This is a genomic window from Bradyrhizobium sp. MI1.3 (genome assembly GCF_055811695.1).
This window is the reverse complement of the sequence record NZ_JBVVPQ010000045.1, coordinates 1-56,385: the sequence shown is the minus strand read 5'-3', so window position 1 is coordinate 56,385 and position 56,385 is coordinate 1. Positions and strand designations below refer to the sequence as shown.

55 protein-coding genes (1 of these 55 only partly in view) are annotated in these 56,385 nt (G+C 63.9%); 24 read left to right on the top strand and 31 right to left on the bottom strand.

Annotated features, from left to right (window positions below; all coding sequences use genetic code 11):
• Positions 1-109, top strand: partial view of a TetR/AcrR family transcriptional regulator gene (locus tag AC0L3A_RS27520; protein WP_198288318.1) — the 3' end only. Its footprint begins 500 nt before the window's first position; only the last 109 of its 609 coding nucleotides appear in the window; its start codon lies off the left edge, out of view; its stop codon occupies positions 107-109.
• Here AC0L3A_RS27520 and AC0L3A_RS27515 read toward each other — a convergent pair.
• The 15 genes from AC0L3A_RS27515 to urtA form a co-directional block, all read right to left on the bottom strand.
• Positions 106-1,773: a CHASE domain-containing protein gene (locus tag AC0L3A_RS27515; RefSeq protein WP_473255474.1), complete on the bottom strand. Its 1,668-nt coding sequence runs from the start codon at positions 1,771-1,773 to the stop codon at positions 106-108. The genes AC0L3A_RS27520 and AC0L3A_RS27515 overlap by 4 nt on opposite strands.
• A gap of 297 nt (positions 1,774-2,070) precedes the next feature.
• Positions 2,071-2,694 carry an urease accessory protein UreG gene (gene ureG, locus AC0L3A_RS27510; RefSeq protein ID WP_007599817.1) on the bottom strand — a complete coding sequence of 208 codons (624 nt, stop codon included), beginning with the start codon at positions 2,692-2,694 and terminating at the stop codon, positions 2,071-2,073.
• Positions 2,695-2,853: 159 nt separating this feature from the next.
• Positions 2,854-3,582 carry an urease accessory protein UreF gene (locus tag AC0L3A_RS27505; RefSeq protein WP_083869919.1) on the bottom strand — a complete coding sequence of 243 codons (729 nt, stop codon included), beginning with the start codon at positions 3,580-3,582 and terminating at the stop codon, positions 2,854-2,856.
• Positions 3,563-4,180 (bottom strand): urease accessory protein UreE, encoded by a 618-nt coding sequence (locus tag AC0L3A_RS27500; protein ID WP_083869916.1) that lies wholly within the window; start codon positions 4,178-4,180, stop codon positions 3,563-3,565. Before AC0L3A_RS27500 ends, AC0L3A_RS27505 begins: the two co-directional genes overlap by 20 nt.
• A 14-nt stretch (positions 4,181-4,194) precedes the next feature.
• Entirely contained in the window at positions 4,195-4,494 is a 300-nt protein-coding gene (locus AC0L3A_RS27495) for a putative quinol monooxygenase (protein ID WP_007599815.1), read from the bottom strand.
• 142 nt (positions 4,495-4,636) lie between these two features.
• Positions 4,637-6,352 (bottom strand): urease subunit alpha, encoded by a 1,716-nt coding sequence (gene ureC, locus AC0L3A_RS27490; RefSeq protein ID WP_007599814.1) that lies wholly within the window; start codon positions 6,350-6,352, stop codon positions 4,637-4,639.
• Positions 6,353-6,389: 37 nt separating this feature from the next.
• On the bottom strand, positions 6,390-6,929 hold the full coding sequence (locus tag AC0L3A_RS27485; RefSeq protein ID WP_007599813.1) for an HD domain-containing protein: 540 nt from the start codon (positions 6,927-6,929) through the stop codon (positions 6,390-6,392).
• A 57-nt stretch (positions 6,930-6,986) separates the two neighbouring features.
• On the bottom strand, positions 6,987-7,292 hold the full coding sequence (locus AC0L3A_RS27480) for an urease subunit beta (protein ID WP_007599812.1): 306 nt from the start codon (positions 7,290-7,292) through the stop codon (positions 6,987-6,989).
• 111 nt (positions 7,293-7,403) lie between these two features.
• A complete protein-coding gene (locus AC0L3A_RS27475) occupies positions 7,404-7,706 on the bottom strand; it encodes an urease subunit gamma (protein WP_007599811.1) in 303 nt (100 codons plus the stop codon).
• 24 nt (positions 7,707-7,730) lie between these two features.
• The gene (locus AC0L3A_RS27470; protein WP_007599808.1) at positions 7,731-8,561 is read right to left on the bottom strand and encodes an urease accessory protein UreD; all 831 of its coding nucleotides are present in this window, start codon (positions 8,559-8,561) and stop codon (positions 7,731-7,733) included.
• Between the two features lie 31 nt (positions 8,562-8,592).
• Positions 8,593-9,288 (bottom strand): urea ABC transporter ATP-binding subunit UrtE, encoded by a 696-nt coding sequence (gene urtE / locus AC0L3A_RS27465; protein ID WP_007599806.1) that lies wholly within the window; start codon positions 9,286-9,288, stop codon positions 8,593-8,595.
• 3 nt (positions 9,289-9,291) lie between these two features.
• Positions 9,292-10,053 (bottom strand): urea ABC transporter ATP-binding protein UrtD, encoded by a 762-nt coding sequence (urtD, locus tag AC0L3A_RS27460; protein ID WP_007599801.1) that lies wholly within the window; start codon positions 10,051-10,053, stop codon positions 9,292-9,294.
• Complete coding sequence (gene urtC, locus AC0L3A_RS27455) at positions 10,050-11,228, bottom strand: urea ABC transporter permease subunit UrtC (protein WP_007599799.1); 1,179 nt, start codon at positions 11,226-11,228, stop codon at positions 10,050-10,052. Before urtC ends, urtD begins: the two co-directional genes overlap by 4 nt.
• Positions 11,225-12,832, bottom strand: coding sequence for an urea ABC transporter permease subunit UrtB (gene urtB, locus AC0L3A_RS27450; protein ID WP_007599798.1), 1,608 nt, complete (start codon positions 12,830-12,832; stop codon positions 11,225-11,227). The genes urtC and urtB overlap by 4 nt, the downstream gene beginning before the upstream one ends.
• 84 nt (positions 12,833-12,916) lie before the next feature.
• Positions 12,917-14,239, bottom strand: a complete 1,323-nt coding sequence (gene urtA, locus AC0L3A_RS27445) for an urea ABC transporter substrate-binding protein (protein ID WP_007599797.1) — start codon at positions 14,237-14,239, stop codon at positions 12,917-12,919.
• A gap of 479 nt (positions 14,240-14,718) precedes the next feature.
• Between urtA and AC0L3A_RS27440 the strand changes: the two genes are divergently transcribed.
• The 3 genes from AC0L3A_RS27440 (at position 14,719) to AC0L3A_RS27430 (ending at position 17,089) form a co-directional block, all read left to right on the top strand.
• Positions 14,719-16,299, top strand: coding sequence for a DEAD/DEAH box helicase (locus tag AC0L3A_RS27440; RefSeq protein WP_051058446.1), 1,581 nt, complete (start codon positions 14,719-14,721; stop codon positions 16,297-16,299).
• A 23-nt stretch (positions 16,300-16,322) separates the two neighbouring features.
• Positions 16,323-16,610 carry a translation initiation factor IF-1 gene (infA, locus tag AC0L3A_RS27435; RefSeq protein WP_007599789.1) on the top strand — a complete coding sequence of 96 codons (288 nt, stop codon included), beginning with the start codon at positions 16,323-16,325 and terminating at the stop codon, positions 16,608-16,610.
• A 266-nt stretch (positions 16,611-16,876) separates the two neighbouring features.
• On the top strand, positions 16,877-17,089 hold the full coding sequence (locus AC0L3A_RS27430) for a cold-shock protein (RefSeq protein ID WP_007599788.1): 213 nt from the start codon (positions 16,877-16,879) through the stop codon (positions 17,087-17,089).
• A gap of 77 nt (positions 17,090-17,166) precedes the next feature.
• Here the strand turns inward: AC0L3A_RS27430 and AC0L3A_RS27425 are convergent, their stop codons facing one another.
• From AC0L3A_RS27425 to AC0L3A_RS27410, 4 genes are all read right to left on the bottom strand, one after another.
• Positions 17,167-17,796, bottom strand: a complete 630-nt coding sequence (locus tag AC0L3A_RS27425) for a TadE/TadG family type IV pilus assembly protein (RefSeq protein WP_007599787.1) — start codon at positions 17,794-17,796, stop codon at positions 17,167-17,169.
• 23 nt (positions 17,797-17,819) lie between these two features.
• Complete coding sequence (locus AC0L3A_RS27420; protein WP_007599786.1) at positions 17,820-18,392, bottom strand: TadE/TadG family type IV pilus assembly protein; 573 nt, start codon at positions 18,390-18,392, stop codon at positions 17,820-17,822.
• A 300-nt stretch (positions 18,393-18,692) separates the two neighbouring features.
• Positions 18,693-19,190 carry a pilus assembly protein N-terminal domain-containing protein gene (locus tag AC0L3A_RS27415; RefSeq protein ID WP_007599785.1) on the bottom strand — a complete coding sequence of 166 codons (498 nt, stop codon included), beginning with the start codon at positions 19,188-19,190 and terminating at the stop codon, positions 18,693-18,695.
• A 153-nt stretch (positions 19,191-19,343) separates the two neighbouring features.
• The gene (locus tag AC0L3A_RS27410) at positions 19,344-20,171 is read right to left on the bottom strand and encodes a sterol desaturase family protein (RefSeq protein ID WP_007599784.1); all 828 of its coding nucleotides are present in this window, start codon (positions 20,169-20,171) and stop codon (positions 19,344-19,346) included.
• A 261-nt stretch (positions 20,172-20,432) separates the two neighbouring features.
• Between AC0L3A_RS27410 and AC0L3A_RS27405 the strand changes: the two genes are divergently transcribed.
• From AC0L3A_RS27405 to AC0L3A_RS27360, 10 genes are all read left to right on the top strand, one after another.
• Positions 20,433-20,597 carry a Flp family type IVb pilin gene (locus AC0L3A_RS27405; protein ID WP_007599783.1) on the top strand — a complete coding sequence of 55 codons (165 nt, stop codon included), beginning with the start codon at positions 20,433-20,435 and terminating at the stop codon, positions 20,595-20,597.
• Between the two features lie 72 nt (positions 20,598-20,669).
• Positions 20,670-20,810, top strand: a complete 141-nt coding sequence (locus tag AC0L3A_RS27400) for a hypothetical protein (RefSeq protein WP_198288341.1) — start codon at positions 20,670-20,672, stop codon at positions 20,808-20,810.
• A 121-nt stretch (positions 20,811-20,931) separates the two neighbouring features.
• On the top strand, positions 20,932-21,456 hold the full coding sequence (locus AC0L3A_RS27395; protein WP_007599781.1) for an A24 family peptidase: 525 nt from the start codon (positions 20,932-20,934) through the stop codon (positions 21,454-21,456).
• A gap of 127 nt (positions 21,457-21,583) precedes the next feature.
• Positions 21,584-22,381: a Flp pilus assembly protein CpaB gene (gene cpaB, locus AC0L3A_RS27390; RefSeq protein ID WP_007599779.1), complete on the top strand. Its 798-nt coding sequence runs from the start codon at positions 21,584-21,586 to the stop codon at positions 22,379-22,381.
• Between the two features lie 11 nt (positions 22,382-22,392).
• On the top strand, positions 22,393-23,868 hold the full coding sequence (locus AC0L3A_RS27385; RefSeq protein ID WP_007599778.1) for a type II and III secretion system protein family protein: 1,476 nt from the start codon (positions 22,393-22,395) through the stop codon (positions 23,866-23,868).
• A gap of 17 nt (positions 23,869-23,885) precedes the next feature.
• A complete protein-coding gene (locus AC0L3A_RS27380) occupies positions 23,886-24,623 on the top strand; it encodes a CpaD family pilus assembly protein (RefSeq protein WP_007599776.1) in 738 nt (245 codons plus the stop codon).
• Positions 24,620-25,888, top strand: a complete 1,269-nt coding sequence (locus tag AC0L3A_RS27375; RefSeq protein WP_007599774.1) for a CpaE/TadZ family protein — start codon at positions 24,620-24,622, stop codon at positions 25,886-25,888. The genes AC0L3A_RS27380 and AC0L3A_RS27375 overlap by 4 nt, the downstream gene beginning before the upstream one ends.
• 21 nt (positions 25,889-25,909) lie before the next feature.
• Positions 25,910-27,370 (top strand): CpaF family protein, encoded by a 1,461-nt coding sequence (locus AC0L3A_RS27370; RefSeq protein WP_354159461.1) that lies wholly within the window; start codon positions 25,910-25,912, stop codon positions 27,368-27,370.
• Positions 27,371-27,386: 16 nt separating this feature from the next.
• Entirely contained in the window at positions 27,387-28,364 is a 978-nt protein-coding gene (locus AC0L3A_RS27365) for a type II secretion system F family protein (protein WP_473255473.1), read from the top strand.
• Between the two features lie 9 nt (positions 28,365-28,373).
• Positions 28,374-29,348, top strand: coding sequence for a type II secretion system F family protein (locus tag AC0L3A_RS27360; RefSeq protein WP_007599767.1), 975 nt, complete (start codon positions 28,374-28,376; stop codon positions 29,346-29,348).
• 74 nt (positions 29,349-29,422) lie between these two features.
• On the opposite strand, the gene AC0L3A_RS27355 is transcribed toward AC0L3A_RS27360, so the two are convergent.
• The 3 genes from AC0L3A_RS27355 to AC0L3A_RS27345 all read right to left on the bottom strand — a co-directional run bounded on the left by AC0L3A_RS27355 (position 29,423) and on the right by AC0L3A_RS27345 (position 32,343).
• On the bottom strand, positions 29,423-30,265 hold the full coding sequence (locus AC0L3A_RS27355) for a tetratricopeptide repeat protein (protein ID WP_007599765.1): 843 nt from the start codon (positions 30,263-30,265) through the stop codon (positions 29,423-29,425).
• Positions 30,266-30,359: 94 nt separating this feature from the next.
• On the bottom strand, positions 30,360-31,874 hold the full coding sequence (locus tag AC0L3A_RS27350) for a metallophosphoesterase family protein (protein ID WP_473255472.1): 1,515 nt from the start codon (positions 31,872-31,874) through the stop codon (positions 30,360-30,362).
• Between the two features lie 265 nt (positions 31,875-32,139).
• Complete coding sequence (locus tag AC0L3A_RS27345; protein ID WP_007599763.1) at positions 32,140-32,343, bottom strand: hypothetical protein; 204 nt, start codon at positions 32,341-32,343, stop codon at positions 32,140-32,142.
• Positions 32,344-32,543: 200 nt separating this feature from the next.
• On the opposite strand from AC0L3A_RS27345, the gene AC0L3A_RS27340 reads away from it, so the two are divergent.
• The gene (locus tag AC0L3A_RS27340; protein ID WP_473255471.1) at positions 32,544-33,917 is read left to right on the top strand and encodes a leucyl aminopeptidase family protein; all 1,374 of its coding nucleotides are present in this window, start codon (positions 32,544-32,546) and stop codon (positions 33,915-33,917) included.
• Positions 33,910-34,764, top strand: coding sequence for a C40 family peptidase (locus AC0L3A_RS27335; protein WP_473255470.1), 855 nt, complete (start codon positions 33,910-33,912; stop codon positions 34,762-34,764). The genes AC0L3A_RS27340 and AC0L3A_RS27335 overlap by 8 nt, the downstream gene beginning before the upstream one ends.
• Before the next feature lie 6 nt (positions 34,765-34,770).
• Here AC0L3A_RS27335 and AC0L3A_RS27330 read toward each other — a convergent pair whose 3' ends face one another.
• The 6 genes from AC0L3A_RS27330 to AC0L3A_RS27305 all read right to left on the bottom strand — a co-directional run bounded on the left by AC0L3A_RS27330 (position 34,771) and on the right by AC0L3A_RS27305 (position 43,260).
• Complete coding sequence (locus AC0L3A_RS27330; RefSeq protein WP_473255469.1) at positions 34,771-36,408, bottom strand: ABC transporter ATP-binding protein; 1,638 nt, start codon at positions 36,406-36,408, stop codon at positions 34,771-34,773.
• 4 nt (positions 36,409-36,412) lie between these two features.
• Positions 36,413-37,594, bottom strand: a complete 1,182-nt coding sequence (locus AC0L3A_RS27325; RefSeq protein WP_007599755.1) for an ABC transporter permease — start codon at positions 37,592-37,594, stop codon at positions 36,413-36,415.
• Positions 37,594-38,703, bottom strand: a complete 1,110-nt coding sequence (locus AC0L3A_RS27320) for a microcin C ABC transporter permease YejB (protein WP_007605353.1) — start codon at positions 38,701-38,703, stop codon at positions 37,594-37,596. The genes AC0L3A_RS27325 and AC0L3A_RS27320 overlap by 1 nt, the downstream gene beginning before the upstream one ends.
• Positions 38,700-40,580 (bottom strand): extracellular solute-binding protein, encoded by a 1,881-nt coding sequence (locus AC0L3A_RS27315; protein ID WP_473255468.1) that lies wholly within the window; start codon positions 40,578-40,580, stop codon positions 38,700-38,702. Before AC0L3A_RS27315 ends, AC0L3A_RS27320 begins: the two co-directional genes overlap by 4 nt.
• Before the next feature lie 14 nt (positions 40,581-40,594).
• Positions 40,595-42,496: an extracellular solute-binding protein gene (locus AC0L3A_RS27310; protein WP_007599751.1), complete on the bottom strand. Its 1,902-nt coding sequence runs from the start codon at positions 42,494-42,496 to the stop codon at positions 40,595-40,597.
• A 209-nt stretch (positions 42,497-42,705) separates the two neighbouring features.
• Entirely contained in the window at positions 42,706-43,260 is a 555-nt protein-coding gene (locus AC0L3A_RS27305) for a c-type cytochrome (RefSeq protein ID WP_007599749.1), read from the bottom strand.
• A gap of 231 nt (positions 43,261-43,491) precedes the next feature.
• Between AC0L3A_RS27305 and AC0L3A_RS27300 the strand changes: the two genes are divergently transcribed.
• Both AC0L3A_RS27300 and AC0L3A_RS27295 read left to right on the top strand, forming a co-directional pair.
• A complete protein-coding gene (locus tag AC0L3A_RS27300; RefSeq protein ID WP_007599748.1) occupies positions 43,492-44,232 on the top strand; it encodes a 3-deoxy-manno-octulosonate cytidylyltransferase in 741 nt (246 codons plus the stop codon).
• 21 nt (positions 44,233-44,253) lie between these two features.
• Positions 44,254-45,099 carry a prephenate dehydratase gene (locus AC0L3A_RS27295; RefSeq protein WP_007599747.1) on the top strand — a complete coding sequence of 282 codons (846 nt, stop codon included), beginning with the start codon at positions 44,254-44,256 and terminating at the stop codon, positions 45,097-45,099.
• Positions 45,100-45,144: 45 nt separating this feature from the next.
• Here AC0L3A_RS27295 and AC0L3A_RS27290 read toward each other — a convergent pair whose 3' ends face one another.
• Positions 45,145-46,158: an LLM class flavin-dependent oxidoreductase gene (locus AC0L3A_RS27290; RefSeq protein ID WP_007599746.1), complete on the bottom strand. Its 1,014-nt coding sequence runs from the start codon at positions 46,156-46,158 to the stop codon at positions 45,145-45,147.
• Positions 46,159-46,550: 392 nt separating this feature from the next.
• Here AC0L3A_RS27290 and metF point away from each other — a divergent pair, with 392 nt between their 5' ends.
• The 5 genes from metF to AC0L3A_RS27265 all read left to right on the top strand — a co-directional run bounded on the left by metF (position 46,551) and on the right by AC0L3A_RS27265 (position 53,828).
• Positions 46,551-47,471 (top strand): methylenetetrahydrofolate reductase [NAD(P)H], encoded by a 921-nt coding sequence (gene metF / locus AC0L3A_RS27285; protein ID WP_007599745.1) that lies wholly within the window; start codon positions 46,551-46,553, stop codon positions 47,469-47,471.
• A gap of 6 nt (positions 47,472-47,477) precedes the next feature.
• The gene (metH, locus tag AC0L3A_RS27280; RefSeq protein WP_007599744.1) at positions 47,478-51,341 is read left to right on the top strand and encodes a methionine synthase; all 3,864 of its coding nucleotides are present in this window, start codon (positions 47,478-47,480) and stop codon (positions 51,339-51,341) included.
• A 515-nt stretch (positions 51,342-51,856) separates the two neighbouring features.
• The gene (locus tag AC0L3A_RS27275) at positions 51,857-51,988 is read left to right on the top strand and encodes a hypothetical protein (protein WP_007599743.1); all 132 of its coding nucleotides are present in this window, start codon (positions 51,857-51,859) and stop codon (positions 51,986-51,988) included.
• Positions 51,970-52,737: a hypothetical protein gene (locus tag AC0L3A_RS27270; RefSeq protein WP_245285966.1), complete on the top strand. Its 768-nt coding sequence runs from the start codon at positions 51,970-51,972 to the stop codon at positions 52,735-52,737. Before AC0L3A_RS27275 ends, AC0L3A_RS27270 begins: the two co-directional genes overlap by 19 nt.
• Positions 52,738-52,820: 83 nt before the next feature.
• Positions 52,821-53,828, top strand: coding sequence for a DUF3592 domain-containing protein (locus tag AC0L3A_RS27265; protein ID WP_088941392.1), 1,008 nt, complete (start codon positions 52,821-52,823; stop codon positions 53,826-53,828).
• A gap of 284 nt (positions 53,829-54,112) precedes the next feature.
• On the opposite strand, the gene AC0L3A_RS27260 is transcribed toward AC0L3A_RS27265, so the two are convergent.
• Positions 54,113-54,742, bottom strand: coding sequence for a glutathione S-transferase family protein (locus AC0L3A_RS27260; protein WP_035995420.1), 630 nt, complete (start codon positions 54,740-54,742; stop codon positions 54,113-54,115).
• A 118-nt stretch (positions 54,743-54,860) separates the two neighbouring features.
• Between AC0L3A_RS27260 and AC0L3A_RS27255 the strand changes: the two genes are divergently transcribed.
• Positions 54,861-55,280 (top strand): DUF6636 domain-containing protein, encoded by a 420-nt coding sequence (locus tag AC0L3A_RS27255; RefSeq protein ID WP_007599735.1) that lies wholly within the window; start codon positions 54,861-54,863, stop codon positions 55,278-55,280.
• Positions 55,281-55,563: 283 nt separating this feature from the next.
• On the opposite strand, the gene AC0L3A_RS27250 is transcribed toward AC0L3A_RS27255, so the two are convergent.
• Entirely contained in the window at positions 55,564-56,169 is a 606-nt protein-coding gene (locus tag AC0L3A_RS27250; RefSeq protein ID WP_007599733.1) for a GNAT family N-acetyltransferase, read from the bottom strand.
• Positions 56,170-56,385: the final 216 nt, after the last annotated feature.

Below are 56,385 nucleotides of genomic sequence, written 5' to 3'. Positions count from 1 at the left end.
CGACGCGATTTATGGCAGCCTGTTCTACCGCTACGTCTTCGGCATCGCGCCGATCACGCCGGCCTACGCGCGGACTCTGGTTGACCTCGTGCTGCGCCCGAAGAGTTAGGGCGTTTTCCGCGCCGGCCGGATCGGTGCTGACAGCTTGTCGGTGCGGTCGCGCTCGGTCATGTCCTCGACCGTCTCCATCGGCGCGGTCAGCTCGTAGACATAGGAAACGTCGGTGAAATAGCGCTTGGCGGTGCCGCCGAGCGCCTCGGGCGCGACGCGGTCGAGCAGGATCAGGCCGAAATCGGAATCGGGGCGGCGCGTCGCTTCGCTGGTGTTGAACTCCTCCCAGCGGAAATAGAAGACCTCGCCGGCCCCCTCGTTCGTCACCGTCCAATTGGCCGTGATGTGCGGATGCTTGCCGACCAGCGACAGGCCCTCGTCGGAGTGCGAGGCGAGCTCGAAGAACAGCAGCGACAGGCTCTGCGCTGCACGCGCGCTGACTGCGATATCAGGACCGGTGACGGCGATTCGGTCGGCATGCGGGATGGCGCGCGCCTCGAACAGGCCCTTCAGCTTGACCCCCTGCCACTGGCTCTCGCTGAGCAGTGAGACGACGTTGGACATGGCGTGGATGCGGCCGATCAGGAGCTCGCGCGCGACATCGATGTCCGAGCCATGGCGCAGCGTGCGGGTCACGATCGACTGGATCACTGCCAGGATGTTTTTGACCCGGTGGTTGAGCTCGTCGATGACAGCAGTCAACCGGCGCTCGAAGCCGATTCTGACCTGGATTTCCCGGCTGAGCCGCAAATTGTTGTAGGCGACATAGCCGAACAGGCCGCACACCATCGCGGTGATCGCAAAGCCGATCGCCGCCACGATGATCGCAGTCTGCTCGGCGCGGCGCGCCGAATTGGTCTTGGCGTAATAGCCGAGCTGCCAGTCGCGCCCCCCAAAGCTCACCGTGCGCGTCGCCGACGGCGCCGGCCCATCGGCCGCCGTCGTTCGGGCCGAGACGACGCCTTGATCGTTGGCGACGAGTTCGCCACCCTCCCGGCGCGGATCCTTCAGTGCGACTGCGAACAACGACATGTCGTCGTTGGTCAGCATCAGGGAAGAGAGCTCGTAGGAAAATGTGATGAAGCCCGCCGGCTCCGTCGCGCCCTCGGGGATGACGGGAGCGGCCACAATGATGCCGATCGGCCCGCCGCTGCGCAGGAGGGCAACCGGTTCTGAGGCAACCGATCTCTTCTCCACTCTGGCGCGCGCCAGCATGGCGCTGCGCACCTGATCCTGGTCGTAGCTGCGGCCGGGCAGCCCCTTGGTCTCGTTGCTGCGCGGCTCGAGATCCATCAGCACGTCGATCGGCTGGGTGACACCTGCGGGATCGATCGGCTTGTCGTCATAGGTGCGGATTCGCGGATTGGGGAAGCCGGCGCTCGCGATGGCGGCCTGTGCTGCGGCAAGTTCGTTCGGCTTCAGGAGGGCGACCCAGCCCGCCACCACGAAATCGGTCTTGAAGGCGTAGATGGCCGAGCGCAGCGGCTCGAGCATGTTTGGCTTGAGCACCGACGGCGCCCGGAACAGGCCGGAGGCAACCCGCGCGAGCAGTTCGCGCTCGGTGAGCCGGTCCTGGACGAGGCTCGCATGGACGTCGATCGCGCGCGCCAGCGCGATCCGGTCCAGCGCCAGCTCCTGGTCGTGGACGCGATAGGCCGCAAGCCCGGAGAGCAGGGCTCCGAGAAGAGCAATGAAGCCGATGATGAAACCCAGCCGGACCACGCGACTACTCAGGCGAAAGCAGGAGGTCGGCAATAAACACGGAGCATATGGACGCCGCTCGAACGGGCACGTGCCGAAACAGGGTGGACCCCAATGGCCGGGATAATGAAGGAGGAGACATCGGTACGCAACTTGGTCGCCTGAGAAGCTTAAATCGGCCCGCCGCTGGTCCGGCCGGGACGGATTTGCTCCGGGCACCGGAGGTAATCAATTGCCGTGACCGAAATTTGTTCCGTGGACACGGCTCTGCCCATGGCGTTAACGGGGGGAAACGCCTGCGTTAGGTGGTCGCGCCGGTCAGCCGGCCCGTTTCAAGCCGCCTTTGGCCTCAATGAAGCCGATGATGCGGTCCAGCCCCTGGCTCTTCTTCAGGTTGGTCATGACGAACGGCCGCTCGCCGCGCATGCGCCTGGCGTCCGTCTCCATCTTTTCCAGGGAGGCGCCGACATGGGGCGCCAGGTCGATCTTGTTGATGACAAGGAGGTCGGACCGGGTGATGCCGGGGCCGCCCTTGGACGGGATCTTGTCGCCGGCCGCCACGTCGATGACGTAAATGGTGAGATCGGCGAGCTCGGGGGAAAAGGTGGCAGCGAGGTTATCGCCGCCGGATTCGATCAGCACGAGATCGAGCCCGGGAAACTTGGCGCGCATATCCGCCACCGCGGCGAGATTCATCGAGGCGTCCTCGCGGATCGCGGTGTGCGGACAGCCGCCGGTCTCGACCCCGGCAATGCGATCCGGCGTCAGCGAACCCGAGCGCACGAGAAATTCCGCATCCCATTTGGTGTAGATGTCGTTGGTGATCGCCGCGATGTCGTAGCGCTCGCGCATGGTCTTGCAGAGCAGGTCCATCAGCGCGGTCTTGCCCGATCCGACCGGACCGCCGATGCCGACGCGCAAGGGACCGTGAGATGTAGGCATTGAGTCTTTCCTATCGTCGTCCTGGCGAAAGCCAGGACCCATTACCACTGAACCCGATTGTCACGGCACGCTGGAGCCGCATCTGTGCATAGCCACGCGCACTCGTGGTTATGGGTCCTGGCTTTCGCCAGGACGACGGCGGAGAGCAACTCACCCTGCTCATGACCGAAACAGCCGCGTATATTGCGTCTCGTGCCGCAGGCTGGCGAGGTCGGCGCGAAACGTCGCGCCGCCGACATCGTCCAACGTCGCATTCAGCGCACGATGTGCCGTCGTGGCAACCGCGGCTTCCAGCTTCACCAGCACGCGCTGGCTGTCGGTCTGGCCGAGCGGGATGAGCCGGCTGGCCGCGGAAATCCAGTTCGAGACCAACGCATGCAGGAAGGCGTGCAGCGTCGGTGCCAGCGGCACGCCGTGCATCGCGGCGACCACGCCAACGGCAACGGGATAGACCAGTGGCGTGCGGCATGCCGCAACCATGGCATCCAGCCCGTCGGCATCCCACGCTGCGCGGGCCATGTCGATGAAGGCACGGCCCTGCGATGTCGTCTCCAGTTGCCGCTCGCGCGACGGCACGAAGGCCGCGGCGAGCTCGGCGATATCGCTCAAGGTGTCGCCCTCGCCCGCTTCAGTGGCGCGATAGGCGTGGACCAGAAAAATCGCATCGCAGAAGCCCGAGCCATCGCGAAGCATCGCGTCGAGCCAGTCCGCCAGCGACGCGACGTCGGTGATGTCGCCGGCCTCGACCGCCCATTCGATGCCGCTGGAGTAGGAAAAGCCGCCGACGGGAAACGCGGGCGACAGCCAGGTCATCAGCCGGTACAGCGCCGCCGCCTCGCGCTCCGCGAGGTCGCGGGCCGCGACCGGCTCATTTGTGGTCATGAGCATGCTTGTGGCCGTGGTGATGATCGGGGTGATCGCAGTGCTCGTCGTGCTGGTGATCGTGACCGTCGCCATGTGCGGCATGATCATGATGGTGATCATGATGGTGATCATGATGATCATCGTGGCCATGATCGTGATGCGCGTGGTCGTCGTGTCCATGCGCATGACCGGCATCGGCATAGGCGCCGCCCTCGGGATCGAACGGCGCCTCGATCTCGATCACGCGCGCACCGAGGCCCTTCACCATGGCTTCGATGACGTGGTCGCGGCGGATGCGCAGGCCCTTGGCCATGATCTGCGTCGGCAGATGGCGATTGCCGAGATGCCAGCCGACGCGAATAAGGTGGTGCGGATCGTGGCCGCGAATCTCGAGCAACGGCTCGGGCGCGGCGACCACCTCGACCAGTCGGCCGTCCTCCAACACCAGTGCATCGCCGCCGCGCAGGGCGACGGCATTCTCCAGGTCGAGCAGGAACTCGAGCCCCCGCGTTCCCGTCATCGCCATCCGGCGGCGGTGTCGATCGTCGAAATCGAGCACGACCGTATCCGCCGGCGCTTCCGCGAAGCGGTGTTGTCCCCTGACCTGCGTCGCCCGGATCATGCGCTTTTACCCCGTTAGCGTGTCTCGACCTTCTCGGGCGTGATCACTTCGATCTTCGGCGGCGCCGTAAAACACTTCACCGCGACGCGGCCGAACGTCTTCATGTGCTCCATGGCGCGATGCGGCACCAGTGCTTCGGCATTCTCCCACTGCTCGACGAACACCATCTTGGCGGGATCGGTGACGCTCTCATGCAGATCATAGGCGATATTGCCGGGCTCTTTCCGCGTCTCCTTGATGCAGGCGGTGGCAGCTGCAATGAATTCGGCGCGCGTTTCAGGCTTGATGGTCAAGGTGGCGACGACGTAGATCACGAGAAATCCTCCCGGCTTTTCTTCTGGGCTTCAGATACCCGGCGGGACCTTAGACCAGGCGGGATCGAACGCAAAACCCGGAAAAGCTGCCCCCGGATATGCGACCAGGACATGTTCCTGAGACATGCGTTGAGGCGCTATTTCAGTACATGAAATATCGCTGCGCCATCGGCAGCACCTCGGCGGGGGCGCAGGTCAAAAGCTCGCCGTCGGCGCGGACCTCATAGGTCTCCGGATCGACTTCGATATTGGGCGTGGCGTCGTTGTGAATCATGCTCTTCTTCGAGATCCTGCCGCGGGTGTTCTGGACCGCATAGAGCTTCTTGTCGATGCCGAGCTTACGCGCGAGGCCGCCGGTGATCGCGGCCTTCGAGGTGAACACCACTGAGGATGCGGTTATCGCCTTGCCGAAGGCGCCGAACATCGGCTGATAATGCACCGGCTGCGGGGTCGGGATCGAGGCGTTGGGATCGCCCATGGGAGCGGCGACGATCATGCCGCCCTTGACGACACAATCGGGCTTGACGCCGAAGAAGGCCGGCGACCACAGCACGAGATCGGCGAGCTTCCCCTTCTCCACCGAGCCGATCAGCTTCGAAACGCCATGGGCGATCGCGGGATTGATCGTGTATTTGGCGATGTAGCGCTTGACGCGGAAATTGTCGTTGTCCTTGCCCTTATCCTGCGGCAGCGAGCCGCGCTGCTTCTTCATCTTGTCGGCGGTCTGCCAGGTCCGGATGATGACCTCGCCGAGGCGGCCCATGGCCTGGGAGTCCGACGAGATCATCGAGAGCGCGCCGAGATCGTGCAGGATGTCCTCGGCCGCGATGGTCTCCTTGCGGATGCGGCTTTCCGCGAACGCCAGATCTTCCGCGATCGAGGGATCGAGGTGGTGGCACACCATCAGCATGTCCAGATGCTCGTCGATGGTGTTGCGCGTGAAGGGCCGCGTCGGGTTGGTCGAGGACGGCAGCACGTTCTTGAGCCCCGCGACCTTGATGATATCGGGGGCATGACCGCCGCCGGCGCCCTCGGTGTGGAAGGCGTGGATGGTGCGGCCCTTGAAGGCTTTGATGGTATCCTCGACGAAGCCGGATTCGTTCAACGTGTCGGTGTGGATCATCACCTGGATATCGTAGTCGTCGGCGACCGAGAGGCAGGTGTCGATCGCGGCCGGCGTCGTGCCCCAGTCCTCGTGCAGCTTCAGCGCACAGGCCCCGGCCTTGATCATCTCGACCAGCGCGGCGGGCCGCGAGGCGTTGCCCTTGCCAGAGATGCCGAGATTGACCGGGAAGGCGTCGAACGACTGGATCATCCGCCCCATGTGCCACGGCCCCGGCGTGCAGGTCGTGGCGAACGTGCCGTGCGAGGGCCCGGTGCCGCCCCCTAACATCGAGGTGACCCCAGACATCAGCGCGTGCTCGATCTGCTGCGGACAGATGAAGTGGATGTGGCTGTCGAAGCCGCCGGCGGTGAGGATCTTGCCTTCACCCGCGATTACGTCGGTGCCCGGGCCGATGATGATGGTGACACCCGGCTGGATGTCGGGATTGCCGGCCTTGCCGATGCCGGCGATCATGCCGTCCTTGATCGCGACGTCGGCCTTCACGATGCCCCAGTGATCGACGATCAGCGCATTGGTGATGACGGTGTCCGCCGCGCCCTGCTTGTTGGTGACCTGCGACTGACCCATGCCGTCGCGGATCACCTTGCCGCCGCCGAACTTCACCTCCTCGCCGTAGGTGGTGAAATCCTTCTCGACCTCGATGATGAGGTCGGTGTCGGCCAGCCGCACCTTGTCACCGGTGGTCGGGCCAAACATGTCGGCATAGACCGAACGCTTTATTTTGACGGACATCACAAGCCCCGTTTGCGTTTGAATTTTGGACCGGTGCTCACAGCGAGGTCCTCGCTGTGAGCACCGTGTCGTCGAATGTCGTATCGAGCCAAGAGTTGCCGCCCCGGCAACCGGCGACAACCTGCTCGGCCCAGTCGGTGTAGTCGACGAGATCGTCACGTTCCTCGGCCGTCGGATCGGAATGCACGCGCGCGCCGATATTGCTGATCTTGTCGGCGATCTTGATCAGCCTGGCGCCAGCCGATTTCTTCGGTGCGTCGAGCACCTGACGCCGCCGCCGCTCCGGCTTAGGCAGGCTCATATCGTCGGTGCATTCCTCGACAAGCGACGCGACACGGTCGGAGAATTTTTGCGCGAGCTCCTCGCGCGTGGTGTCGGTGTCCTCGATCGCATCGTGCAGCCAGCCTGCGGCAACGAGTTCGGCGTCGGCGCCGTCGGTCGCGGTGGCAAGCAGGTTCGCGACCTCGGCGAGGTGGTTGATGTAGGGCTCATGACCACGGCCCTTGCGCGCCATGCCGTTGTGACGGCGCGCGGCGAGCTCGGCGGCTTCGGAGACGAGGCGGACAGGTGACAGCATGGCAAAGTCCTCCGTTTTCGCCTCAACCATGCCGCGCCACGCTCGTTCCTGTGGATTTCACAGCTTCCCCATCACGTCGCCGCGGAAGCCGTAGATGGTCTTCTTGCCGGCCACCGCGACGAGCTGAACGTCGCGGGTCTGGCCGGGCTCGAAGCGAACGGCGGTGCCGGCGGCGATGTCGAGGCGCATGCCGCGGGCTTTCTTGCGGTCGAACTTCAGCGCCGGGTTGGTCTCGAAGAAATGGTAGTGCGAGCCGACCTGGATCGGGCGGTCACCGGTGTTGGCGACCGTCAGCGTCACGGTCTTGCGGCCGGCATTGAGCTCGATCTCGCCGTCCTGGATGAAGAGTTCGCCGGGAATCATTCTATCCTCCTCGTCATTCCGGGGCCCGCGCAGCGAGAACCCGGAATCTCGATCAACAATCTTTGGATTCCGGGTTCGCCCTTCAGGCGCCCCGGAATGACGAATTCAAAACTACCTGATCGGCTCGTGCACGGTGACGAGCTTAGTGCCGTCCGGAAAGGTCGCCTCGACCTGGATGTCGTGGATCATCTCGGGAATGCCCGGCATCACCTGGTCGCGCGTGAGGACCTGCGCACCCGCTTGCATCAGCTCGGCGACGGTGCGGCCATCCCGCGCGCCTTCGAGGATGAAATCGGAGATGAGCGCGATCGCCTCCGGATGGTTGAGCTTGACGCCGCGATCCAGCCGGCGGCGGGCTACGATCGCCGCCATCGAGATCAGAAGCTTGTCCTTTTCGCGCGGAGACAGGTTCATACGAAATCTCTTCCGTTCACTTCGTCAATTCAGCCAGAGCCGCGGCAGCGCCGCACCGGTGCGCGCCAATACGGCCATCATGTCGCCACGCAGGCGCGCCGCATCTTGGGCACAGAACCGCGCCATTGCAAAGCCATTCCAGGCGGACATCCCGACCTCACCGGCGAAGGATTCCGAGGCCTCGCGGAGACGCTCGATCAGGGCCTCGTCGCCGGGCACGATCAGCGCCGTCCCGATCGCAGCGCCGCCCTTCGCCACCGCCGATCGCGCAAGCTTTGCGCCGATATTGCCGTCGAGCCTGACGGTCTCGGCGAACACTAGCTTGCCGCCGCGACGCAGTCGCCAGCGGTCGACGAACTCGCCCTGCTCCATCCGCTCACCCATCGCGGTACGGCCGAACACCACGATCTCGCACAGCAGGAGCGAGGCAGTCGCATCGAGGTCTATGTCGAAGCGACGGCGCACGCGCGCCCGGTCGAACAGGATCGTCTCCTGCGGCAGCCAGCCGAGATGTGCGCCTGCGGCAACCTTCAGCGCTATATTGAGCTCCGCCGCCTGCCCTGGCGCGCGATAGACCTTTTCCGCGGCCGCCGTCGTCAGCGTCAGCTTCGCACCATCTGCGGCCGCGATTTCGATGTCGAAGCGATCGCCGCCGGCGACGCCGCCGGCCGTGTTGACGAACACGCCGGAGAGCCCCTCGTCCTCCGGCGAAGGGAAGCGCACGCGCAGGGAGCCGGACTCATGCAAGATCCCGCGACGTGTCACACCGTCGCGCGCGTGGACGTCGAAGCGCACCGCTCCGCGGGCACGGTTGGCGTCGAACACCGAAGATGTCGCTAAAACGTCGCTGCGCATCCGCCTCCCCAGCCGGTCGCGGCAGAATGGCCTACAGCGCCATCTGGCGGCTGATTTCGCTCGCGTCGAGATTGGAGCGGTCGCAGGTGAACTTCACCGCGCCGCGATCCATCACCGCAAAACTGTCGCCGAGTTCGCAGGCAAAGTCGAGATATTGTTCGACCAGCACGATGGCGATGTTGCCGAGATTGCGCAGGTACGAGATGGCGCGGCCGATATCCTTGATGATCGAGGGCTGGATGCCCTCCGTCGGCTCGTCGAGCAGCAGCAGCTTTGGCCGCATCACCAGCGCACGCCCGATCGCGAGCTGTTGTTGCTGGCCGCCGGAGAGATCGCCGCCGCGCCGGCCGAGCATGGATTGCAGCACCGGGAACAGCGAATACACGTCGTCCGGAATGTGCTTGTCCTCGCGCCTGAGCGGGCCGAAGCCGGTCTTGAGATTCTCCTCGACCGTCAGAAGTGGGAATATCTCGCGCCCCTGCGGCACGAAGCCGATGCCCTTGCGCGCGCGCTCATAGGGCTTCAGGCCCGTAATATCGTTGCCGTCGAGCACGATCGCGCCCGATGAGATCGGGTACTGCCCGACCATGGCGCGCAAGAGCGAGGTCTTGCCGACGCCGTTGCGCCCGAGCACGCAGGTCACCTTGCCGGGCTCGGCCGCGATCGACACGCCGCGCAGCGCCTGCGCCGCGCCGTAGAACAGGTTGATGTCCTTGACCTCAAGCATCGCTCACCGCCCCAGATAGACTTCGATGACCCGCTCGTTGGACGAGACCTGGTCGATGGTGCCTTCGGCGAGCACGGTACCCTCGTGCAGGCAAGTGACCTTGACGCCGAGTTCGCGCACGAACGTCATGTCGTGCTCGACCACCATCACGGTGTGGGTCTTGTTGATTTCCTTGAGCAGCTCGGCGGTGAGATGCGTCTCGACGTCGGTCATGCCAGCGACGGGCTCGTCGACGAGAAGCAGTTTTGGATCCTGGGCGAGCAGCATGCCGATCTCAAGCCACTGCTTCTGGCCGTGGCTGAGGCTGCCGGCGAGACGGTTGCGGGCCTCGGTAAGGCGGATCGTTTCCAGCACCTTGTCGATCTGCTCGGATTCCGCCCGGCTGCCGCGCCAGAACAGCGTAGCCTTGACGCTGTGGTCGACATTGAGCGCGAGCAGCAAATTGTCCTGCACGGTCTGGCTCTCGAACACGGTCGGCTTCTGGAATTTGCGGCCGATGCCGAGCTCGGCGATGCGGGTCTCGTCAAGCCGCGTCAGGTCCGTGACGCCGTCGAACAGCACGGTGCCTTCGTCGGGCTTGGTCTTGCCGGTGATGATGTCCATCATCGTGGTCTTACCGGCGCCGTTCGGGCCGATGATGGCGCGCATCTCGCCGGGCTCGAGCGTCAGCGAGAGGTTGTTAATGGCGTGGAAGCCGTCGAACGAGACGTGCACGCCGTCGAGATACAGCATTGCGGAGGTCGCGCGGGTGTCCATGACGTTCATTGCGCCTCCTCCGCCATTTTGGGTTCGGCGACGCCATCTTCGGCCGCGGCGCTCGCAATGGTCGCGGCGTCGCGCCTTTCCTTCGACGAGTCCCACCAGGCGTTGAAAGTGCCGACGATGCCCTTGGGCAGCAGCAGCGTCACCAGAATGAACATCGCACCCAGCATGAACAGCCAGTACGGCGCGAGCATGCCGGAGGTGAAGAACGTCTTTGCGTAATTGACGACGACGGCACCGAGCGCAGCGCCGACCAGCGTACCGCGGCCGCCGACCGCAACCCAGATCACCGCCTCGATCGAATTGCCGGGCGCGAATTCGCTCGGGTTGATGATGCCGACCTGCGGCACATAGAGCGCGCCGGCGACGCCTGCCATGCAGGCCGACACCGTGAACACGAACAGCTTGTAGGATTCGACGCGGTAGCCGAGGAAGCGCGTGCGCGATTCGGCATCGCGCACCGCGATCAGCACCTTGCCGAGCTTGGACGAGACGATGGCGCGGCAGATCAGGAAGCCGGCGATCAGCGCCAGGCAGCTCAGCGCGAACAGCGCAGCACGGGTGCCTTCGGCCTGCACGTTGAAGCCCAAAATGTCCTTGAAGTCGGTCATGCCGTTGTTGCCGCCGAAGCCGAAATCGTTGCGGAAGAAGGCCAGCAGCAGCGCATAGGTCATCGCCTGGGTGATGATCGACAGATACACGCCCGTGACGCGGGAGCGGAAGGCGAGCCAGCCGAAGCAGAAGGCGAGCAGGCCCGGCACGATCAGCACCATCAGCGCGGCAAACCAGAACATGTCGAAGCCGTACCAGTACCAGGGCAGCTTCGAATAGTTCAGGAACACCATGAAGTCAGGCAGGATCGGGTTGCCGTAGACGCCGCGGCTGCCGATCTGCCGCATCAGGTACATGCCCATCGCGTAGCCACCGAGCGCGAAGAAAGCACCGTGGCCGAGCGAGAGGATGCCGCAATAGCCCCAGATCAGGTCGATCGAGAGCGCCAGGATGGCGTAGCAGACATATTTGCCCCAGAGCGCGACGAGATAGGTCGGCACTTGCAGGAACGAACCCGCGGGCAGCAGCAGGTTGGAGAGCGGGATCAGGATGCCGCAGGCCACGACGACCGCAAGGAAGATCGTCGCGCCGCGGTCCAGCGATCGCGTCAGCATGTGAGGGGTCATGCTTCCACCGCACGGCCCTTGAGCGCGAACAGGCCGCGCGGCCGCTTTTGAATGAACAGGATGATGAGAACGAGGATGGCGATCTTGCCGAGCACGGCGCCGGCGACCGGCTCCAGGAATTTGTTGGCGATGCCGAGCGTGAAGGCGCCGACCAGCGTGCCCCAGAGATTGCCGACGCCTCCGAACACGACGACCATGAAGCTGTCGATGATGTAGCTCTGGCCGAGATTGGGGCTGACATTGTCGATCTGCGACAGCGCCACGCCGGCGATGCCGGCAATGCCCGAGCCGAGGCCGAAGGTCAGCGCATCGACCCGCGAGGTCGCGATGCCCATCGAGGCCGCCATGCGGCGGTTCTGCGTCACCGCGCGCATCTCGAGCCCTAGCGCCGTGTAGCGCAGCATCGCGAGCAGAATGACGAACACCGCGAGCGTGAAGACAAGGATCCAGAGCCGGTTATAGGTAATCGTGATCTGGCCGAGCTCGAACGCGCCGCTCATCCAGGAGGGGTTGCCGACCTCGCGGTTGGTCGGGCCGAACATGGTGCGCACCGCCTGCTGCAGCACCAGCGACAAGCCCCACGTCGCCAGCAGCGTCTCCAGGGGACGGCCATAGAGAAAGCGGATGATGCTGCGCTCGATCACGACGCCGAGCGCGCCCGCCACCAGGAAGGCGAGCGGCACCGCGATCAGCAGCGAATAGTCGAACAGGCCGGGATAGCGGGTGCGGATCACCTCCTGCACCACGAAGGTGGTGTAGGCCCCGATCATCACCATCTCGCCATGCGCCATGTTGATGACGCCCATCACGCCGAACGTGATGGCAAGCCCGATTGCAGCAAGCAGCAGCACCGAACCCAGCGAGAGGCCGTACCAGGCATTCTGCACCATCGACCAGACCGCGAGCGAACTCTGGATCGAGCCGATTGCGCTCGCGGCAGCCTTGGTCACCGAGGCCGGCTGGTCGCCCATGCCGGTAAGCAGCGCCATCGCCTCCTGGTCGCCGCGCGCCTTGATGGTGGCAACGGCTTCGAGCTTCTCGACCTCGGTGGCATCAGGCTTGAACAACAGGATCGCCGCGCGGGCGTCGCCCAGCGCAGCTTTGACGGATCGGTTGGTTTCCTTGGCGAGCGCGCCATCGACGGCTTCGAGCGACGTCTCCTCATGCGACTTGAAGACGGATTGCGCGGCCTGCAGCCGCGCTCCGATGTCCGGTGACTGCAGCGTCAGGCTGCCGATCGCGGCATCGACGCTGCGGCGCAAGCGGTTGTTGAGGCGGACCGCGCTTGCACTGTCGGGCACGCTCGCCACAGCCAGGCCGGTCGCGGCATCGATCGACTTGCCGTCGGTGCCGGTGACGTAAACCTTCTTGCTATCCGGGTCGGCCATGAGTCGGCCGTCCTGAAGCGCGCTGATGATGGGGAAAGCCAGCTTGTTGCCGCTGCCCGCGACCACGCCGATCGCCTCTTCCGTGTCGGAATAATCGTCGTTGGCGAATTTGGCGACCGCATCCTCGAACGGGCCGGCCAAGGCCGGCAGTGCGAACGCGATCAGGAACAACGAGAGCAGGAGCGAACAGAGGCGGGCGGACAAATTGGCTGGCACTGTGAAAGACCCCGGCAGAAAAGGGTGGAGAAGGCGGCGGGATCGCCGCCTTCTCCGATCGTGCAATGGAGCGTCAGATCCGGATCAGGAGCCCGAACCGAGGCACTTGTTGGTCTTGGTGTTGAAGTTGCCGCACTTCTTGCCGACCCAGTCGCCGACCAGGTCCTTGGAGCCATCGAGCTCCTTCGACCAGGCGTCGCCTGCGACAAGACCCGGGGTCTTCCACACCACGTCGAACTGGCCGTTGGCTTTGATTTCGCCAATGAACACCGGCTTGGTGATGTGATGGTTCGGGAGCATCTTGGAGGTGCCGCCGGTCAGGTTCTTGGCTTCGATGCCCGGGAGCGCATCGATCACCTTGTCCGGATCGGTCGACTTCACCTTCTCGACCGCCTTGACCCACATGTCGAAGCCGATCACGTGCGCTTCCATCGGATCGTTGGTCACGCGCTTCGGGTTCTTGGTGTAGGTCTGCCACGCCTTGATGAACTTCTCGTTCTCCGGCGATTTGATCGACTGGAAGTAGTTCCAGGCGGCGAGATGGCCGAGCAGCGGCTTGGTGTCGATGCCGGCGAGTTCTTCCTCACCCACCGAGAACGCGACGACCGGGATGTCCTTCGCCTTGATGCCCTGGTTGCCGAGCTCCTTGTAGAAGGGAACGTTGGCGTCGCCGTTGATGGTCGAGACCACCGCGGTCTTCTTGCCGGCCGAGCCGAACTTCTTGATGTCGGCCACGATCGTCTGCCAGTCGGAATGACCGAACGGCGTGTAGTTGATCATGATGTCTTCCTGGGCGACACCCTTGGACTTCAGATAGGCTTCCAGGATCTTGTTGGTGGTGCGGGGATAGACGTAGTCGGTGCCCGCGAGCACCCAGCGCTTCACCTTCTCGTCCTTCATCAGATAGTCGACGGCGGGGATCGCCTGCTGGTTCGGCGCGGCGCCGGTGTAGAACACGTTGCGCTCGCTCTCCTCGCCCTCGTACTGCACGGGGTAGAACAGGATGCTGTTCAGCTCCTTGAACACCGGGAGCACCGACTTGCGCGACACGGAGGTCCAGCAGCCGAACACCACCGAGACCTTGTCCTTGGTGATCAGCTCGCGCGCCTTCTCGGCGAACAGCGGCCAGTTCGAAGCGGGATCGACGACGACGGCTTCGAGCTTCTTGCCGTTGACGCCGCCCTTCTTGTTCTGCTCGTCGATCAGGAAGAGGATGGTGTCCTTCAGCGTGGTTTCGCTGATGGCCATGGTGCCGGAGAGGGAGTGAAGCACGCCGACCTTGATGGTGTCGTCCGCGGCTTTCGCACCAGAAATGGAAGCCAGACCAAGCATCAGTCCGGCGGTCGCGGCGAGAACGCCACGGCGGCTAAATGGCGCCGCTATATCGTGAGTGGATTTGCTATGCATGAGTGTCTCATCTCCCTGACGCAGACGTGAAAAACGCTGCGAAACGGCCCCAACGGCCGCCTGCGATTAACGGATTCGCAAGAACCGTGCCATGGATTAGACACCAACTAAGCCATTGGCTTTGTTGCTAAAATGGACGGAAAACAAAGCCTCGCCATGACCGCGCCGCCTAAACACTGAGCAAATCGAATGTATGCGAATGTGGCAGACGGGCTATTTTTTGAGCAAATTTGCCACTCTGGCTAAATTTCCGGCATAACTATTTCTGCACCGCGATCGCCATTTGGGGTGAGCCTGCCTTGAAAGCGCCGCCTCAATGTTCCATATGGAGGGCGAGGTCTCTTGCGAATCAGAGACCGTTGCGAGCCGCGTGTTCTTAAGCCCTTACGGGCGTCTGGCTTGCCCCATCCCATCAAGCCATCCGACACCCCAAACACGCAGGTGTCCCTCTCGACACCCTTTTGCGCGCGCCGCGCCGAATGCGCCGGGCGCCCGCTTTTGACATGGAAAGAACCCATCTTTTGACTTCGTTTCAGGATTTCGGCCTCGCCGAACCCATCGCTCGTGCTCTCACCGAAGAGAACTACGTCACCCCCACCCCGATCCAGGCCCAGACGATTCCGACCGCGCTGACCGGCCGCGACGTCGTCGGCATCGCCCAGACCGGAACCGGCAAGACCGCGTCCTTCGCGCTGCCGATCCTGCACCGCCTGCTCGAGAATCGCATCAAGCCGCAGCCGAAGACGACCCGCGTCCTGGTGCTGTCGCCGACGCGCGAGCTGTCCGGCCAGATCCTTGACAGCTTCAACGCCTATGGCCGCCACATCCGTTTGTCCTCGACACTCGCCATCGGCGGCGTGCCGATGGGCCGTCAGGTCCGCTCGCTGATGCAGGGCGTCGAGGTGCTGGTCGCCACCCCCGGCCGTTTGCTCGATCTCGTGCAGAGCAACGGACTGAAGCTTGGAAGCGTCGAATTCCTCGTGCTCGACGAGGCCGACCGCATGCTTGACATGGGCTTCATCAACGACATCCGCAAAATCGTCGCCAAGCTGCCGATCAAGCGGCAGACGCTGTTCTTCTCGGCCACCATGCCGAAGGACATCGCCGAGTTGGCCGACGCCATGCTGCGCGACCCCGCCCGCGTCGCGGTGACCCCGGTCTCCTCGACCGTGGAGCGCATCCAGCAGCGCATCATCCAGGTCGACTTCTCCGCGAAGCCGGCCTTACTGGCCAAGCTGCTGAAGGACGAGCCGGTCAACCGAGCCCTGGTCTTCACGCGCACCAAGCACGGCGCCGACAAGGTCGTAAAGACACTCGAGAAGGCGGGAATCCCCGCCAGCGCCATCCACGGTAACAAGTCGCAGAACCATCGCGAACGGACGCTAGCCCAGTTCCGCACCGGTGAAATCCGCACGCTAGTCGCCACCGATATCGCCGCTCGCGGCATCGACGTCGACGGCATCACCCACGTCATCAATTTCGACCTCCCCAACGTGCCCGAGACTTACGTGCACCGCATCGGCCGCACCGCGCGCGCCGGCGCCGAGGGCACCGCGATCTCGCTGGTCGCGGGCGGCGAGGAACTTGCCTATCTCCGCGACATCGAGCGGTTGATCAAAGTGACGCTGCCGCGCGAAGACCACCGCACCGACGCGGGCCGCCGCGATGCGGGTCCTCCCCCGTCCCAGCAACGTCAGGGCCGGCCCAGCCGCCCAGGCCAGCGTCCGCACGGCGCACGGCATGGCGACGGGCGGCGTGCCGACGAAAGGCATGCTGACGGTCGTCACCACAGTGCCGCCAAGCAGGGCGACGGAAGGCCCGGCGAGGGACGTCATGGCGACGCCAGGCGTGCTGACGCACGGCCCGGCAGTGGCCCGAAGGCTTCGAAGACTCCTCGTCGCGACCACACCGGAGGCAAGGCGCATTCTTCGCCAAACGGCCGTCCGGAACAGCGTTCCGCGCATAGCGCCGGGGCGTCTGATGGGATACAAGGCGTTGCCTTTTTGCGCCGCGAGAGTCGGCCGAACGGCCAACCGAACCGCAAACCCCATTCGCACTAGCCGTCCACGACCTGGAGAAATTCATGGCTAAGGAAGAGCTGATCCAGTTCGAAGGACTGGTCACCGAAATCCTCCCCGACGCGCGCTACCGCGTGCAGCTCGACGCCGGACACGAGATCGTCGCCTACACCGCCGGCAAGATGAAGAAGAACCGCATCAAGACTCTGGCGGGCGACCGCGTGACGGTGGAGATGTCGCCCTATGACCTCGAAAAGGGCCGGCTGATTTTCCGCCACAAGGACGAACGTCCGAGCGGGATGGGCGGACCTCCGCGTCCCGGACAGCGCGGCGGCCAGTTCCGCCGCCGCTAGGGGCTCGGCGCGCGAGCGCGAACCTAAGATTCCGACCTGCATGCTGATCCGCCGTGACCATCACGGCGGATCAAAAAATCGTGCACGTCAGCATTGTTTTGGAGCTCTGTTTCCAATAAAATGAACTAATCGATTTTCGGCCGGACGACATTAGCATCCACCGGTACAGCCGGTTCAGACACGCTGACGACCCTTCCAAAAATTCGATCTAACCTGTCCGCGCAAGCGGGCTCTGACATTGTGTTATCTGAGAAGGGACTACCCCCATGAGCATGGGAACCGTGAAGTGGTTTAACGCGACCAAAGGCTTCGGCTTCATCCAGCCCGACGATGGCGGCCAGGACGTGTTCGTCCACATCAGCGCTGTGGAACGTGCGGGCCTCGGCACGCTGCGCGAAGGTCAGAAGATCTCCTACGAGATCGTGGCCGACCGCCGTTCCGGTAAGTCGGCAGCGGACAACCTTCGTTCCGCCGGTTGAGCCTACCGCTTACGGCCCCGATCGGCTCGAGCGAACAAATCAAAAGAAAAGGCCGGGCGCGATGCCCGGCCTTTTTTCTAGTTTAGGGGGCACGGCGACGGTACACCGTCGTAAGGAACGCAGGTGACCTGGCGCGGCCGCGTGTAGGAGACATCGCTCAGCGTGATGCCCGACTTCAGGACGAATTTGACGGAAGGCGTGTAGAGGTAACTCGCCTCACTGTAAATGAGGTAGGTCTTCGCGATCAAGAGCGTCGGCGGAATCATCGAGGTGACCGTGGTATCAGGCGCCAGAGACGGAGGCGCGTCCGTCACCGTGGCCTGCGTCGCGCCGTTCGCAATGGTGGCGGACTTGCTCCATTTAATCGTGGCGACTTTGCTTGAGTCGATATAGATCTGGGCAACCGTACCGTTCACGAGCGTAGCGTCATACGGCATGATCATCGATATGCTTGCCGTGAACGTGTCCTGCATGGCCGGACCGTTGGTCGCGATCGACTGCGACGTCAAGTCGGACAGCGTCCGTGCAATCATCGTAACTTTGCGATCGATCGCCACGGCCGATGAAAATTCGACGGTACCGAAGAACATCACCAGCATCAGCGGCACGATGACCGCGAATTCGGTCGCCGCGATCGCGCGCCTGTCGGCGACGAAGTCGCGGACGGAACTACTGGCATTTTTCCAGATATTTGCAATCGCCTGCATCGGTGGGCTCGGATCCATCTGTCTCAGAAGGGTTCATTCTTGAAGGCCGCAGTCGCAATCAGCAGCCGCTTGTTGCTGCAGCCCATGTTGAAGCCAAGGCCCGTGACGAAGAGCGGCCACTGATAGAACAGCCGCACCACGACGACCTGGTTGGCGGCCCCGGCACTGTACTGCACGCCGGTTGGATTGAAGCTGCAGGAATCGCCATAGTTGGTGAGGCTTAGCGCTCCGAACGAGCTTGTACTCACGACGTCGACGTAGAGCTTGGTGCAATCAAACAGCGCCGGGATCTGATTGCAGACGTAAGCCTTGAACGTCGTTTGCGAGCAGGGTGTGCTCACGCCGGACACCGCGCAGGCTGTTAGCGTGCCGGTTTGCGCCTGCCCGGTCAGCAACACGCGTGCAGAATTCTGCGCGGCACTCTCGAGCACCTGGCTCGCCAAGAACATCAGCGCCGACTCGATGATGGCGAACAGCAATGCGAAAAACATCGGCGCGACGAGCGCGAACTCGACGGCTGCGGAGCCGCGGCGGCTGCCGCGAAACCGGCGCAACGTGGCGAGGAGCGTGAATCTCGTAGGTGCAGGCGAAGGCATCAAATTCCCCAGCAGCAGCAGCAATCATCTGCCATGTTCAATAGCGGAAACTGATTGTTTAAGTGTTCAGGCGATCCGCACCCGGCGGCCCGGGCCGTTAACGGCGGGTTAACCGCAAACGACCCAGGGCACGGAGACGAGGGCATGGGGCGGGGCATGGAGACGAGGACGCGGAGAGAGAAACTCGCGCGCGTGCGTCGGGCGAGGACGATCCTTGCCCCGGCAAACCTGCCAATCAAACTCGCTGGTTGGTCTTACTTGGTTAGTCTTGCTCAGTTCGTCTTGGTCAGTTCGTCTTGGTCAGTTCGTCTTGGCGCCCGCACCGGCATTGCCGCTGGCCGTGCTGCTCAACGAACCGGCCTGACTCATCGTGTTGTTGAAGTAGGTGTCGCTGTCGCCGAGCGTCACGCGACGCTGGCAAATCGGCATGCAGCTGTAGGACTCGCGGTCGATCCCGCGATAGACGGTGACGAGCCGATCGCTCGGACCTTCGACCTGGATCTGGCGATCGACCAGGATCTCGCCGCCCCGATCGAGCGCGATGAAATTGGTGGCGCCATAGCCCTTTCCGGTCACGACGATCATGCCACCGGGCTGGAGCGTGACGTCGGCGATCATGGGATTGCCGACCACGATGGTCGCCACCTTGCCGGGCAACCGCACCAGCTTGGCCTGGTCGACATTCACGGCAATGGCATCTGCGGTCGGCTCGGCAATGACGACAGCCGGCGATGCCAGCACCGCGGCCGCAACCAGAAGACAGACGCGCGCACGACGGCGCAGCAATTGTTTACGCATACTCTTACCCCCGGGACGTCACAAACCGGCAGAAGCAATCACATAACAGCCGAGCCGGTGCCCGACCCGGCTAACCTGCCCTCAATTCGTGAACGTTCCGCAAATTCGCCGACTATTGTTTGAACGGACTGGCGTTTCGCGGCCCTCGAGAACCTAGCGGCGGAACGGATAGGCAAGCTGCCCTCCGATTTCCTTCGGCATGGTGGCTTCATCCTTGCCGTAATCCTGCGGCAGTTGCCCCTCGGGCATGCGGAAAGTGCCGAACAGCACATCCCAGATCGGGAACGTGCCGGCAAAATTGGTGTCCCCGCCCTCTGCGAGCGCGGTGTGGTGCCAGCGGTGGAACACCGGCGTCGCCAGCACATATTTGAACGGCCCGAAGGTCCAGTTCAGGTTGGCGTGCACGAAGGCCGAATGGAAGGTCGTGAACGGGGCGAGCCAGACCATGGCGTTCGGCGAAATGCCGGCCATCAGCAGCACGACGTCGACCGCGATCGTACCAAGCACGAGATTGACTGGATGGAAGCGGGCCGCAGAAATCCAGCTGATCTCCTCCGAAGAGTGATGGATCGCGTGGTACTTCCAGAACCCCCCGCCGTGGAACAGCCGGTGCAGCCAGTACAGCATGAAATCGGACAGCACCAGGAACAGCATGGCCTGGACCCAGAGCGGCAATAGCGCCAGCGGGCCGTGGCCATTGTCGTAGAAGGCGATGAGCTCGTCGGCATCATGGATGTTGAAGACGAAGCTCGCACCGACGATCAGAAGGCCGATCCGCATGACGCGTGCGAACACCGGAACGACAAACCAGTAGCAGATGTCCGTGACGATCTCCCGCTTGCGCCACCAGGGTGCGCCGGGATTGCAGGCCCAGACATGCTCGAGCACGGTGAAGACCACCGCGAGCGCGAAGGTCGTGGGGATCACCTTCGCGATGGTCTCGCCGAGCATCAGGGCGATTTCCATGGGCAGGCTCGACATCGTCGCCTCTCTTGCGAATTGCTGGTCGTACCTACGCGTACTCCCCTAAATTTAAGGGACGGTGAAGCCGGTGCCGCGCTTGCTGCGCATCCGGAACCGGAACGAATTGCAGATTGTGGCCTTAAGGCGAAATTCACTCTGGCCAGCGGCAAGCGCGTTTGCCCGACCTAATTAACTCTCCCGAAAGAGCTCGGATCTCATGGTCATTGCGTCAAGCACAACGCCGAACGAGGCGATCCCACCCCAGATGGAGTTTTGTTCATGAAGAACCTCATTGCGCGTTTCGCGAAAGATGAATCCGGCGCCACCGCCATCGAATACGGTCTGATTGCCGCCGGCATCGCGCTGGCCATCATCACCGTCGTCAACAATCTCGGCACCACGCTGAACGCCAAGTTCACCTCGATCAGCAGCTCGCTGAAGTAAGCGATCGACGAACGACGGCAAAAGCCCCGGGCCTCCGGGGCTTTGTGTTTCAGACGGCGAGTTCCAGTGGCGTTGAGCAAGTACAGAACCGATGCCGCGGTCGCGGCAAATGCGGCGGAGGCCACGCAGACCGGCTCGCCGGTCTACTGGGTCTGCCTTGCCCTGCTGCTTGCGACCGTCGCGCTCGCCGCACGCATCGCCTCCCTTTGGTGAGCACGCCTTCGGCTGGTTCCACCCCTCGAGCCGCTGCCGCCGTTTTCGGTTTGTTTAGCACTGCCGGCTAGAATCCGGCGACGCCAGCTCCGCGGCGAACCCAGGCCTCAAGACGCAGCCCATGATCCTCGACCTTGCGCGCCTTCTGCTCTTCCCGGCCCTGATGGCGTTTGCCGCCGCAAGCGACCTCTTCACGATGACGATCTCCAACCGCGTATCGCTGGCGCTGGTCGCCGGCTTTTTCGCGCTCGCTCTCGCCGGTGGCATGGCACCTTACGAGATGCTGAGCCATGTCGGCTCAGGCACGCTTGTCCTGGTCGTGGCCTTCACCTGTTTTGCGATGGGTTGGGTCGGCGGCGGCGATGCCAAGGTCGCGGCCTCCGTCGCACTTTGGTTCGGTTTCGCACAGCTGATGAACTTCCTGCTCTACGCCTCGCTGTTCGGCGGGGCGCTGACGCTGCTCCTGCTCCAGTTCCGGCAGTGGCCGCTGCCTTACGGGCTCGCCGGCCAAGCCTGGCTCGCGCGGCTGCACGCCAAGGAGAGCGGCATTCCCTATGGCATCGCGCTCGCACTGAGCGCGCTGATGGTCTACCCGGAGACCGAATGGGTGAAGGCGATCGATCTCGCTCACCTCGCATTGCGCTGAACGCATCGGGTAAACCCGGCGTTAAGGCGATTTAGATACGCCTCATTAACCATGCTTTGACGAATAGCTGGTCAACTGCCGATTACGGCGGCGTCAGCGTCGCGGCGTTTGGTGGAAAGTGAAGCGTATGAATAGGGCACGCATTGTCGTCCTGACGGTCGCCATCTGCGCCGGCGGTGTCGCCGCGTATCTGGCGAGCGGCTCGGACAATTCTGCGCCGCCTCCGGCTCCGGTCGCGCAGCTTCCCACCGTCGACGTCCTGGTCGCCAAGAACGACATCGGCCTCGGCCAGACCGTCAAGCCGGAAGACGTGCAATGGCAGACCTGGCCGTCCGCGACCGCCAGCGCCACCTTCATTCGCCGCAACGAGCGCCCCGAGGGCGTAACCCAGGTCACCGGCTCGATCGCACGATCCCCCTTCATCCAGGGTGAGCCGATCCGCGACCAGAAGCTGGTCAAGGCGGAAGGCTCCGGCTTCATGGCAGCAATCCTGCCCACCGGCATGCGGGCGATCTCGACCGAGATCTCGCCGGAAACCGGCGCAGGCGGCTTCATCCTCCCCAACGACCGCGTCGACGTGCTTCTGACGCGCCGTCTCAAGAACCCGGACCAGAACAGCGGCGCTCCCGATGTGGTCACGTCCGAGATCATCCTGGCCAATATCCGCGTCCTGGCCATCGACCAGGCGCCGAAGGAGAAGGACGGGCAGAACGCGGTGGTCGGCAAGACCGTCACCCTCGAGCTCAATCCTGCGCAGACTGCGACGCTCTCCTCGGCACGCCAGAGCGGCACGCTGTCGCTGGCGTTGCGCAGCATCGTCGACGTCAAGCTGAGCGAGATCACGCTCGATGATTCCGCGCAGAAGCGCGATGGCGTCTCGATCATTCGGTACGGTATCCCAAGCTCGACGGCGAAGGCACGATGAGGACTGTCGACATGAAATGCAGGGCGAATTTGGCGACGATGCGAACCTCTGTGGTCCGCGCCCTGTCGTTTTCGGCCGCCGTCGCGCTCGCGCTCAACCCGGTGCTGACCCCTGTGGTCGCCGCCGATTATCGCCCTGTGGCGCAGGCTGCGGCCGACGGTCAGATGAACGCGCGATTCCTCTCGCTCGGCATCGGCAAGTCGATCGTGATCGACCTTCCGCGTGACATCAAGGACGTGCTCGTCGCCGATCCCAAGATCGCCAATGCGGTCGTCCGCTCGGCGCAGCGCGCCTACATCATCGGCGCCTCGATCGGCCAGACCAACATCGTGTTCTTCGATTCAGCCGGCCAGCAGATTGCGGCCTATGACATCGCGGTCAAGCGCGACCTCAACGGCGTGCGGGCCGCGCTGAAACAGGTCCTGCCGAATTCAGACATCCAGATCGACGGCCTAGGCGACGGCATCATCCTGACCGGTTCGGCCGCGAATCCAGCCGAAGCCCAGCAGGCCAACGACCTCGCTGCGCGCCTCGCCGGCGGTCCCGAGAAGGTCGTGAACTCGATCGTGGTCCGCGGCCGCGACCAGGTCATGCTCAAGGTGACAGTCGCCGAAGTGCAGCGCAGCATCATCAAGCAGCTCGGAATCGACCTCACCGCCAACCTCAGCTACGGCACCTCGGTCGTCACCTTCAGCAACTCCAATCCGTTCACGGCTCTCGGCCATAACCTCGTCGACAGTAACAACCTGACCACCAAATTCGGCGGGGCGCCGTCGGTGCAGGCCACCCTGCGAGCGATGGAAACCGCGGGCGTGATCCGGACGCTGGCCGAACCGAACCTGACCGCGATCTCCGGTGAATCGGCAACATTCATCGCCGGCGGTGAATTCCCGGTGCCCGCCGGCTACGCGTGCGACCCCACCACGCACGTTTGTACCACCCAAATCAGCTTCAAGAAGTTCGGCATCTCGCTCAACTTCACCCCCGTCGTTCTCACCGAGGGCAAGATCAGCCTGCGGGTGATGACCGAGGTCTCTGAGCTCTCGAACGAGAACGCGATCACGCTGTCCCAAGCCGTGACCTCGACCTCGGTCAACTCGCTTACGGTGCCCTCGATCAAGACCCGCCGCGCAGAAACCTCGCTGGAAATTCCCTCCGGCGGCGCGATGGCGATGGCCGGCCTGATCCAGCAGCAGACCAAGCAGGCGGTCAGCGGACTGCCGGGTCTGATGCAGCTCCCGGTCCTCGGCACGCTGTTCCGCAGCCGCGACTTCGTCAACAACGCGACCGAGCTGGTCGTGATCGTGACGCCCTATATCGTTCGCGCAGTTGCGCAAAAGGATCTGTCGCGGCCGGATGATGGCTTCTCCGCGCCTGCGGATCCGCAGGCCGAACTGCTCGGCAACATCAACCGCATCTACGGCGTGCCCGGCCGGAGCGAACCGGCCAAGAACTACCGTGGCACCTACGGCTTCATCACCGACTGAGGCGGAACGGGGACTTCATGAAGATCACTAGACCACCCCAGATTCGCAGGCGCGCCATCCACCTCGGCGGCGCGCTCGTCGGCATGGCGCTCGCCCTTGGCGGTTGCCAGCACGACGAAGCGGTCACGGCCTCCATTCCCGACGACTACAAGCAGCGCCATCCGATCGCCATCGAGGAGCAGAATCGCTCCATCGTCGTCTTCGTCGGCCATGCCCGCGGCGGCTTGACCGCGGCCCAGCGCGCCGACGTGATGGGCGTCGCTTCGGCCTGGATGCACGAAGGCACCGGCGCGATCCGGATCGACGTGCCGTCCGGCACGCCCAACGCGCGTCCGGTCGCGGACACCATGCGTGAAATCCAGGCGATCCTGTCGGCGGCGGGCGTTCCGCCGCGCGGCGTCAGCGCCCGCTCTTACCAACCGGAGGACAAGCGCTTCCTGCCGCCGATCCGGCTCACCTATTCCAAGATCGCGGCGGTCGCGGGCCCCTGCGGCCTGTGGCCGGAAGACATCGGCCCTTCGATGAAGAACAAGAGCTGGTTCGAGAACAAGGACTATTACAATTACGGCTGCGCCTATCAGCGCAACCTCGCGGCGATGGTCGACAATCCGTCGGATCTCGAGCAGCCGCGGCCCGAAACGCCGTCCTACACGCCGCGGCGGACCGCCGCGTTCGAGAAGTATCGCAAGGGAATGCCGACGGCGGTCGCCTATCCCGAGGCCGACAAGGCCAAACTCAGCGACACCGGCAGATGATCAGCTACGCTCGCCAGCCCCAAGAAGAACAGTCCGAGGCATCGCTCCCGCCGGTCGAGGAGCATATTGCGCCGGCGCCCCGCGTTTCCGTCCAGGCTTTCTGCGAGACCGTGGAAACGGCGGCCGCCGTGCAGTCGGCCGGCGAAGATCGCCGTCTCGGCAAGGCCCATCTGAAGATCCAGATGGGGGGTATGGCGGCTGCGGTCGAAGCCTACCGCTCGGCACCCACGCCGAACGTGATCGTGCTCGAAAGCGACGGCCGCAACGACCTGCTGGGCGGGCTCGACCATCTGGCGACCGTCTGCGACGCCGGCACCCGCGTGGTCGTGATCGGCCGCATCAACGACGTCACGCTCTACCGCGAGCTGGTGCGCCGCGGCGTCAGCGACTACGTGCTCGCGCCGGTCGGCGCGATCGACGTCGTGCGCTCGATCTGCAACCTGTTCTCGGCGCCGGAAGCCAAGGCCGTCGGCCGCATCATCGCCGTGGTTGGCGCCAAGGGCGGCGTCGGCGCGTCAACTATCTCCCACAATGTTGCCTGGGCGATCGCCCGCGATCTCGCGATGGACGCGGTCGTCGCCGACCTCGACCTCGCCTTCGGCACGGCCGGGCTCGACTATAACCAGGATCCGCCGCAGGGCATTGCCGACGCCGTGTTCTCGCCCGATCGCGTCGACACCGCCTTCATCGACCGCCTGCTGTCGAAATGCACCGACCACCTCAGCCTGCTGGCGGCGCCGGCGACGCTCGACCGGGTCTATGATTTCGGCGCCGACGCCTTCGACGCCGTGTTCGACACGCTGCGCTCCACCATGCCCTGCATCGTGCTCGACGTTCCGCACCAATGGTCGGGCTGGACCAAACGCGCCCTGATTGGGGCGGACGACATCCTGATCGTGGCTGCGCCCGACCTCGCCAATTTGCGCAACGCCAAAAACATGTTCGATCTCCTGAAAGCCGCGCGCCCCAACGACCGGCCGCCGCTCTACTGCCTGAACCAGGTCGGCGTGCCGAAACGGCCCGAAATCGCCGCGGCGGAGTTCGCCAAGGCGATCGAGAGCCAGCCCGTCGTCTCGATCCCGTTCGAGCCGCAGATCTTCGGCTCGGCGGCCAATAACGGCCAGATGATCGCGGAAATCTCGGCCAACCATAAGTCGATCGAGATGTTCCTTCAGATCGCCCAGCGCCTGACCGGCCGCAGCGAAACGAAGAAGCAAAAATCGTCCCTGCTTTCACCCCTGATTGACAAGTTGCGGGGAAAATAGGCCGCCGCATGGAGTTTTTAAGTGTTCGGTAAGCGTAGCGGAACAGACGCCGACGCCCGGGCCCCGAAGCCCGGTGCCGTGTCGCCAGAGCCTGCCCAGGCTCCGGCGCCCGCCGTGTCGCGCTTGCCGCAGCCGACAGTCTCGTCGCCGCCGCTTGCCCCGGCGAAGCCTGCGCCGACCATGGAAGCCCGCCGCTCGGACAATTATTACGAGGTCAAGGCGACCATCTTCGGCGCGCTGATCGAAGCCATCGACCTCGCCCAGCTCGCCAAGCTCGATTCGGAGTCCGCGCGCGAGGAAATCCGGGACATCGTCAACGAGATCATCGCGATCAAGAACATCGTGATGTCGATCGCCGAGCAGGAAGAGCTGCTCGACGACATCTGCAACGACGTCCTCGGCTACGGTCCGCTGGAGCCGCTGTTGTCGCGCGACGACATCGCCGACATCATGGTCAACGGCGCCGACACCGTCTACATCGAGGTCGCCGGCAAGATCCAACGCACCGGTATCCGCTTCCGCGACAATCAGCAGCTCCTCAACATCTGCCAGCGTATCGTCAGCCAGGTCGGCCGGCGCGTCGACGAATCCTCGCCGATCTGCGACGCGCGCCTGGCCGACGGCTCCCGCGTCAACGCCATCGTGCCCCCGCTGTCGATCGACGGCCCCACGCTCACCATCCGCAAGTTCAAGAAGGACAAGCTGACGCTCGATCAGCTCGTCAAGTTCGGCGCAATCTCGCCGGAAGGCGCGGAAATCCTCCAGATCATCGGCCGCGTCCGCTGCAACGTGCTGATCTCCGGCGGTACCGGCTCGGGCAAAACCACGTTGCTCAACTGCCTGACCAACTACATCGAGCACGACGAGCGCGTCATCACCTGCGAAGACGCCGCCGAACTCCAGCTCCAGCAGCCGCACGTAGTGCGACTGGAAACCCGCCCGCCCAACATCGAGGGCGAAGGCCAGGTCACCATGCGCGAACTGGTGCGCAACTGCTTGCGTATGCGTCCCGAGCGCATCATCGTCGGCGAAGTCCGCGGACCCGAGGCGTTCGACCTGCTCCAGGCCATGAACACCGGCCATGACGGCTCGATGGGCACGCTGCACGCCAACAATCCGCGCGAGGCGCTATCGCGCTGCGAATCCATGATCACGATGGGCGGCTTCTCCCTGCCTTCACGCACCATCCGCGAGATGATCTGCGCCTCGATCGACGTCATCGTCCAGGCAGCGCGGCTGCGCGACGGTTCGCGCCGCATTACCCACATCACCGAAGTGATGGGCATGGAAGGCGACACCATCATCACCCAGGACGTCTTCCTCTACGACATGGTCGGCGAGGACGCCAACGGCAAGATCATCGGCCGGCACCGGTCGACCGGAATCGGCCGCCCGAAATTCTGGGAACGCGCCCGCTATTACGGCGAAGAGAAGCGCCTTGCCGCGGCGCTCGACGCCGCGGAAGTGGCGCCGCCGACGTGAGCAGGTCAGCACAGCCATGAACATGCAAGTCCTTGCCCTCACCTTCCTTGCCACCGCGACCGTCGGCGGCCTGGCCTGGGTCTTCCTTTATCCGATGCTGTCCGGGGAACGGAAGGCCGAGAGCCGCCGCGCCTCGATCTCGCGCGCCGAGGCGCCCACGGCCCGCGCCGCCGAGAAGACGCAGCGCTCGCGCCGCGAGCAGGTCGAAACCTCGCTCAAGGATCTCGAGGCGCGGCGCCAGCAGGAGAAGAGCGTATCGCTCAGTGTTCGCCTGTCGCAGGCCGGCCTCGACTGGACGCCGCAGAAATTCTGGATCGCATCCGCCGTCGTGGCGGGCGTGCTGTTCGCAGTCGCCTTGTTCATCGGCGGCGGCCTGCTCGGTGCCGCCGGCTTCGCTTTTGCCGGCGGGCTCGGTCTGCCCCGCTGGGCGCTCGGCTTCCTGAAGAAGCGCCGCGAAAACAAGTTCCTGGCCGCCTTGCCCGATGCCGTCGACGTCATCGTCCGCGGCATCAAGGCGGGCCTGCCGCTGTTCGAATCGATCAAGGTGGTCGCCGCCGACGCGCCAGAGCCGCTACGCTCCGAGTTTCTGTCCATCATCGAGACGCAGGCGATCGGCATGCCGCTCGGCGAGGCCTGCACGCGACTCTACGATCGGATGCCGCTGCCCGAGGCCAATTTCTTCGGCATCGTCATCTCGATCCAGCAGAAATCGGGCGGCAACCTCTCCGAAGCGCTCGGCAACCTCTCCAAGGTGCTGCGCGACCGCAAGAAGATGAAAGAGAAGATCCAGGCGATGTCGATGGAAGCCAAGGCCTCGGCCGGCATCATCGGCTCGCTCCCGCCGATCGTGATGTTTCTCGTCTACCTCACGACGCCGGGATACATCTCGATGCTTTGGACTCATCCCACCGGCCAGCTCATGCTGGTCGGCTGCGTCGTCTGGATGTCGATCGGCATCATGGTGATGAAGAAGATGATCAATTTCGACTTCTGATGGTGCCTTATGGTAGAGTTCCTCGTTGCGAAACTTCACGACGTTCACTTCATGACGATGCTGCTGGCGGCCATCGCCGCCAGCGCCACCGTCTATACGCTGGTGATGCCGCTGTTCGCCGGCGAGGGCCTTTCCAAGCGCATGAAGGCGGTTGCGAACGAACGTGAGCGCATCCGGCAGCGCGAGCGCGAGCGCCTCCACAAGAGTGAAAAAGTCTCGCTGCGACAGACGCCGAAGCAGCTCGTCTCGAAGGTCGTCGATGACTTCAACCTGACCAAATGGCTCGCGCAGGAAGCTGCGCGGGACAAGCTCATCATGGCGGGCTATCGAGGCCAGGCGCCCTACATCACCTTCCTGTTCGCCCGCCTGGTTGCCCCGATCGTGCTATTCGTCGGTTCGGTCATCTACGTGTTCCTGATCGCGCACATGCAGCAGTCGTTGCCGATCAAGATCGGCATCTGCGTCGGTGCGGCCTATCTCGGACTTCAGGCGCCAATGCTGTTCCTCAGGAACGCGATCTCCAAGCGCCAGCTCTCGATCAAGCGCGCCTTTCCCGATGCGCTCGACCTGCTCCTGATCTGCATCGAATCCGGCATGTCGGTCGAGATGGCGTTCCGGAAGGTCGCGGTCGAAATCGTGAGCCAGTCGATCGCGCTGTCCGAGGAGTTCACCCTGACCACGGCCGAGCTGTCATATCTGCAGGATCGCAAGGTCGCCTACGAGAACCTCGCGCGGCGCACCGGGCTCGAGGGCGTCAAGTCGGTATGTCTCGCGCTCCAGCAGGCCGAGCGTTACGGCACCCCGCTCGGTCAATCCTTGCGGGTGATGGCGCAGGAAAATCGCGACATGCGCATGAACGAAGCCGAGAAAAAGGCCGCAGCACTGCCGCCGAAGCTGACGGTACCGATGATCCTGTTCTTCCTGCCGGTGCTGTTCGTCGTCATCCTCGGGCCGACGGGGATCAAGGTCACCGAGATGCAATGACGTTAGACGCGGACCGCGCACGGTCCGCGGGCGCCTTCAAGATTGGAAGATCAAGACTCGAAGATCACGTCTGATCAGTCGGGCTGGCCGAGCGAGGCGACCGGAATCCGCTTCGGCGCACCCCGCCGGACGTCGTTGCGGGTCAGCATTTCCTTGAGATAGGCGACGTTGGCCACAGCCTGGTCCGGCGGCAGGTCCGCTTTCACGATGGTCTCGGCTTCGGCGAAGCGGCCCTGGAGACCGACGACCAGACCGAGATTCTGCCGCACCCGCGCGTTTGCGCGCGGCGAGGCATAGGCTTGCCGCAGGGCGTCTTCGGCCTTCGGCAGGTCTCTCGACAACATATAGGACAGGCCGAGATTGGAGAGCACACCGGGATCGCCAGGCGCGATCTTGAGCGCGCTCGCATAATAGGAGCGCGCTTCCTCGTGACGGCCCATCTGATCGAGCGCCGTCCCCTGTACCGAGAGCAGGCGCCAATCCGGGTTATCGGGCGAATGCGCCTTCGACAACACGTCGAAGGCTTGCTGGAAATTGCCGTTGTCGGAGAGCGCGCGGCCGTATTGGGCCATCAGCGCCTTGTTGCCGGGATTGGCGATGGTCGCCTGCTCGAGCACGGCGGCGGCCTGGGCGTGCTGGCCGTTGGCGCGCAAGGCCTGACCGTAGGCGAGCGCCGCATCGGCGTCTTTGGGATTGGCACGATAGCGCTCGCCATAGACTTCGGCAGCACGCGCGGGATCGGTGGGAGCGGCTTCCGCTCGCGGCCCGACCGAGCCCGTGACGTCGGAGAGTTTCGACATCGCCGTGCAGCCGCCGAGGCCCATGGCCACCGCCGCGACCAGCGAGGTGGACGCGAAAAGCCGGGCAAGACTGAGCCGTCCAAGACTGAACCGTTCAAGACCGAACCGTTGACGCATGACGCTTTGACTCTCGAGCCGATTGATCGAGCCGAACGCGCCAGCAATAGACTGTTAACCCTAACGGCCGGTTAATTCCCCGGACCCGCGTCCCTCACTGCGGCGCCGGCGGCGGGACCTTGCCGCCGAGACCCGGATCGAGACCGAGCGCCTTTGCCTGCTCGTTCAGGTCTCGCAGCAATTGCAATCGTTGCCGCGTCTCGATCTCGAGATCGATACCCGGGCGCGCCACCCTCGGCAATTCGCGCCGAAGGTCGTCACGATTGACCAGACGCCTCGCGCGGAGCTCGTCGAGCTGAAAATCGTCGATGCCGAGCACATTTGCAGATTGTTCGATCAACCGACGCAGCAGCGATGTCACCGTGGCCGCGGCGTCGACCTCATGCTTGCGTGCGGATCTCGATAACTTGCTTTCGAGATCTGCCCAGACGTGGGAGGTGACGAGATAGACGTGGAGCAAATCGGCCCAATCCGCCTCGCCATCGGCATAGAAGGCGCGGCGCAGCAGGAGCCGGCGGGCGAATGCCGCGACCTGATCCCGTTTCAGCGTCGTGCATGCGTCGATCTCGATGCCCGACTGGACGGCCGGATCTCGGGAAAAATCCCGCCCGGCCGGCAGCCCGACGACGCCGTGCGGCAGGTTGGAATCGAGGAGCCTGAAGACACCATCCTTGCGCGGACGTGAGTAGCGGGCGATCGCGAAGCGATACTCGGTGCGGCCGTCATGGGACATCGGGTGGGACATCGGGCCGAAATGGATGACGTTGAAGCCGGCGTCGTCACCGGCCTGCCCGGTCGATGATGGACAGGACAAGACGTAGATCGTGCGCCAGAATGCTTCATCGCTCTCGCTCGACATGGCGCGCGGATCGGGAATCGAATAGCGCGTCAACCCTTCGACATGCCGGTGTCCGTGCAGAACCAGATCGACGTTGAGCGATGTCGCCGCTTCGAGGAAGGTCGCGGGCGCGGCGAGATACATCAGCGGTTCGTCGGGCACGCCGAGAAACCGCTTTCCTTCTCCGGTCGCCTGCGGCAGTGGATGATGGTGCAGCGCCAGCACGCGCACGAGGTTTTCCACCGGCTCGGCATAATCGGCGCGGCCGCCCGAGCCGAGGCTGCCCGCGAGCTCGACGCTCAGCCGCGCGGAATCCGAAACCATGGCGTGATAGGCGCTCTGGTCGACGTTGCCGCTCGCGAGCGTCGTGAGGCTCGCGCGGTTGGAATCCAGCAGCACCAGATCGAGGCCGGCCTGACGGTAGTAGACGCTCTTCGAGGTCCGCGGCAAATGCAGGTAATCATAGACGTCGTAGCGGCCTGCACGCTGGCTCGAGCGCTTGACGTCGTGATTGCCGGCGATTGCCTGGATGTCGGTGAACAGCCCGGTCTGTCGGAAGGACGCAATGACTGCGAGCGCTTCGTCGAGCGCAGGCGGCGTCGGGTCGTCCACGATATCGCCGGTGATCAGCAGGATGCGATCGGGAATGTCCGCGAAGTCCGCCATCCTCTCGCGAATTGCGGCATTGAGCGTCTCGATCGTCGCAAGCAGTCGACCAGACCCGTCCAGATGCAGGTCGGAAATCTGTACGATGACGAACGATCTATCCATTTTGCGTCGCTCATTTGCGAATGTCGCGCCGCGCAAACGATGAGAGAAATGCCTTCGACGATCAGGTTCAGGCCGGTTTCAACTCAGGCCGTGATGAGCCAGGTAGCAATGACTTTCGCCACGTGCAGAACCCGCACGACACAATCTAAAATATTGGCCAATAATGCCACAACCGCAGCGCTAGTAAAGCCCCGCGGCCGCTCGCGCGAACCGCGGATCTTGGCATGAGATACGGGCCCGCCCGATGATGGTTTCGCACACTTGATCAATATTCGATGGCGAGCCGCTTGCGGATTTCGTCAATGCGCTTGTCCAGTGCATCGAACCGCGCGTGAACGGAGCGGTCGTGGAGATAGAAGGCGTAACCGCCGGCAAGGAACGCGAATATCCAATGATGATGCTCGACATAGCCAAAAATCGCCTCGACCGCCTGGCCGATGAATGTGACCACGCTCCACACAAATTCCATTGCATTTCCTCCCGGCCGGCTTTGTCGTCGGCCGCCGGAGATCTCCGCACCCGACGGCCGTTGCCGGAACCTAGCATGGCCCCCTTGCTGCGAGTAGCGGATCGCTGAACGGTGGCAGCAAAGCTGATTGCGGCGGCGGCAAAACTCTGCGAAATCTCGTCCGTTCGTATGACCCGCTCGATCTGGATCCGGACCCGCCAATGCCTTCTGTCTTCGAGACGTCGCCTACCGCCATCCCGATCACCTTCGTCACCAAGTCGAGCTGGGATCAGGTCGCCGAGGGGCTACCGGCGGCGCAACGCCAGTTCGCCATTGCGAGCGCCTTTACCGCAAAGCCGGGCGGCTATCTCGCGCTGCCCGCGCTCGATGGCGCGATCGCGCAAGTGCTGTTCGGGCTCGAGGACGAAGGTGCAAGATCGCGCGACCTGTTCCGACCGGGCGCCCTGCCCGGCCTGCTGCCGCCGGGCATCTATCGCTTCGCCAATGCACCGCACGATGCACGGCTCGCCGCACTCGCCTTCGCGCTCGGCAGCTACCGCTTCGCCCGGTACCGCAAGGCGGATCGCCCCGAGGTCCGCCTCGTGCCGCCCGACGGCGTCGACGCGACCGAGATCAACCGCATGGCGGACGCCGCAACACTGGCGCGCGACCTCATCAACACGCCGGCCAATGACATGGGGCCGGAGGAGCTGGCCGCGGCCGCGCAGGATCTCGCCGCCGAATTCGGCGCAAGCTTTGCCTGCACCATCGGTGATGACCTGAAGGCGAATTTTCCGCTGATCCACGCTGTCGGCATGGCATCTAGCCGCGCTCCGCGGCTGATCGACATCGGCTGGGGCGACCCGGCGCATCCCAAGGTGACGCTGGTCGGCAAGGGCGTCTGCTTCGACACCGGCGGGCTCGACCTGAAGCCTTCGAGCGGCATGCTGATCATGAAGAAGGACATGGGCGGCGCCGCCAACGTGCTGGCGCTGGCGCGCATGGTGATGGATGCGAAGCTGAAGGTGCGACTGCGCGTGCTGATTCCGGCCGTGGAGAACGCGGTCGCGGGCAATGCCTTCCGCCCGCTCGACATCTTCACCTCGCGCAAGGGCATCACCGTCGAGATCGGCAATACGGACGCGGAGGGACGGCTGGTGCTCGCCGACGCGCTGGCGCTGGCGGACGAGGAAAAGCCGGACCTGCTGATCGATCTCGGCACGTTGACGGGAGCGGCACGCGTCGCGCTGGGGCCGGATTTGCCGCCCTTTTACACCAATGATGAGGCGCTGGCCGCCGACGTCGCACGATGCGCGGCGAGGGAGAACGATCCGTTGTGGCGCATGCCACTGTGGCCGCCTTACGATGCGTGGCTGGACTCCAAGACGGCCACCATCACCAACGCACCGTCAGGCGGCTTTGCCGGCTCGATCATCTGCGCGCTGTTCCTGCAACGCTTCGTCGAACAGGCCAAGAGCTGGCTGCATGTCGACATCTACGGCTGGACGCCGTCGGCGAAGCCCGCACGCCCCGAGGGCGGCGAGTGCCAGGCCGCGCGCGCGATCTACACATTGCTGAGCGAGCGCTATGCGTGATCCGGGACGAGATCCAAGGCTGACACCGTCGCGAGGCGACCTCGCCGCGAAGTATCTCGAAGGCACGGTGCAGGCGGATCGCTTCGTCACGGGCGAGGAATTCGAGATGATCGAGGCGATCGCGCCCGTGCGCGAGCAGCCGTCGCCGAACGCGATGCTGATGACGCAAGCGTTGCGCGGCGAGCGCGTCACGGTCTACGATCGCAACAGCGAAGGCTGGGCATGGGGTCAGCTTTCCGGTGACGGCTATGTCGGCTGGCTGCCGGACGCAGCGCTCATGAAGCCTGCGGCCGCGCCGACCCACATAGTCAGGGCTTTACGAACCTTTGCCTTCCCCGGCCCCTCGATCAAGCTGCCGCCGGCGGACACGCTGGTGATGGGATCGAAGATCGCGGTTGCACGCGAGGACGGCAGCTTCGCCGTGACGGGCGACCGACACTATCTGCCCAAGGCCCATCTCGCCCCGCTTGGCCATCGCGAGCCGGATTTCGTCGCAGTCGCCGAGCGTTTCGTCGGCACGCCCTATCTCTGGGGTGGCAAGAGCAGCCTCGGCGTCGATTGCTCCGGCCTCGTCCAGATCTCGCTGACATCAGCGGGCATCGGCTGCCCGCGCGACAGCGACATGCAGCAGGCCGGCCTCGGCCGCGCGCTGGAGCCGCATGAGCGGAGCAGCTTGCTGCGCGGCGATCTCATTTTCTGGAAGGGTCATGTCGCCATCGTCCGCGACGCCGACACTATGGTCCACGCCAATGCGCATCACATGGCAACGGCGATCGAGCCGATCGAGCCGGCCATCGCAAGGATCAAGCAAGCCGGCAGCGAGGTCACCGCGATCAAGCGGCTCTGACGGACGCTAAGTCGCCGCAGACCCATTCCCCGCCGTCTCCAGCCGGAACGCCGCCGCAAACAGCGCGCGCGTGTAATCCGTCTTCGGGTTCTTGAAGAGCTCGGCGGCCTGGCCTTCCTCGACCACCTTGCCGCCGCGCATCACGATCAGATGGCTGGCGAGCGAGGCGACGACGCGCAGATCGTGCGAGATGAACATGTAGGTGAGATCGCGCCGGCGCTGCAATTCACGTAGCAGATCGACCATTTGCGCCTGAATCAGCATGTCGAGCGCACTGGTCGGCTCGTCCAGCACGACGAAATCCGGCTCCAGCACCACCGCCCGGGCGATGCTGATGCGCTGGCGCTGGCCGCCGGAGAATTCATGCGGATAACGGTGGCGGGTATCCGGCTTCAGTCCGACGTCCTCGAGCGCCTTGACGACGCGCTCCTCACGCTCGCCGCGCGAGAGCTGCGGCTGATGCACGGTGAGGCCTTCGGCAACGATGTCGGCGACCGACATGCGCGGGCTGAGCGAGCCGAACGGATCCTGGAACACGATCTGCATGTCGCGCCGGAACGGCCGCATCTCCTTGAAGCGCAGGCCCTGGATATCCTTTCCCAGGAACACAATGCGTCCGTTCGACGAGATCAGCCGCAGCAATGCGAGCCCCAGCGTGGTCTTGCCCGAGCCGGACTCGCCGACGACGCCAAGCGTCTCGCCCTTGCGCACGGCGATGCTGACACCGTCGACCGCCTTGATGTGACCGACCGTCTTGCGCATCAACCCGCGTTTGATCGGAAACCAGACTTTCAGGTCGTCGGCCGACATCACCACCGGCGCATCCGGCTGCGGCGGCGCCGGATCCGGCTTCGGCTCCGCGGCAAGCAGGTCGCGCGTGTAAGGATGCTTCGGGGTCTTGAACACTTGCTCGACCGGCCCCTGCTCGACGATCTCGCCGCCCTTCATGACGCAGACCTGGTCGGCGATGCGGCGCACGATGCCGAGATCGTGGGTGATGAAGAGCAGGCTCATGCCGAGGCGACTGCGGATCTCCGCGAGCAGCGTCAGGATCTGCGCCTGCACGGTGACGTCGAGCGCCGTGGTCGGCTCGTCCGCGATCAAGAGGTCAGGCTCGTTGGCGAGCGCCATCGCGATCATCACGCGCTGACGCTGGCCGCCGGAGAGCTGGTGTGGATAGCTCTTCAGCCGCATTTCAGGCTCGGGAATGCCGACCTGCGTCAGCAATTCCAGCGTCCGCCTGCGCGCCTCGGCATTGCTGGTCGGATTGTGCAGCTGGATGATCTCGCCGATCTGCGCCTCGATCGTGTGCAGTGGGTTGAGCGAGGTCATCGGCTCCTGGAAGATGATGGAGATGTCGCTGCCGCGAATCTCCCGCATCTCCTGCTCCGACCGGTCGATCAGTTCCTGGCCCTTGAAGTGGATGCTGCCCGAAGGATGCGAGGCGTTCGGATAGGGCAACAGCTTGAGGATCGAGAGCGCGCTGACCGACTTGCCGGAGCCGGACTCGCCGACCAGCGCCACGCACTCGCCGCGCCTGATCTGGAACGAGATCTTGTCGACCGCGAGCGTGGTGACGCCGCCCTGGTGGAAGGCCACCGAGAGCTCGCGCACGCTGAGCAGGGGCTGGTTGATCGCGTCCATTGGCTTACCTGAACGTCTTGCGCGGATCGAACGCGTCGCGCACGGCCTCGCCGATGAAAATCAAGAGCGACAGCATGATGGCGACCGAGAAGAAGCCGGAGAAACCGAGCCAGGGCGCCTGCACGTTGGACTTGCCCTGCGACAGCAGCTCGCCGAGCGACGGCGAGCCGGGCGGCAGTCCGAACCCGAGGAAGTCGAGCGCCGTTAGCGTCATCACCGAACTCGACACGATGAACGGCAGGAACGTCATGGTCGCGACCATCGCGTTCGGCAACAGATGCCGGAACATGATGACCTTGTTCGACACGCCGAGCGCCCGCGCCGCCTGGATATACTCGAAATTGCGCCCGCGCAGGAATTCCGCGCGCACGAGTCCGACCAGCGACACCCAGGAAAACAACAGCAGGATGCCGAGAAGCACGAAGAAGCCGGGCACGAGCACCGACGACAGGATCAGCAGTAGATAGAGCGAAGGAATCGCAGTCCATATCTCGATGAAACGCTGGAACAACAGGTCGATCCAGCCGCCGAAATAGCCCTGCACCGCGCCGGCCGCGATACCGACGATGGAGGAGACGATGGTCAGGCAGAGGCCGAACAGCACCGAGATGCGGAAGCCGTAGATCAGCCGCGCCACCACGTCGCGGCCCTGATCGTCGGTGCCGAGCCAGTTGTATTCGAGATCGCGGCAGCTCTTGAGGCCTTTCTTCTCGACGACAGGCTTGCATTGCGCTTCCGTCAGCATCCAGGTCGGCTTCGACGGCGCCGGCGTCGGCAGATCGAGATTGTGGGTGTCGTAGGAATAGCGGATCAGCGGCCAGACGATGCTGCCACCCTTGTCCTTGATCAACTTCTGCAGATAGGGATCGCGATAGTCGGCCGCCGTTTCGAAATCGCCGCCGAAAGTGGTTTCCGAATAGGTGACGACGGAGGGCCAATAAAGGTGGCCATCATATTTGATCAGGAACGGCCGATCATTGGCGATCAGCTCGGCGAACAGCGACACCACAAACAGGATCAGGAAGATCCAGAACGACCAATAGCCGCGCCGGTTCGCCTTGAAATTCTGCCAGCGGCGCCTGTTGAGCGGCGACGGCACGAACGGTTTGCGCGTGATCGGCACGGCATTGCCGAGCGGCGACTTCGCAGTGGTTTCGATCGGCGTGGTGGGGGCGGCCAGCGTCATCAGACCTCCCGCGCCTCGAAATCGATTCGCGGATCGATCCACATATAGGTCAGGTCAGAGATCAGGTTGATCACGAGGCCGACGAGCGAAAAGATGAAGAGCGTGCCGAACACCACGGGGTAGTCGCGGTTGAGAACGCTCTCGAAACTGAGCAGTCCCAGTCCGTCCAGCGAGAAGATGGTCTCGATCAGAAGCGAGCCCGAGAAGAAAGCGTGAATGAAGGTCGAGGGAAAGCCGGCGATGACGATCAGCATCGCGTTGCGGAAGACGTGGCCATAGAGCACCCTATTCTCGCTGCAGCCTTTCGCGCGCGCGGTCATCACGTATTGCTTGCGGATCTCGTCCAGAAACGAATTCTTTGTCAGGAACGTCATGGTGGTGAACGCACCGAGCCCCATGGCGATCAGCGGCAGCGTCAAATGCCAGAAATAATCGATGATCTTCCAGTACCACGGAAATTGCGACCAGCCGTCTGACGTCAGTCCGCGCAGCGGGAACCAGTTGAAGAACGAGCCACCGGCAAACAGGATGATCAAGAGGATCGCGAACAGGAACCCGGGTATGGCGTAGCCGAGCACGAGCACGCTCGACGTCCAGGTGTCGAAGCGCGTCCCGTCCCTGACCGCCTTGCGGATGCCGAGCGGAATCGAGATCAGGTAGGTCAGCAGCGTCAGCCATATGCCGAGCGAGATCGAGACCGGCAACTTCTCCTTGACGAGTTGCAGCACGCTGACATCGCGAAAATAGCTCTTGCCAAAATCGAAGCGGGCGAAATTCCAGACCATCAGTGCGAAGCGCTCCGGGGCCGGCTTGTCGAAGCCGAACTGCACTTCCAGCTTTTTGATGAAATCGGGATCGAGGCCTTGCGCGCCGCGATATTTCGAATTGATAGCGTCGCCGCCAGCGCCTAACTGCCCCGGGGCGCGTTGCGCAAAGTCGCTGCCGCCCGAAATGCGCGAGGTCCCGCCGGTATCGGCGCCCGAGAGCTGCGCGATCACGCGCTCGACCGGCCCGCCCGGCGCGAACTGCACGACGATGAAGGAGACGAAGAGGATCCCGAGCAAGGTCGGGATCATCAGCAGGATGCGGCGGGCGATATAGGCGCTCATGGCTGTTTCGCCTGCTCGAGCCTGGCGGCCTTGCCGCCCTCGTACCACCAGATGTCGGGGGCACCGACGCCGTTGGCATAACGCGGCGGCTTCTGCGGATGACCGAATTGGTCCCAATAAGCAAGCCGGTGCGTCTTGTTGTACCATTGCGGCACCCAATAACGGCCGGCGCGGAACAGCCGATCGAAGGCCCGGCAGGCGACGGTCAAGTCCTCGCGATTGTCCGCCGCCATGATCTTCTCGATCATGGCGTCGATGGCCGGACTGGCGACGCCCGCGAGATTATAGGAGCCCTTGGTCGCCGCGACCTGCGAGGAAAAGAACGCGCGCATAGCATCGCCCGGTGTCGCCGACATGCTGAAGCGCTGGATCGTGATGTCGAAGTCGAAATCTTCCTGGCGCGCCTTGTATTGCACGGCATCGACGAGGCGCACGCTCGCTTCGATGCCGAGCGTCGCGAGATTCTTGATGTAGGGCGCATGGTGCGGCTGGAACGAAGCCTCGTCCAACAGGAATTCGATCCTGAAGATCTCGCCGTTCGGCAGCACCCTCTTGCCGTCCTTGATCGGCAGGCCGGCGTCGCTGAGCAGTTGCTGCGCCTTGCGCAGCAGGCTGCGGTCCTGCCCGGAGCCGTCCGAGACCGGCGGCGTGAACGGCGCAGCGAACACCTCGTCGGGAATCTGGCCGCGAAACGGCTCCAGCAGCTTCAGCTCTTCCGGCGGCGGAGGCCCGTCGCTCGCCATGAGGTCCGAGTTCTGAAATGGCGACACCGTGCGGGCATAAGCACCGTACATGATGGTCTTGTTGGTCCACTCGAAGTCGAAGGCGTCGATCAGTGCCTCGCGCACGCGGGGATCCCGGAACTTGTCGCGCCGCGTGTTGATAAACCATCCTTGCGCGCCGGAGGGCGTGTCGTCGGGCACGACCTCCATCTTGACGCGACCGTCCTTCACCGCAGGGAAGTCATAGCGGGTCGCCCAGATCCGAGAGGTGAACTCCTCGCGATAGAGATAGTTCTTACCGGTGAAACCTTCGAAGGCGACATCGCGGTCGCGGTAGAATTCGTAGCGCACGACGTCAAAATTGTAGCTGCCGCGACAGGGGGGCAGATCGGCAGCCCACCAATCCTTGACGCGCTCGTATTCGATGTAGCGGTTGACCTCGAACTTGCCGACCTTGTACGGCCCCGAACCCAACGGGATCTCCAGAGACGTTTCGTCGAACGAACGGGAGGCATAGTAGGCTTTCGAGAAGATCGGCAGACTCGCCACATAGAGTGGCACGTCGCGCGCGCGTCCCTTGGCGAAGGTCACAACAAGCGTCGCATCGTCAACAGCTTCCGCGCTGACCATATCGCGCATCTGCACGATGATCAGGGGATGGCCCTTCGTCTTCAGCGACGTCAGCGAAAACGCCGCGTCGTGCGCGGTCAGCTTGGTGCCGTCGTGGAACTTCGCCTCGTGCCGCATCGTGAAGCGATAAACCAGCTTGTCTGCCGATATCTTTACAGACTTGGCGGCAAGCCCGTACATCCCGTCCGGTTCGTCATTGGCTCGCACCATCAGCGGCGCAAACGTCATGTCCATGCCCTGCGCGCCATCGCCTTTGAGGATGAAGGCATTGAGCGAGTTGAAGGTTTGGTAGGACTGGTTGTAGGCGCGCACCGACGGAATCAGCGAGAAGGTGCCGCCCTTCGGCGCGTCGACATTGACGTAGTCGAAGTGATGGAAATCGGCGGGATATTTGAGGTCGCCGAAGGCCGACATGCCGTGGGCCTCGGCGGGCATCTCGGACGCTGTCGCGCCCCGGAGCCAGGAGACGCCGAACGCGCCACCGGCACCCAAGGCCAGCACATGCCGGCGTGAAAGCTGCGCCATGCGGAGAATGTCCTTCACGACTTCTTTGCGATCCGCGCCGCCTTGTCCGCGTCGTACCACCAGATGAACGGAAAGCCGGACTGACCGTATTTGGGTAATTCCGCCGGCCGGCCGAACCGATCCCAGCGCGCGGTGCGGACCTTCGTATAAGTCCACTGCGGCACGACGTAGTGATTCCACAGGAGCACGCGGTCGAGTGCCTTGGTTGCCGCGACGAGATCGTCGCGACCCTTGGCGTAGATCACCCGCTCGATGAGCTTGTCGACAGCTGGATTCTTGATGCCGGTAATATTGCGTGAACCGGCGATGTCGGCCGTCTTCGAGGACCAGAATTCGCGCTGCTCGTTGCCCGGCGACTGCGACTCGCCCCAGGAGTTGGTGACGATGTCGAAATCCCACTCGCGCGTCCTGTTCTCGTACTGGGTGGGATCCACCGTCCGCACGCTGACGGCAATGCCGAGCCGTTCTAACGAGGGCTTATAGAACAGCGTGATCCGCTCGAAACTCGGATCCGAGTTCAGCAACTCCAGGGAGAACTGGGTGCCGGTCTTGACGTCGATCAGCTTGCGGTCGCGCACCTCGTAGCCGGCTTCCTTGAACAGGCGCAGCGCTTCGCGCAGATTGTCGCGCACGGCTTCCGGACTGCCGCCGACTGGATTGGTATAGGCCGTCGTGAAGACTTCGGGCGGAACCTCGGCGCGGACCGTCTCGAGAATCTCGAGCTCCTTGCCCTGCGGCAACCCGGTCGCCATCAGCTCATCGATGCCGTCGAAATAACTGCTGATGCGCTTGTACTGGCCGTAGAAGATCTGCTTGTTCATCTCCTCGAAGTCGAACGCGTAATTGAGCGCGCGTCGCACGCGCGGATCCTTAAACTTGGCGCGGCGCAGGTTCGGCACGAAGGCCTGCATGACACCCGAGCTGCGATTGGCGAACTCCTCGAGGATCACGCGCTTTTCGGTGACGGCCGGGAAGTCGTAGGCTGTCGCCCAGTTCTTCGCGCTGTTCTCGGTGCGCCAATCGACCTGATCGGCCTTGAAGGCCTCGATCGCCACGGTGGCGTCGCGGAAATACTCGTAGCGCAGCTCGTCGAAATTATTACGGCCCACATTGGCCGCGAGGTCGCGCCCCCAATAATCTTTTACGCGCTCCAGCGCGATCGACCGTCCGGCAACGAATTCCTTGACCCGGTAGGGGCCCGAACCCAGCGGCACTTCGAGCGTGGTGGCGGAGACATCGCGCTTGCGGCCCTGCGCGTCGGTGCCCTCCCACCAATGCTTCGGCAGGACTGTGAGCTGCCCGACGATCTGCGGCAGTTCGCGGTTGCCCGGCGCGTCGAACACGAATTTCACCTCGCGCTCGCCGACCTTCTCGGCCTTCACCACATGGCTGTAATACGCCGAGTACTGCGGGTGGTGCTTCTTGAAGGAATCGAGCGAGAAGATCACGTCATCCGCGGTAACCGGCTTGCCGTCGTGCCATTTGGCTTGCGGCCGCAAGCGGTAAGTCACGAAGGAGAAATCATCCGGATGGCTGACGGCCTCGGCCAGCGCGCCGTATTCGGTCGAGACTTCGTCGAGCGCGGCCGTCGTGAGGGATTCGTAGATGAATGCTACGGCGCCGGCGACTTGCCCCTTCACACCGGAGACGACGATGTTGAAATTGTCGAATGTGCCGACGGCGATCTGGCGCGCGACGCCGCCTTTTGGCGCTTCCGGATTGACGTAGTCGAAGCGCTTGAAGTCCGCGGGGTATTTGACCTGTCCGAACAGCGACAGAGCATGGCGCCAGGTGGGCTCGTTGGCGGATTGCGCGTGTGCCACGCCGACGGCGGGAAGGCCCGCTACGGAACCAAGGGCGGGGAGCGTTACGGCAGCAGTGCCAGTGAGCAGGAGATCGCGTCGGGTAAGGGCCAAATCAACATTCCTGTCTTGAAGGAGGCTACTCCTTTAAGTTCCCAATATAGGCGAGGTTTCGACGGAATATGTTGCTTTTTCCTCATCTTGGAAGGCCGGCTGGCCGATCGCTGCGGCCAAACGCCCCGATAACAACGCCGCGAGGCCCGGATAAGCAAACGGCCAGGCTTTTCAGCCTGGCCGCTTACGAAGAGCGAAGTCGATAGGCCTTACTTCGCCGCGGTGGGCAGCGGCTTCGGGCTGTCGGAGAGGCTGTTCAGGTAAGCGATCACGTCGGCGCGCTCGCTATCCTTCGGGATGCCGGCAAAGCCCATCGCGGTGCCCGGGACAGCCGCCTTGGGATTGGCGATGAATTTGTTGAGCGCATCGAAGTCCCACGTGCCGCCCTTGGCCTTCATCGCTGCCGAGAAGTTGAAGCCGCCGCGACCTTCGCCAACATGGTCGCCGACGACGCCATAGAGGTTCGGACCGACACGGTTCGGGCCGCCCTTCTCGAAGGTGTGGCAAGCGCCGCACTTCTTGGCGGCGGCGGCGCCCTTCTCGACCGAGGCGGTCTGGAGCAGCTTTTCGATCGGCTCGGCGGCCGCGGGGGCAGCGCCGCCTTCCTTGCCGTGGCCGGCGTCTTCCTTCACTGCGATCTCGAAGCCCGGCTTTTCCGGCATCTTGGGCGAGAACAACGCCTGGGCGGTGAAGCTCGTCACCAGCAGAAGGAGACAGGTGCCGAGCACGGCACCGAGAATCTTGTTCAGTTCGAAAGAGTCCATTTCCGGCCAGGCCCCACACCGCAAGAAGGATCGAGCGGCCCAATGCGGCCGCCAGGACGAGCCTCGGAGAATCAACGTTCCTTACTGTTTCCCCGAGTTTTGCCATTGAGATATCGGTTTGCCCGGGGTCTGGCAACCCGTATAAGCGAGCGGGCTTCACGCCCGTCCCCACCCATTTCTCGGCGCGGAAAACGCCTCGTTTCCAGGCCCTTGAACCCAGGCCCTTGAATCATGATCGATCCCCGCATCCTGGTGCTTATTCCGGCCCGCATGGCCGCCACCCGCCTGCCCGGCAAGCCGCTCGCCGATATCGCGGGGCAGCCGATGATCGTGCACGTCATGCGCCGTGCCGAAGCCGCCGGGATAGGCCGGGTCGCGGTCGCAACCGACACGGCGGAGATCGCGTCCGTCGTGACCGCCCATGGCGGCGAGGCCGTGATGACCCGCCCGGAGCACCCGTCCGGCTCCGACCGCATCCACGAGGCCATGCTGAAGCTCGATCCGGACGGCAAAGCCGAGATCGTGGTCAATCTGCAGGGCGATTTCCCGACCATCACGATCGACAACATCCGCGAGGTGCTGCCGCCGCTGCAAGACCCCGTCGTGGACATTGCAACGCTGGCTTCGCAGATCCACACCGAGGAGGAGGACCTCGCGCCGAGCGTCGTGAAGGCGATCGGGACCTCGCTCGGCGGCAGACGTATGCGCGCACTTTATTTCACCCGCGCAACCGCCCCGACCGGCGACGGACCGCGCTACCACCATATCGGTCTCTATGCCTATCGCCGTGCCGCGCTGGAACGCTACGTCCGGCTCCCGCCCTCGCCGCTGGAATTGCAGGAGAAGCTCGAGCAGCTCCGGGCGCTCGAGGCCGGAATGCGCATCGACTTCACCATTGTCGATACCGTACCCCGCGGGGTCGACACGCCGGCGGACCTGGAAACCGCCCGCAGCATCCTTTCCAAATCCTGAGCCGCTGTTACAAGGCCGAGCATGAGCAAGCTGAAAATCGCATTCCAGGGCGAGCCTGGCGCCAATTCCCACATCGCCATCGTCGAGGCCTATCCCGACGCCGAGCCGATGCCCTGCGCCACCTTCGAGGACGCATTGTCGGCGATCTCGTCGGGCGAAGCCGACCTCGGTATGATCCCGATCGAGAATTCGGTCGCGGGCCGCGTCGCCGACATCCATCATTTGCTGCCGGCCTCCGGCCTCTTCATCATTGGCGAATGGTTTCTGCCGGTCCGGCATCAGCTGATGGCGGTGAAGGGCACCCGGCTCGAAGACATCAAGAGCGTCGAAAGCCATGTGCACGCGCTAGGCCAGTGCCGGCGCATCATCCGCAAGCTCGGCATCAAGCCAATCGTGCACGCCGATACCGCCGGCAGCGCCCGCGACATCTCCGAGCGCAACGACAAGACGGTGGCCGCGATCGCCTCGCGCCTGGCCGCAAAGATTTACGGCCTCGACATTTTGGCCGAGGACATCGAGGACGAGGCCCACAACACCACGCGCTTCGTGGTGCTGGCGCGCGAACCGAAATGGGCCGCACAGGGCTCCGGTCCGCTGGTCACGACTTTTGTGTTCCGGGTGCGCAATTTGCCGGCCGCGCTCTACAAGGCGCTCGGTGGCTTTGCCACCAACGGCGTCAACATGACCAAGCTCGAGAGCTACATGGTCGACGGCAATTTCTTCGCCACCCAGTTTTACGCCGACGTCGACGGCCACCCCGAGGACAAGGGCCTCGCTTTCGCGATCGAGGAGCTGAAATTCTTCTCGCGCGAATTCCGCATCGTCGGCGTGTATCCAGGCCACCCGTTCCGCGCGACGATGGAATAGTCCCGTGTCCCGGACGCGCGAAGCGCGAGCCGGGGCACGAGAGCCTTATCCGACCGCCTTAAGTCCGAACGCCTCCGCCAGCAGCGAATACGATTTCTTGCGCGCCTCGTGATCGTACACGGCGGTGATCACCATCAACTCGTCCGGCTTGCTCGCGTCGATCAACGGCTGGAGTGTCTTCTGCACGGTTGCAGCGCTGCCGACGAACAGGCGCGAGCGGTTGCGCCGGATCGAGATGCGCTCCGAGTCGCTATAGGGATAGGCCAGCGCCTCTTCGACGCTCGGCAACGGAAGATACTGGCCGCGGTCGCGGCGCAGGCGGTTGAGGTCGAAAGACGCGGCGAGCTTTTCGGCTTCGTCATCGGTGTCGGCCGTGATGACGGCGACCGCGAGGATCGCGCGCGGACTCGCACTCCAGGCCGAGGGCTGAAAACGATTGCGATAGTGCACCATCGCATCGATCGCATCGTGGGACGCAAAATGATGGGCGAATGCGAAGCCCATGCCGACCTGCGCGGCGAGCTCCGACGAATAATCGCTGGAGCCGAGCAGCCAGATCGGCGGCAACGGCGTATCGTCGGGCATCGCGACGACGTTGTGGTAGGGATGGCCCGAGGGGAATTCCCGGGTCTGCCACAGGATCAATTCGTGCAGCCGCTCGAGGAAATCATCGCCTTCGCGGCGGTCGAGCCGGCTGCGCAGCGCATAGGCCGTGGCACCGTCAGTGCCGGGGGCGCGGCCGAGGCCGAGATCGATGCGGCCGGGAAACAACGCCTCCAGCATCTTGAAGCGCTCGGCCACGACCAGCGGCGCGTGATTTGGCAGCATCACGCCACCGGAGCCGACGCGGATGTGCTTCGTCACCGCCGCGATTTGCCCGATCATCACGTCGGGCGCCGGACTAGCGACAGAGGCGAGATTGTGATGCTCGGCGAGCCAGTAGCGGACATAGCCGAGCCCATCGACATGGCGCGCCAGGTCGATGCTGTTGCGCAGCGCCGCGGCGGGCTTTGTGCCGCTTGTGACGACGGAGAGGTCGAGGACTGAGAGCGGGATCATGGCGCGCTAACGTAGTGGAGAGCGGCGCAGCGGCAATGGGCCGGGCGCGCAGGTCTGACGTGCAGGCCGCGGACTCGCGGGACTTCGCCGCAGTGTTGGGACAGCGACCGCGCTAATAGTATCATTTTCATATTGCCCACCGATAAATTCGCGCCGAACGAACCACCCTCTTCTATTATATATCTGATATATCAGATATTTTATCTAAAATCGAACTTCCCACCTCGACCTCTTACCTCAGATGTTTCTTAATTTATACCCGTAAAGTGGGCAATTTCCCATCACTGATGGGCTGTCGAGTGCGGCCGCTTTGGCCTATCTTGACCTCTCCCAATCTAGACCTGACCGCCGGCCGCCAGCGACCCGGCGAGCCCTTGGAGTGAGTGGTGCCCATGACTGACGCGACGATGCCTGCCCACACCGACGGGCAAGACGGGTACCTGAAGCGGCCTGCGATCTCCTTCGAGTTCTTTCCGCCCAAGACGGAAGATATGGAGCGCAATCTCTGGGACACCATCAACCGGCTGGCCCCGCTCGACCCGAAATTCGTCTCGGTGACCTATGGCGCCGGCGGCTCGACCCGTGAGCGGACCCACGCGACCATCTCGCGCATCCTGAAAGAGACCGCGCTGCTGCCGGCCGCGCATCTGACCTGCGTCGGCGCCTCGCGCGGGGAGATCGACGAGATCGTCGACCGCTATCACGAGGTCGGCGTCCGCCACATCGTGGCTTTGCGCGGCGATCCCGCCGGCGGCATCGGCACGGCCTACTCCAGCCATCCCGACGGCTACCAGAGTTCCGCCGACCTCGTCGCCGGCATCAAGAAGCGGCACGGCGATATCGAGGTGTCGGTGTCGGCGTACCCCGAGAAGCATCCCGAGGCGCGCGACTTCGACGATGACATCGACACGCTGCAGGCCAAGGTCGATGCGGGCGCGACCCGCGCGATCACGCAGGTGTTCTTCGATAACGACCTCTACTTCCGCTATCTCGACCGCGTGCGGGCGCGCGGGATCAACATCCCGATCGTGCCGGGCATCATGCCCATGCACAATTTCAAGCAGGCTCGCAATTTCGTCACCCGCGCCGGCACCTCCGTGCCGGATTGGTTCGCCGCGAAATTCGAGGGCCTCGACGACGACGCCGAGACCCGCAAGCTGGTGGCGGCCACCGTCGCCGCCGGCCAGGTGCAGAAGCTGGCCAAGCACGGCGTCGACACCTTCCATTTCTACACCATGAACCGCGCCGATCTCGTGTTCGCGATCAGCCATTTGCTCGGCATCCGCGCCAAGAGCGCGCAGAAGGCGGCTTAAGACACCATGACCGTATCCACCTCTCCCAAGCGAACCGCCCTGCTCAACGCCGCGCGCGAGCGCATTCTCGTGCTCGACGGCGCCATGGGCACGATGATCCAGAACCTCCAGTTCGACGAAGCCGCCTTCCGCGGCGGGCGCTTCAAGAACTTCCATCGCGATTTGCGCGGCAACAACGACCTCCTGATCCTGACCCAGCCGCAGGCGATCGAGGACATCCACGCCGCCTATTTGCGTGCCGGCGCCGACATCGTCGCCACCAACACCTTCTCCACGACTTCGATTGCCCAGGCCGATTACGATCTCGCCGACATCGTCTACGAGATGGCGCGTGAAGGCGCCCGCCTCGCCGGCAATGCCGCACGCCGCGTCGAGGCCGAGGACGGCAAGCCGCGCTTCGTCGCGGGCGCCATCGGACCGACCAACCGCACCGCCTCGATCTCGCCCGACGTGTCCAATCCCGGCTACCGCGCCGTCACGTTCGACGATCTGCGCAAATCCTATGGCGAGCAGATCAACGGCATGCTCGACGGCGGCGTCGATCTGCTGCTGGTCGAGACCATCTTCGACACGCTGAACGCCAAGGCGGCGCTCTACGCGATCGCCGAGATCACCGAGGAACGCGGCATCGACATGCCCGTGATGGTGTCGGGCACCATCACCGACAAGTCCGGCCGCCTGCTGTCCGGCCAGTTGCCGGAAGCGTTCTGGCATTCGGTGCAGCACGCCAAGCCCGTCACCATCGGCTTCAACTGCGCGCTCGGCGCGGAAGATCTGCGCGCGCATATCGCCGATATCGGCCGCGTCGCCGACACGCTCGTTTGTGCCTATCCCAATGCCGGCCTGCCCAACGAGTTCGGCCAGTATGACGAGACCCCGGAATACATGGCGCGCCTGGTCGGCGAGTTCGCGCGTGATGGTTTGGTCAACATCGTCGGCGGTTGCTGCGGCACCACGCCGGACCATATCGCGGCGATTGCGGCTGCGGTCGCGCCGCACAAGCCGCGCATCGTGCCGGAGATCGAACCTCGCTTGCGGCTCTCCGGCCTCGAGCCGTTCATCCTGACCGACGCGATTCCTTTCGTGAATGTCGGCGAGCGCACCAACGTCACCGGCTCCGCCCGCTTCCGCAAGCTGGTCACTGCCGGCGACTACACCGCCGCGCTGCAAGTCGCGCGCGACCAGGTCGAGAACGGCGCGCAGATCATCGACGTCAACATGGACGAGGGTCTTCTGGACTCGGAAGCCGCGATGGTGACCTTCCTCAACCTCGTCGCCGCCGAGCCCGACATCGCCCGAGTCCCGGTGATGGTCGATTCCTCGAAATTCTCGGTGATCGAGGCCGGCCTGAAATGCGTGCAGGGCAAGCCGGTCGTCAACTCGATCTCGATGAAGGAGGGCGAGGAGAAGTTCGTTCACGAGGCCAAGATCGCCCGCCGCCACGGCGCGGCCGTCGTGGTGATGGCGTTCGACGAGGTCGGCCAGGCCGACACGTTCGCCCGCAAGACCGAGATCTGCAAGCGCGCCTACGACATCCTGGTGAACCGCGTCGGCTTCCCGCCGGAAGACATCATCTTCGATCCGAATATTTTCGCGATCGCAACCGGCATCGAGGAGCACAACAATTACGGCGTCGACTTCATCGAGGCGACGCGCTGGATCCGCAAGAATCTGCCGGGCGCGCACATTTCTGGCGGTGTGTCCAACCTGTCATTCTCGTTCCGCGGCAACGAGCCGGTGCGCGAGGCCATGCACTCGGTGTTCCTGTATCATGCCATCAAGGCCGGCATGGACATGGGCATCGTCAATGCCGGGCAGATGATCGTCTATGACGACATCGATCCCGAATTGCGCCAGGTGTGCGAGGACGTCATCCTCAACCGCGACCCCGGCGCCTCCGAGCGTCTGCTGGCGCTCGCGGAAAGATTCCGCGGCAACAAGACCCAGACCAAGGAAGCCGATCTCGCCTGGCGCGAATGGCCGGTGGCGAAGCGGCTGTCGCATTCGCTGGTGCACGGCATCACCGAATTCATCGAGCAGGATACCGAAGAGGCCCGCAAGGCCTCGACGCGCCCGCTCGACGTGATCGAGGGACCGCTGATGGCCGGCATGAACGTGGTCGGCGATCTCTTCGGCGACGGCAAGATGTTCCTGCCGCAGGTGGTGAAGTCGGCCCGCGTGATGAAGCAGGCGGTCGCCTGGCTTATGCCGTTCATGGAGGAAGAGAAGGCGCGCAATCTCGCCAACGGCATCGGCACGGAAGGCTCCTCGTCCGCCGGCAAGATCGTGCTCGCGACCGTCAAGGGCGACGTCCACGACATCGGCAAGAACATCGTCGGCATCGTGCTCCAGTGCAACAATTACGAGGTGATCGACCTCGGCGTGATGGTGCCGGCAGCCAAGATCGTCGAGACCGTGAAGGCGGAGAAGGCCGACATCGTCGGGCTGTCCGGCCTGATCACGCCCTCGCTCGACGAGATGGCGTTCTTCGCCGCAGAATTGCAGCGAGAAGGCCTCAAGCTGCCGCTGCTGATCGGCGGCGCCACCACGAGCCGTGTGCATACGGCGGTGAAGATCGACCCGAGCTATCGCGCCGGCCCCGTGGTGCATGTCAACGACGCCAGCCGCGCCGTTGGTGTTGCGTCTGCTCTGCTGTCGCCCGAGAGGCGCGAGGCCTATGCCGCCGAAGTCCGCGCTGAATACGCAAAGATCTCGGACGCGCATATGCGCGCCCAGGCCGACAAGAAGCGGCTGAAGCTGGCGACCGCCCGCGCCAACCGCGTGCCGGTCGACTTTGCCGCGAACAAGCCGGTGAAGCCGACCTTCCTCGGCACCAGGAGCTTCGACGACTACGATCTCGCCGAGCTGGTGCCCTATATCGACTGGACGCCGTTCTTCCAGACCTGGGAGCTCGCCGGGCGCTTCCCCGCCATCCTTAGCGATGCCAAGGTCGGCGAGGTCGCGCGCTCGCTCTACGACGACGCGCGGAAAATGCTCGACCTGATCGTCAAGGAAAAATGGTTCCGAGCGCGCGCCACCGTCGGCTTTTGGCCGGCCAATGCAGAGGGCGACGACATCGTGCTTTATGCCGACGAGAGCCGGACCAGGACGATCGCGACGCTGCACACGCTGCGCCAGCAGCTCGAGAAGCGCGAGGGCCGTTTCAACGCCGCGCTGTCCGACTTCGTCGCACCCGCCACCACCGGCGTGCCCGATTATGTCGGGGGCTTCGTCGTCACCGCCGGCATCGGCGAGGATGTGGTCGCCGACCGGTTCAAGATGGCCAATGACGACTACTCCTCGATCCTGTGCAAGGCGCTGGCCGACCGCCTCGCCGAAGCCTTTGCCGAGCGCATGCATGCCCGCGTCCGCCGCGAGTTCTGGGCCTATGCGCCCGACGAGGCGCTCTCGACCGACGAGTTGATCCTCGAAAAGTACCAGGGCATCCGTCCCGCCCCCGGCTATCCCGCGCAGCCCGATCACACCGAGAAGGCGACGCTGTTCGAGCTGCTCGACGCCGAGAACACCGCCGGCGTGAAGCTGACCGAGAGCTTTGCGATGTGGCCGGGCTCTTCGGTGTCGGGGCTCTATCTCGCTAGCCCCGAGAGCTATTATTTCGGCGTCGGCAAGATCGAGCGCGATCAGGTCGAGGATTATGCTGCGCGCAAGGGCATGAGCGTCGCCGAGGCCGAGCGCTGGCTCGCGCCGATCCTGAACTACATCCCGGCGCGAGAGAGCCCAGGCGACAAGGCGGCGTTCGCGGCAACGCCGGCGAACGACGAGACGTCGAAGGAGCTTGCCTCGCATCCGCCGGGCTGCACCTGCGCGGTGCACCTGGTCTGGCAGAAGAAGCGCGCGGGCGCGGGTTAGGCGCCCTCCAAACAAAAAGCGAGAAATCAACCCCATGCACAGTAGACATGGGGTTGAAAAAGCTCGATAAATTTCGGTCTTGCCGAAATGACTTGCGGCGTCGGGCAAAACACCTGTATGAATGCATGATCGCCGACCGCGCCCGTTTGACACTCGCTGCCTCGTCCGTCGCGATCATGCGCGCGTACCACACGTTCGGTGTCGTCCGTTCGGTGTCGTCTTGGCGAAGGCCAGGACCCATACCGCGTGATCCATCGGTGACCATCGCTGGTAATACCGAACGACCAATCTTCGCCAAATGACCCATTTGGGTCATGGGTCCTGGCTTTCGCCAGGACGACATTGGTGAAGCAAATGCTCAGCCTGTACCGGAACGACGCAGCACATCGAACAGCTGCGGATGCGCCCTCGCAAGAATCGGCCGCTTGTGAACTCGTTCACTTGTCCGCTCAACCTTGGTTCGCTACTCTCTCGGCCTACTACCTTCAACCGACGATTTGCTTGGGATCGAACAAATGAAGCAGTTCATTGCACCGTTCCTCGCCGCGATCGCTCTCGTCGTGCTGCCCACGATTGCCGCGGCGGACTGTCCGAAAGGCTATGTGCCATGCGGCGAGAAAAATCAGTTGTGCTGCCCGGGAAAATAGCAAGCCGCAAATGGCTTTGGCTTGGTAGCGGAGTCTTCGTCGCGATCGGCCTCGTGATGGTCGCGGTCTACGCCGGATTCCCGCGGAAGAAGCAGACGATCACGGCCATCCTCTCCGAGACCGGATATTTCGAGGTGGTGCCGCCAAGCACGTTCGGCGGCCCCGGCACGATCAACACCATCGAGTATCTGAGCAACGGCCGGCTGGAGCTGCATCCGACTTGTGATGTCGATCCAACGCTGCTGACCGGCAAGATCCAGAAATCGCGGACCGTCGACCGGGACCTGAAGCAGTCGCTCGAGAAGAGGCTCGACGTGTCGGCCCAGGTCAAGGACAAGCTGTCGGCCCTCGCCGGAATGCAGCAGGTCGAGGCCGTCAACCTCAAGCTCGAGAATGCCAGCATTCTGCTGATATCCGACGAGTCGCTGATCTCGGCCCGCAACGCCTTGCTGAAGGCCGAGTGTGAGGACGCGGTCACTCAGAACGTTTCGAGCGGCGGCGTCGTGTGCCAGACGCGGTCCGTGCTGGAGGCCGACGTCGTCTACGAAATCAAATATCACAACGCGATTTCGATGGAGGAGAGGGCCAAACTGACCTCCGAGATCGCGACGAAGCTCGATCTGGACGTCCATGAGGGGACGAACGACAAGGTCTCCGGCTCTCAATTGTTCTTTGGCATCAGACTGTCGCCCAATCCGATCGTGATGCACTCTGCCTCGGGCGAGATCAAGCCCTGCACGAGGAGATAGGATCGGCGCCGCACCCCTGCCATGAACGCAACCCGCGTTCGCTGCGACCAATGGCGGTCGCCGCCGAAGCGCAGGGGAATCGGATGCTGAACGCCCAACAATTGATGTGGACACAGATTGCCGCCGGCATCGCCGTGCTGCTGTTTGGATTGACGCTGTTCAACCTGGTCCGCATGCGCGGCCGGATGGTGGCCGCGCGGAGCTGGGACAAGGTGGAGGGCATCATCACGGTCTCCCGAGTCGACCAGCCGGCGGCGCATTCCTCGGACGATCGGAACGACGCCAAGCCCATCATCCGCTATCGCTATCAGGCCGGCGGCCAGGAGCTGGAAAGCGACAAGATCTTTGTCGGCGGCCCCGTCATCACGACGAGGGTCTTGGCCGCAAAACTGACCGGACGCTATCCGGTCGGCGCCCATGTCGAGGTCCATGTCGATCCGAAGCAACCGACCGAGGCGCTGCTGGAGCCCGCCGCCGCGCAGAACGTCGCGGCGCTGGTGGCGTTCACGTTGGTGTTCGGAATTATCGCCGCCACCCTGACCGCGCATTCGTTCGCAGGCCACGTGCTCTACGCCGACAAGGGCGTCCCGCTATTCGCGTTCGCGGTGCCGATCATCGTGCTCGTGGGCGGGGTGTTCTTCGCCGCCGATTATGTCCGGACGCGCCGGCTGGCGAGCGCCAGCCTGCGCTGGCCGACCGCGTCGGGCAGGGTCATCCATTGCGACGTGATCGAGGAAATCATCGAAGAGAAGACCGAGCACGACAATCGACCGACGACATCAAAGCTCGTCCACCGCTATCAGGTCGACCTGCGCTACGCCTACAGGGTCGGCAAGCGCGACTTCATCGGCACCGAAGTCGATTGGAACGGCACCATGATCTCCGGCCTGCGCGAGGTCGCCGAAGAGGGCGCTGCGAAATATCGGCCCGGGAAGAGCGTCCAGGTCTATTACGATCCGGACCAGCCGGGGCAGGCCGTGCTGGAGCCGGCACGCCGGGAGGGCGCGCTGGGGCCGCTGATCGGTGCCGCGGTCTGCGCGGTCGTCGGCGGCCTTTTCCTGATGATCCTGATCAAGGTCGGGTTCGCGTAGCGGCGCTTCTCGGTTCGCCTCTCCCCCCTGGCTGAAGGACAAACGCATATGACGTCTCAGCGGCGCCCGAGCGAGCGCCTCGTCCTTCGAGACGGCCGCTTCGCGGCCTCCTCAGGATGAGGCTCAGCTGCATCCATCCGCGTGAAGTGCTGCCGCATACGCATCCCTCATCCTGAGGGCCCGCCGCAGGCGGGCGTCTCGAAGGATGGCCGCAGCCGAGCTTCCAGCCATATGCTTCTTCATATGCGATGGCCCTACCGCCCGCGGGAGAGATTGAAAGAGCCTCACCCCTTCGGCGGTGCCAGCGGTTGCACGATCTCCCGGAACGGCGCCAGCGCCTCGCAAGCGTCGGCATGCGCCGATAGCGACGGATAGCGCGATGGCTCGAACAGAAGCGGGTGCGCCTCACGGGTGAAGCGGACGACGCAGGCGACCACAACGTCGGCGTGGCCGATACGATCGCCCAGCCAGTATGGCGTGGTCACCCTGGCGCGCTCGGCCTCCAGCGCTTTCAGCACGTCCGCGATCTGCGCCTGGCAGCGCTCGACCCACAGCGCAAGCTGCTCCTTCCGCAGCACGCGCTCGTAGAGCAGGCTGACCGCCTTGTCGCCGAGACCGGAGGCGAGCGCGCAGATGCGCAAATGACGCCGGCGCTCGGCGCCGGAGCGCGGCAGCATCGCCTTCTCCGGCCCTACCAATTCATCGAGATAATCGAGGATGACCGTGCTCTCGATCAGCGCCTCGCCATCGTCGAGCACCAGCGTCGGCACGCGGCGCAGCGGGTTATAGGGCGCGATTTTGTCGGCATCGCCAAAGGTCGACCACGGCTTGTGCTCGAAGGCGAGGCCGTAAAGCCGCAGCGCGATCGCGACGCGGCGGACGAAGGGGGAATCGTATTGGCCGATCAGGAACATGGTTTGGCAGCCTTTGTCATTGCTGGGCTTGACCCGGCAATCCATCTCTTCTCAGATTAGGAAGCGATGGATGCCCGGATCAAGTCCGGGCATGGCAGAGCTGGGCGCAGGAGCATGCATGACGCAACGACTTGCAACGGTCGCACTCGGGCTCTCCCTGCTGGCCGCGAGCCTCGCCCACGCGCAGGACCGTCCGATCGGCTTTCAGACGCCGTCGAAAAACATCGCCTGCCAGTTCTTCACTGACAATGGTCAAGGCGTGCTCCGCTGCGACATCATGAACCTGGACACGCGGCCGCGCCGTCCGGCCGATTGCGAGCTGGAATGGGGCAACGCCTTCGAGATGAGCGCGAAAGGCAGCGCAGGCCGCATCTGCGTCGGCGACACCATCATGGACCCGTCATTGCCGGTGCTGTCCTATGGCGAGGTCTGGCAGCGCGCGGGGTTTACGTGCCGGTCGGAGCCGACGGGGCTGACGTGCTTCAATGCGATGCAGCGCGGGTTCTCGCTGGCGCGGGCGAAGCAGGAGGTGTTTTGAGCGTGTAGCCCGCATGGAGCGGAGCGGAATGCGGGGACGCTGTGCCGGATTTCGCTCCGCTCCAACCGGGCTACGCTTCCGAGGCTTGATTGCTTGCGTCGCGTCAACTTGGGAGCGCGTAGCCCTAATGAAACGCGACGACACCGCCACACTCCGTCCTTGCGAGCGCAGCGAAGCAATCCAGCCACCGATTTAGGGGAGGCTCAGTATCTTTCCACGGAAACAGTCTGGATTGCTTCGTCGCAATGGCTCCTCGCACTGACGGTCGGAAGGCAGCTGCGCACTAGCCGATGATCGGCACATGCTTGGCCGCGGTCCGTGGCGCGGTGCCATCGAGGCGCGGGTCGTCGGCGATCTCGATCTGGCGGCGGAACGGGCGGAAGCCCGAGCGCTGGTAGAACGCGACGGCCGACGGATGATCGAAGGTGCAGGTGTGCACCCAGACGCGGGACAGGTCGCGTGACCATGCGAGCTCAAGCGCGCGGTTCATCAGGAAGCGGGCGGCACCGCTCCCGATCAGTTTCGCGGTGACACCGAAATACACGAGCTCGCACTGGCCGGCCTCGCGAAAGTCCAGCTCCAGCAGGCCTTCATCGTGGCCGTCCACGACAAGCCCATAGACCTCGACGCCCGGTGCGTGGATGATTGCGGCGAGCTCGGCGTCGTTCATGCGCGCCCGCGAAAACCACAACCACTCCTCGCCAACGCGACGATGGAGGTCGCGATACCAATGAAGCGCGGGGGTATCGACCTTGCGCAGGGTCCAAAGACCTGATGGAGCGCCCGGCGGATCGGCGCGGCGCGCAGGGCGCGCGGTCATCTCGAGATGGGTGACGACGGCAACGATCTTGCCGGCGGGGATGTCGGAATAGCCGTCGGGGAGGATCATGGGATGCGTCCCGTTGAAGCTGAGCGCCGGCCACACATTCCGGGTCGTCCTGGCGAAAGCCAGGACCCATTACCACAGCTGGTCGCCGTTGCGGCAGGCTGGGGCCGACAGCGGTCAAAGGCAACTTAGCACGGTGGTTATGGGTCCTGGCTTTCGCCAGGACGACGGCGGAGTTTGTGGATACGCCTCGTTCATCGCGGCGTCAGGGTAATCGCT

Bases quoted from the DNA above. Each gene is read 5' to 3' on its own strand.
- AC0L3A_RS27470 (WP_007599808.1), bottom strand. From the start codon at position 8,561: ATGCGCAGCGACGTTTTAGCGACATCTTCGGTGTTCGACGCCAACCGT.
- AC0L3A_RS27335 (WP_473255470.1), top strand. From the start codon at position 33,910: ATGCGTGATCCGGGACGAGATCCAAGGCTGACACCGTCGCGAGGCGAC.
- AC0L3A_RS27500 (WP_083869916.1), bottom strand. From the start codon at position 4,180: ATGATCCGGGCGACGCAGGTCAGGGGACAACACCGCTTCGCGGAAGCG.
- AC0L3A_RS27485 (WP_007599813.1), bottom strand. From the start codon at position 6,929: ATGCTGTCACCTGTCCGCCTCGTCTCCGAAGCCGCCGAGCTCGCCGCG.
- urtA (WP_007599797.1), bottom strand. From the start codon at position 14,239: ATGCATAGCAAATCCACTCACGATATAGCGGCGCCATTTAGCCGCCGT.
- urtC (WP_007599799.1), bottom strand. From the start codon at position 11,228: ATGACCCCTCACATGCTGACGCGATCGCTGGACCGCGGCGCGACGATC.
- AC0L3A_RS27365 (WP_473255473.1), top strand. From the start codon at position 27,387: ATGAACATGCAAGTCCTTGCCCTCACCTTCCTTGCCACCGCGACCGTC.
- AC0L3A_RS27440 (WP_051058446.1), top strand. From the start codon at position 14,719: ATGCGCCGGGCGCCCGCTTTTGACATGGAAAGAACCCATCTTTTGACT.
- AC0L3A_RS27275 (WP_007599743.1), top strand. From the start codon at position 51,857: ATGAAGCAGTTCATTGCACCGTTCCTCGCCGCGATCGCTCTCGTCGTG.
- AC0L3A_RS27475 (WP_007599811.1), bottom strand. From the start codon at position 7,706: ATGAACCTGTCTCCGCGCGAAAAGGACAAGCTTCTGATCTCGATGGCG.
- AC0L3A_RS27380 (WP_007599776.1), top strand. From the start codon at position 23,886: ATGAAGATCACTAGACCACCCCAGATTCGCAGGCGCGCCATCCACCTC.
- AC0L3A_RS27345 (WP_007599763.1), bottom strand. From the start codon at position 32,343: ATGGAATTTGTGTGGAGCGTGGTCACATTCATCGGCCAGGCGGTCGAG.
- AC0L3A_RS27320 (WP_007605353.1), bottom strand. From the start codon at position 38,703: ATGAGCGCCTATATCGCCCGCCGCATCCTGCTGATGATCCCGACCTTG.
- AC0L3A_RS27350 (WP_473255472.1), bottom strand. From the start codon at position 31,874: ATGGATAGATCGTTCGTCATCGTACAGATTTCCGACCTGCATCTGGAC.
- AC0L3A_RS27355 (WP_007599765.1), bottom strand. From the start codon at position 30,265: ATGCGTCAACGGTTCGGTCTTGAACGGTTCAGTCTTGGACGGCTCAGT.
- urtE (WP_007599806.1), bottom strand. From the start codon at position 9,288: ATGCTTGAGGTCAAGGACATCAACCTGTTCTACGGCGCGGCGCAGGCG.
- AC0L3A_RS27415 (WP_007599785.1), bottom strand. From the start codon at position 19,190: ATGCGTAAACAATTGCTGCGCCGTCGTGCGCGCGTCTGTCTTCTGGTT.
- AC0L3A_RS27410 (WP_007599784.1), bottom strand. From the start codon at position 20,171: ATGTCGAGCCTGCCCATGGAAATCGCCCTGATGCTCGGCGAGACCATC.
- AC0L3A_RS27250 (WP_007599733.1), bottom strand. From the start codon at position 56,169: ATGATCCTCCCCGACGGCTATTCCGACATCCCCGCCGGCAAGATCGTT.
- AC0L3A_RS27375 (WP_007599774.1), top strand. From the start codon at position 24,620: ATGATCAGCTACGCTCGCCAGCCCCAAGAAGAACAGTCCGAGGCATCG.
- AC0L3A_RS27290 (WP_007599746.1), bottom strand. From the start codon at position 46,158: ATGATCCCGCTCTCAGTCCTCGACCTCTCCGTCGTCACAAGCGGCACA.
- infA (WP_007599789.1), top strand. From the start codon at position 16,323: ATGGCTAAGGAAGAGCTGATCCAGTTCGAAGGACTGGTCACCGAAATC.
- AC0L3A_RS27395 (WP_007599781.1), top strand. From the start codon at position 20,932: ATGATCCTCGACCTTGCGCGCCTTCTGCTCTTCCCGGCCCTGATGGCG.
- AC0L3A_RS27295 (WP_007599747.1), top strand. From the start codon at position 44,254: ATGAGCAAGCTGAAAATCGCATTCCAGGGCGAGCCTGGCGCCAATTCC.
- ureC (WP_007599814.1), bottom strand. From the start codon at position 6,352: ATGTCCGTCAAAATAAAGCGTTCGGTCTATGCCGACATGTTTGGCCCG.
- urtD (WP_007599801.1), bottom strand. From the start codon at position 10,053: ATGAACGTCATGGACACCCGCGCGACCTCCGCAATGCTGTATCTCGAC.
- AC0L3A_RS27420 (WP_007599786.1), bottom strand. From the start codon at position 18,392: ATGCCTTCGCCTGCACCTACGAGATTCACGCTCCTCGCCACGTTGCGC.
- AC0L3A_RS27300 (WP_007599748.1), top strand. From the start codon at position 43,492: ATGATCGATCCCCGCATCCTGGTGCTTATTCCGGCCCGCATGGCCGCC.
- AC0L3A_RS27480 (WP_007599812.1), bottom strand. From the start codon at position 7,292: ATGATTCCCGGCGAACTCTTCATCCAGGACGGCGAGATCGAGCTCAAT.
- AC0L3A_RS27260 (WP_035995420.1), bottom strand. From the start codon at position 54,742: ATGTTCCTGATCGGCCAATACGATTCCCCCTTCGTCCGCCGCGTCGCG.
- AC0L3A_RS27385 (WP_007599778.1), top strand. From the start codon at position 22,393: ATGAAATGCAGGGCGAATTTGGCGACGATGCGAACCTCTGTGGTCCGC.
- ureG (WP_007599817.1), bottom strand. From the start codon at position 2,694: ATGCCTACATCTCACGGTCCCTTGCGCGTCGGCATCGGCGGTCCGGTC.
- AC0L3A_RS27330 (WP_473255469.1), bottom strand. From the start codon at position 36,408: ATGGACGCGATCAACCAGCCCCTGCTCAGCGTGCGCGAGCTCTCGGTG.
- AC0L3A_RS27360 (WP_007599767.1), top strand. From the start codon at position 28,374: ATGGTAGAGTTCCTCGTTGCGAAACTTCACGACGTTCACTTCATGACG.
- AC0L3A_RS27430 (WP_007599788.1), top strand. From the start codon at position 16,877: ATGAGCATGGGAACCGTGAAGTGGTTTAACGCGACCAAAGGCTTCGGC.
- metH (WP_007599744.1), top strand. From the start codon at position 47,478: ATGACCGTATCCACCTCTCCCAAGCGAACCGCCCTGCTCAACGCCGCG.
- AC0L3A_RS27340 (WP_473255471.1), top strand. From the start codon at position 32,544: ATGCCTTCTGTCTTCGAGACGTCGCCTACCGCCATCCCGATCACCTTC.
- metF (WP_007599745.1), top strand. From the start codon at position 46,551: ATGACTGACGCGACGATGCCTGCCCACACCGACGGGCAAGACGGGTAC.
- AC0L3A_RS27405 (WP_007599783.1), top strand. From the start codon at position 20,433: ATGAAGAACCTCATTGCGCGTTTCGCGAAAGATGAATCCGGCGCCACC.
- AC0L3A_RS27305 (WP_007599749.1), bottom strand. From the start codon at position 43,260: ATGGACTCTTTCGAACTGAACAAGATTCTCGGTGCCGTGCTCGGCACC.
- AC0L3A_RS27255 (WP_007599735.1), top strand. From the start codon at position 54,861: ATGACGCAACGACTTGCAACGGTCGCACTCGGGCTCTCCCTGCTGGCC.
- AC0L3A_RS27505 (WP_083869919.1), bottom strand. From the start codon at position 3,582: ATGCTCATGACCACAAATGAGCCGGTCGCGGCCCGCGACCTCGCGGAG.
- AC0L3A_RS27265 (WP_088941392.1), top strand. From the start codon at position 52,821: ATGCTGAACGCCCAACAATTGATGTGGACACAGATTGCCGCCGGCATC.
- AC0L3A_RS27315 (WP_473255468.1), bottom strand. From the start codon at position 40,580: ATGGCGCAGCTTTCACGCCGGCATGTGCTGGCCTTGGGTGCCGGTGGC.
- cpaB (WP_007599779.1), top strand. From the start codon at position 21,584: ATGAATAGGGCACGCATTGTCGTCCTGACGGTCGCCATCTGCGCCGGC.
- AC0L3A_RS27325 (WP_007599755.1), bottom strand. From the start codon at position 37,594: ATGACGCTGGCCGCCCCCACCACGCCGATCGAAACCACTGCGAAGTCG.
- AC0L3A_RS27425 (WP_007599787.1), bottom strand. From the start codon at position 17,796: ATGCAGGCGATTGCAAATATCTGGAAAAATGCCAGTAGTTCCGTCCGC.